General features: G+C 62.2%; 57 protein-coding genes and 3 pseudogenes (2 of these 60 cut by a window edge). 27 read left to right on the top strand and 33 right to left on the bottom strand.

Annotated elements, in window-relative coordinates:
- The 7 genes from J0663_RS14765 to J0663_RS14735 form a co-directional block, all read left to right on the top strand.
- A protein-coding gene (locus J0663_RS14765; protein ID WP_097591495.1) for a carbohydrate ABC transporter permease crosses the window boundary here: on the top strand, window positions 1-576 show its 3' portion. Its footprint begins 258 nt before the window's first position; the window shows 576 of its 834 coding nt (coding positions 259-834); its start codon lies beyond the left edge, outside the window; the stop codon is at window positions 574-576.
- Window positions 577-580: 4 nt separating this feature from the next.
- On the top strand, window positions 581-784 hold the full coding sequence (locus J0663_RS14760; protein WP_207241065.1) for a DUF2160 family membrane protein: 204 nt from the start codon (window positions 581-583) through the stop codon (window positions 782-784).
- A 4-nt stretch (window positions 785-788) separates the two neighbouring features.
- A complete protein-coding gene (locus tag J0663_RS14755; protein ID WP_207241064.1) occupies window positions 789-1,829 on the top strand; it encodes an NAD(P)-dependent alcohol dehydrogenase in 1,041 nt (346 codons plus the stop codon).
- Window position 1,830: 1 nt separating this feature from the next.
- The gene (locus J0663_RS14750) at window positions 1,831-2,601 is read left to right on the top strand and encodes an SDR family NAD(P)-dependent oxidoreductase (protein ID WP_207241063.1); all 771 of its coding nucleotides are present in this window, start codon (window positions 1,831-1,833) and stop codon (window positions 2,599-2,601) included.
- 66 nt (window positions 2,602-2,667) lie between these two features.
- Window positions 2,668-3,738, top strand: a complete 1,071-nt coding sequence (locus J0663_RS14745; RefSeq protein ID WP_207241062.1) for an ABC transporter ATP-binding protein — start codon at window positions 2,668-2,670, stop codon at window positions 3,736-3,738.
- A gap of 25 nt (window positions 3,739-3,763) precedes the next feature.
- Entirely contained in the window at window positions 3,764-4,492 is a 729-nt protein-coding gene (locus tag J0663_RS14740; protein ID WP_207241061.1) for an SDR family oxidoreductase, read from the top strand.
- A gap of 23 nt (window positions 4,493-4,515) precedes the next feature.
- Window positions 4,516-5,244 carry an SDR family oxidoreductase gene (locus tag J0663_RS14735; RefSeq protein ID WP_207241060.1) on the top strand — a complete coding sequence of 243 codons (729 nt, stop codon included), beginning with the start codon at window positions 4,516-4,518 and terminating at the stop codon, window positions 5,242-5,244.
- Between the two features lie 132 nt (window positions 5,245-5,376).
- On the opposite strand, the gene J0663_RS14730 is transcribed toward J0663_RS14735, so the two are convergent.
- The gene (locus tag J0663_RS14730; protein ID WP_207241059.1) at window positions 5,377-7,149 is read right to left on the bottom strand and encodes an adenylate/guanylate cyclase domain-containing protein; all 1,773 of its coding nucleotides are present in this window, start codon (window positions 7,147-7,149) and stop codon (window positions 5,377-5,379) included.
- Between the two features lie 514 nt (window positions 7,150-7,663).
- Between J0663_RS14730 and J0663_RS14725 the strand changes: the two genes are divergently transcribed.
- The 3 genes from J0663_RS14725 to tam all read left to right on the top strand — a co-directional run bounded on the left by J0663_RS14725 (window position 7,664) and on the right by tam (window position 10,665).
- Entirely contained in the window at window positions 7,664-8,125 is a 462-nt protein-coding gene (locus J0663_RS14725; RefSeq protein ID WP_207241058.1) for a cupin domain-containing protein, read from the top strand.
- 414 nt (window positions 8,126-8,539) lie between these two features.
- Entirely contained in the window at window positions 8,540-9,820 is a 1,281-nt protein-coding gene (locus tag J0663_RS14720) for a hemolysin family protein (protein ID WP_207241057.1), read from the top strand.
- Between the two features lie 74 nt (window positions 9,821-9,894).
- Window positions 9,895-10,665 carry a trans-aconitate 2-methyltransferase gene (tam, locus tag J0663_RS14715; protein WP_207241056.1) on the top strand — a complete coding sequence of 257 codons (771 nt, stop codon included), beginning with the start codon at window positions 9,895-9,897 and terminating at the stop codon, window positions 10,663-10,665.
- Window positions 10,666-10,723: 58 nt separating this feature from the next.
- On the opposite strand, the gene J0663_RS14710 is transcribed toward tam, so the two are convergent.
- The 7 genes from J0663_RS14710 to speB all read right to left on the bottom strand — a co-directional run bounded on the left by J0663_RS14710 (window position 10,724) and on the right by speB (window position 18,017).
- Window positions 10,724-11,743, bottom strand: coding sequence for an Ldh family oxidoreductase (locus tag J0663_RS14710; RefSeq protein ID WP_375337267.1), 1,020 nt, complete (start codon window positions 11,741-11,743; stop codon window positions 10,724-10,726).
- A 14-nt stretch (window positions 11,744-11,757) separates the two neighbouring features.
- Window positions 11,758-12,957, bottom strand: a complete 1,200-nt coding sequence (locus J0663_RS14705; protein ID WP_207241054.1) for an alpha-hydroxy acid oxidase — start codon at window positions 12,955-12,957, stop codon at window positions 11,758-11,760.
- 75 nt (window positions 12,958-13,032) lie between these two features.
- The gene (locus J0663_RS14700; protein ID WP_207241053.1) at window positions 13,033-13,830 is read right to left on the bottom strand and encodes an ABC transporter permease; all 798 of its coding nucleotides are present in this window, start codon (window positions 13,828-13,830) and stop codon (window positions 13,033-13,035) included.
- Entirely contained in the window at window positions 13,827-14,684 is an 858-nt protein-coding gene (locus tag J0663_RS14695; protein ID WP_207241052.1) for an ABC transporter permease, read from the bottom strand. The genes J0663_RS14700 and J0663_RS14695 overlap by 4 nt, the downstream gene beginning before the upstream one ends.
- Window positions 14,681-15,715: an ABC transporter ATP-binding protein gene (locus J0663_RS14690; RefSeq protein WP_207241051.1), complete on the bottom strand. Its 1,035-nt coding sequence runs from the start codon at window positions 15,713-15,715 to the stop codon at window positions 14,681-14,683. The genes J0663_RS14695 and J0663_RS14690 overlap by 4 nt, the downstream gene beginning before the upstream one ends.
- 56 nt (window positions 15,716-15,771) lie before the next feature.
- Window positions 15,772-16,854 carry an ABC transporter substrate-binding protein gene (locus J0663_RS14685; RefSeq protein ID WP_207241050.1) on the bottom strand — a complete coding sequence of 361 codons (1,083 nt, stop codon included), beginning with the start codon at window positions 16,852-16,854 and terminating at the stop codon, window positions 15,772-15,774.
- A 104-nt stretch (window positions 16,855-16,958) separates the two neighbouring features.
- Window positions 16,959-18,017 carry an agmatinase gene (gene speB, locus J0663_RS14680; RefSeq protein WP_207241049.1) on the bottom strand — a complete coding sequence of 353 codons (1,059 nt, stop codon included), beginning with the start codon at window positions 18,015-18,017 and terminating at the stop codon, window positions 16,959-16,961.
- A 175-nt stretch (window positions 18,018-18,192) separates the two neighbouring features.
- Here speB and J0663_RS14675 point away from each other — a divergent pair, with 175 nt between their 5' ends.
- Both J0663_RS14675 and zwf read left to right on the top strand, forming a co-directional pair.
- The gene (locus J0663_RS14675; protein WP_207241048.1) at window positions 18,193-19,071 is read left to right on the top strand and encodes a LysR substrate-binding domain-containing protein; all 879 of its coding nucleotides are present in this window, start codon (window positions 18,193-18,195) and stop codon (window positions 19,069-19,071) included.
- A 169-nt stretch (window positions 19,072-19,240) separates the two neighbouring features.
- Window positions 19,241-20,758 carry a glucose-6-phosphate dehydrogenase gene (gene zwf / locus J0663_RS14670; RefSeq protein ID WP_207241047.1) on the top strand — a complete coding sequence of 506 codons (1,518 nt, stop codon included), beginning with the start codon at window positions 19,241-19,243 and terminating at the stop codon, window positions 20,756-20,758.
- A 7-nt stretch (window positions 20,759-20,765) separates the two neighbouring features.
- Here the strand turns inward: zwf and J0663_RS14665 are convergent, their stop codons facing one another.
- Window positions 20,766-21,083, bottom strand: coding sequence for a hypothetical protein (locus tag J0663_RS14665; protein ID WP_207241046.1), 318 nt, complete (start codon window positions 21,081-21,083; stop codon window positions 20,766-20,768).
- Window positions 21,084-21,202: 119 nt separating this feature from the next.
- Window positions 21,203-21,658: an NUDIX hydrolase gene (locus J0663_RS14660; protein WP_207241045.1), complete on the bottom strand. Its 456-nt coding sequence runs from the start codon at window positions 21,656-21,658 to the stop codon at window positions 21,203-21,205.
- 155 nt (window positions 21,659-21,813) lie between these two features.
- Here J0663_RS14660 and J0663_RS14655 point away from each other — a divergent pair, with 155 nt between their 5' ends.
- Window positions 21,814-22,080: a type II toxin-antitoxin system ParD family antitoxin gene (locus J0663_RS14655; RefSeq protein WP_207241044.1), complete on the top strand. Its 267-nt coding sequence runs from the start codon at window positions 21,814-21,816 to the stop codon at window positions 22,078-22,080.
- Between the two features lie 2 nt (window positions 22,081-22,082).
- Window positions 22,083-22,392: pseudogene (locus J0663_RS14650) on the top strand (type II toxin-antitoxin system RelE/ParE family toxin).
- Between the two features lie 162 nt (window positions 22,393-22,554).
- On the opposite strand, the gene J0663_RS14645 reads toward J0663_RS14650, so the two are convergent.
- Entirely contained in the window at window positions 22,555-22,947 is a 393-nt protein-coding gene (locus J0663_RS14645; protein ID WP_207241043.1) for a hypothetical protein, read from the bottom strand.
- A 220-nt stretch (window positions 22,948-23,167) separates the two neighbouring features.
- On the opposite strand from J0663_RS14645, the gene J0663_RS14640 reads away from it, so the two are divergent.
- Complete coding sequence (locus J0663_RS14640) at window positions 23,168-24,730, top strand: helicase HerA-like C-terminal domain-containing protein (protein WP_207241042.1); 1,563 nt, start codon at window positions 23,168-23,170, stop codon at window positions 24,728-24,730.
- A 242-nt stretch (window positions 24,731-24,972) separates the two neighbouring features.
- On the opposite strand, the gene J0663_RS31610 is transcribed toward J0663_RS14640, so the two are convergent.
- Window positions 24,973-25,101: a hypothetical protein gene (locus J0663_RS31610; RefSeq protein WP_259665980.1), complete on the bottom strand. Its 129-nt coding sequence runs from the start codon at window positions 25,099-25,101 to the stop codon at window positions 24,973-24,975.
- On the opposite strand from J0663_RS31610, the gene J0663_RS14635 reads away from it, so the two are divergent.
- Together J0663_RS14635 and J0663_RS14630 are read left to right on the top strand one after the other, a co-directional pair.
- A complete protein-coding gene (locus J0663_RS14635; protein ID WP_207241041.1) occupies window positions 25,088-26,686 on the top strand; it encodes an ABC-F family ATP-binding cassette domain-containing protein in 1,599 nt (532 codons plus the stop codon). The two genes, J0663_RS31610 and J0663_RS14635, sit on opposite strands and share 14 nt — an antisense overlap.
- A 421-nt stretch (window positions 26,687-27,107) precedes the next feature.
- The gene (locus J0663_RS14630) at window positions 27,108-28,628 is read left to right on the top strand and encodes an ABC-F family ATP-binding cassette domain-containing protein (protein ID WP_207241040.1); all 1,521 of its coding nucleotides are present in this window, start codon (window positions 27,108-27,110) and stop codon (window positions 28,626-28,628) included.
- Window positions 28,629-28,802: 174 nt separating this feature from the next.
- On the opposite strand, the gene J0663_RS14625 is transcribed toward J0663_RS14630, so the two are convergent.
- Genes J0663_RS14625 through J0663_RS14615 form a run of 3 tightly spaced genes read right to left on the bottom strand, consistent with a single transcriptional unit; the run spans window position 28,803 to window position 30,872 of the window.
- Window positions 28,803-29,582 carry a VOC family protein gene (locus J0663_RS14625; protein ID WP_207241039.1) on the bottom strand — a complete coding sequence of 260 codons (780 nt, stop codon included), beginning with the start codon at window positions 29,580-29,582 and terminating at the stop codon, window positions 28,803-28,805.
- Between the two features lie 50 nt (window positions 29,583-29,632).
- Window positions 29,633-30,100 carry a DUF1579 domain-containing protein gene (locus J0663_RS14620; RefSeq protein ID WP_207241038.1) on the bottom strand — a complete coding sequence of 156 codons (468 nt, stop codon included), beginning with the start codon at window positions 30,098-30,100 and terminating at the stop codon, window positions 29,633-29,635.
- A 43-nt stretch (window positions 30,101-30,143) separates the two neighbouring features.
- Window positions 30,144-30,872 (bottom strand): DUF899 domain-containing protein, encoded by a 729-nt coding sequence (locus J0663_RS14615; RefSeq protein ID WP_207241037.1) that lies wholly within the window; start codon window positions 30,870-30,872, stop codon window positions 30,144-30,146.
- A gap of 85 nt (window positions 30,873-30,957) precedes the next feature.
- Between J0663_RS14615 and J0663_RS14610 the strand changes: the two genes are divergently transcribed.
- Complete coding sequence (locus J0663_RS14610; RefSeq protein WP_207241036.1) at window positions 30,958-31,473, top strand: MarR family winged helix-turn-helix transcriptional regulator; 516 nt, start codon at window positions 30,958-30,960, stop codon at window positions 31,471-31,473.
- Window positions 31,474-31,771: 298 nt separating this feature from the next.
- Here the strand turns inward: J0663_RS14610 and J0663_RS14605 are convergent, their stop codons facing one another.
- Entirely contained in the window at window positions 31,772-32,194 is a 423-nt protein-coding gene (locus J0663_RS14605) for an organic hydroperoxide resistance protein (RefSeq protein ID WP_207241035.1), read from the bottom strand.
- 135 nt (window positions 32,195-32,329) lie between these two features.
- Between J0663_RS14605 and J0663_RS14600 the strand changes: the two genes are divergently transcribed.
- On the top strand, window positions 32,330-32,806 hold the full coding sequence (locus J0663_RS14600) for a MarR family winged helix-turn-helix transcriptional regulator (protein ID WP_207241034.1): 477 nt from the start codon (window positions 32,330-32,332) through the stop codon (window positions 32,804-32,806).
- 44 nt (window positions 32,807-32,850) lie between these two features.
- On the opposite strand, the gene J0663_RS14595 is transcribed toward J0663_RS14600, so the two are convergent.
- The 9 genes and pseudogenes from J0663_RS14595 to J0663_RS14555 all read right to left on the bottom strand — a co-directional run bounded on the left by J0663_RS14595 (window position 32,851) and on the right by J0663_RS14555 (window position 38,204).
- Window positions 32,851-33,087: a hypothetical protein gene (locus J0663_RS14595; RefSeq protein WP_207241033.1), complete on the bottom strand. Its 237-nt coding sequence runs from the start codon at window positions 33,085-33,087 to the stop codon at window positions 32,851-32,853.
- A gap of 130 nt (window positions 33,088-33,217) precedes the next feature.
- Window positions 33,218-33,454: a 30S ribosomal protein S21 gene (rpsU, locus tag J0663_RS14590; RefSeq protein ID WP_207241032.1), complete on the bottom strand. Its 237-nt coding sequence runs from the start codon at window positions 33,452-33,454 to the stop codon at window positions 33,218-33,220.
- 57 nt (window positions 33,455-33,511) lie between these two features.
- Window positions 33,512-33,796 carry a cold-shock protein gene (locus J0663_RS14585; protein ID WP_207241031.1) on the bottom strand — a complete coding sequence of 95 codons (285 nt, stop codon included), beginning with the start codon at window positions 33,794-33,796 and terminating at the stop codon, window positions 33,512-33,514.
- Window positions 33,797-33,991: 195 nt separating this feature from the next.
- On the bottom strand, window positions 33,992-34,201 hold the full coding sequence (locus tag J0663_RS14580; RefSeq protein ID WP_207241030.1) for a cold-shock protein: 210 nt from the start codon (window positions 34,199-34,201) through the stop codon (window positions 33,992-33,994).
- Window positions 34,202-34,474: 273 nt separating this feature from the next.
- Window positions 34,475-35,209, bottom strand: a complete 735-nt coding sequence (locus tag J0663_RS14575; protein ID WP_207241029.1) for a L,D-transpeptidase family protein — start codon at window positions 35,207-35,209, stop codon at window positions 34,475-34,477.
- A gap of 141 nt (window positions 35,210-35,350) precedes the next feature.
- The gene (locus tag J0663_RS14570) at window positions 35,351-36,157 is read right to left on the bottom strand and encodes a L,D-transpeptidase (RefSeq protein WP_207241028.1); all 807 of its coding nucleotides are present in this window, start codon (window positions 36,155-36,157) and stop codon (window positions 35,351-35,353) included.
- A gap of 100 nt (window positions 36,158-36,257) precedes the next feature.
- Window positions 36,258-36,951 (bottom strand): annotated as a pseudogene (locus J0663_RS14565) (nucleotidyl transferase AbiEii/AbiGii toxin family protein).
- A 55-nt stretch (window positions 36,952-37,006) separates the two neighbouring features.
- Complete coding sequence (locus J0663_RS14560) at window positions 37,007-37,210, bottom strand: hypothetical protein (protein ID WP_246590291.1); 204 nt, start codon at window positions 37,208-37,210, stop codon at window positions 37,007-37,009.
- A 70-nt stretch (window positions 37,211-37,280) separates the two neighbouring features.
- The gene (locus J0663_RS14555; protein ID WP_207241027.1) at window positions 37,281-38,204 is read right to left on the bottom strand and encodes an alpha/beta hydrolase family protein; all 924 of its coding nucleotides are present in this window, start codon (window positions 38,202-38,204) and stop codon (window positions 37,281-37,283) included.
- 175 nt (window positions 38,205-38,379) lie between these two features.
- Here J0663_RS14555 and J0663_RS14550 point away from each other — a divergent pair, with 175 nt between their 5' ends.
- On the top strand, window positions 38,380-38,958 hold the full coding sequence (locus J0663_RS14550) for a nucleotidyltransferase family protein (RefSeq protein ID WP_207241026.1): 579 nt from the start codon (window positions 38,380-38,382) through the stop codon (window positions 38,956-38,958).
- 16 nt (window positions 38,959-38,974) lie between these two features.
- Here the strand turns inward: J0663_RS14550 and J0663_RS14545 are convergent, their stop codons facing one another.
- From J0663_RS14545 to J0663_RS14535, 3 genes and pseudogenes are all read right to left on the bottom strand, one after another.
- Window positions 38,975-40,600 (bottom strand): cisplatin damage response ATP-dependent DNA ligase, encoded by a 1,626-nt coding sequence (locus tag J0663_RS14545; RefSeq protein ID WP_207241025.1) that lies wholly within the window; start codon window positions 40,598-40,600, stop codon window positions 38,975-38,977.
- Between the two features lie 261 nt (window positions 40,601-40,861).
- Window positions 40,862-41,872 (bottom strand): ligase-associated DNA damage response exonuclease, encoded by a 1,011-nt coding sequence (locus J0663_RS14540; protein WP_207241024.1) that lies wholly within the window; start codon window positions 41,870-41,872, stop codon window positions 40,862-40,864.
- A gap of 87 nt (window positions 41,873-41,959) precedes the next feature.
- Window positions 41,960-42,103 (bottom strand): annotated as a pseudogene (locus tag J0663_RS14535) (alpha/beta fold hydrolase); the annotation flags it as partial.
- A 120-nt stretch (window positions 42,104-42,223) separates the two neighbouring features.
- Here J0663_RS14535 and J0663_RS14530 point away from each other — a divergent pair.
- Window positions 42,224-43,195 (top strand): glycerophosphodiester phosphodiesterase family protein, encoded by a 972-nt coding sequence (locus J0663_RS14530; protein WP_207241023.1) that lies wholly within the window; start codon window positions 42,224-42,226, stop codon window positions 43,193-43,195.
- Between the two features lie 15 nt (window positions 43,196-43,210).
- Here J0663_RS14530 and J0663_RS14525 read toward each other — a convergent pair whose 3' ends face one another.
- Window positions 43,211-45,001 carry a methyl-accepting chemotaxis protein gene (locus tag J0663_RS14525; RefSeq protein WP_207241022.1) on the bottom strand — a complete coding sequence of 597 codons (1,791 nt, stop codon included), beginning with the start codon at window positions 44,999-45,001 and terminating at the stop codon, window positions 43,211-43,213.
- Window positions 45,002-45,461: 460 nt separating this feature from the next.
- Between J0663_RS14525 and J0663_RS14520 the strand changes: the two genes are divergently transcribed.
- A complete protein-coding gene (locus tag J0663_RS14520) occupies window positions 45,462-46,184 on the top strand; it encodes a LuxR family transcriptional regulator (RefSeq protein ID WP_207244506.1) in 723 nt (240 codons plus the stop codon).
- Window positions 46,185-46,223: 39 nt separating this feature from the next.
- Here J0663_RS14520 and J0663_RS14515 read toward each other — a convergent pair whose 3' ends face one another.
- Window positions 46,224-48,521: a sensor domain-containing protein gene (locus J0663_RS14515; RefSeq protein WP_207241021.1), complete on the bottom strand. Its 2,298-nt coding sequence runs from the start codon at window positions 48,519-48,521 to the stop codon at window positions 46,224-46,226.
- 250 nt (window positions 48,522-48,771) lie between these two features.
- Between J0663_RS14515 and J0663_RS14510 the strand changes: the two genes are divergently transcribed.
- Complete coding sequence (locus tag J0663_RS14510; RefSeq protein WP_207241020.1) at window positions 48,772-50,139, top strand: TIGR03808 family TAT-translocated repetitive protein; 1,368 nt, start codon at window positions 48,772-48,774, stop codon at window positions 50,137-50,139.
- Window positions 50,140-50,200: 61 nt separating this feature from the next.
- Here J0663_RS14510 and J0663_RS14505 read toward each other — a convergent pair whose 3' ends face one another.
- Both J0663_RS14505 and J0663_RS14500 read right to left on the bottom strand, forming a co-directional pair.
- Window positions 50,201-50,665 (bottom strand): YbhB/YbcL family Raf kinase inhibitor-like protein, encoded by a 465-nt coding sequence (locus J0663_RS14505; protein WP_207241019.1) that lies wholly within the window; start codon window positions 50,663-50,665, stop codon window positions 50,201-50,203.
- Between the two features lie 31 nt (window positions 50,666-50,696).
- Window positions 50,697-50,936: a hypothetical protein gene (locus J0663_RS14500; RefSeq protein WP_207244505.1), complete on the bottom strand. Its 240-nt coding sequence runs from the start codon at window positions 50,934-50,936 to the stop codon at window positions 50,697-50,699.
- A gap of 246 nt (window positions 50,937-51,182) precedes the next feature.
- On the opposite strand from J0663_RS14500, the gene J0663_RS14495 reads away from it, so the two are divergent.
- Window positions 51,183-51,848, top strand: coding sequence for a glutathione S-transferase family protein (locus J0663_RS14495; protein ID WP_207241018.1), 666 nt, complete (start codon window positions 51,183-51,185; stop codon window positions 51,846-51,848).
- A gap of 3 nt (window positions 51,849-51,851) precedes the next feature.
- Here the strand turns inward: J0663_RS14495 and J0663_RS14490 are convergent, their stop codons facing one another.
- Complete coding sequence (locus tag J0663_RS14490) at window positions 51,852-52,748, bottom strand: LysR substrate-binding domain-containing protein (protein ID WP_207241017.1); 897 nt, start codon at window positions 52,746-52,748, stop codon at window positions 51,852-51,854.
- Between the two features lie 159 nt (window positions 52,749-52,907).
- On the opposite strand from J0663_RS14490, the gene J0663_RS14485 reads away from it, so the two are divergent.
- The 3 genes from J0663_RS14485 to J0663_RS14475 form a co-directional block, all read left to right on the top strand.
- Window positions 52,908-53,102: a hypothetical protein gene (locus J0663_RS14485; protein ID WP_207241016.1), complete on the top strand. Its 195-nt coding sequence runs from the start codon at window positions 52,908-52,910 to the stop codon at window positions 53,100-53,102.
- 327 nt (window positions 53,103-53,429) lie between these two features.
- Complete coding sequence (soxR, locus tag J0663_RS14480; protein ID WP_207241015.1) at window positions 53,430-53,888, top strand: redox-sensitive transcriptional activator SoxR; 459 nt, start codon at window positions 53,430-53,432, stop codon at window positions 53,886-53,888.
- Window positions 53,889-54,026: 138 nt separating this feature from the next.
- Window positions 54,027-54,641: the 5' portion of an SDR family NAD(P)-dependent oxidoreductase gene (locus J0663_RS14475; protein WP_207241014.1), read on the top strand. The gene runs 225 nt beyond the window's last position; 615 of the gene's 840 nt are visible here — the first part of the coding sequence; its start codon is at window positions 54,027-54,029; its stop codon lies beyond the right edge, outside the window.

Genomic DNA, 54,641 nt, shown 5'->3' with positions numbered 1-54,641 from the left:
GCGTTCGGGCTGTCGCGTTACAAAATCGGCGGCGGTGACAACGTGTTTTTCTGGCTGATCACCAACCGCATGGCGCCGCCAGCCGTGTTTCTGCTGCCGCTCTTCCTGCTGTTCACCAAGTGGTTCGTGTTCGGCGATTTCATGCTGTTCGACACGAAGATTGGCCTGATCCTGCTCTATTGCGTCTTCAATCTGCCCTTCGCCGTCTGGCTCTTGAAGGGCATGCTCGACGGGATTCCGCTGGAGCTTGACGAAGCGGCGCGGGTCGATGGTGCGACGACCGGCCAGGTGCTGTCCAACGTGATCCTGCCGCTGGCGCGGCCGGGGCTGGCCGTCACCTTCATCCTGACCTGGATTTTCGCCTGGAACGAGTACCTGTTCGCAGCGACGCTAACGTCATCGGCTGACGCCAGGACGGTGACGACAGCGCTCGCCGAATATGTCTCGGTCACCGGAACGAACTGGGGCGAGATGGCGGCGATGGCGTTCCTGACCACGCTCCCGGCCCTCATCGTGCTCGGCTTCGTCCAGAAACACATCGTGACCGGCCTCACGTTCGGCGCGTTGAAAGGGTAAGAAGATGGCTGGCGTTCAACCCCAGAAAACCCAACGCGACGGGTTCCTGCCTATCCGAACCAACGGCTTCGACAGGGGCTTCATCTCCGTCGTGATCCTGATCCTGGTGCATCTTCTATGGATGCGCTTCCTTGAGGGCGTGTTGCCCCTATGGGTGGCGACGGTGCTCTGCCTGGCGCTGGCCGTGTTCATTATCCGAAAGGGCTGAAGACATGAGATCACTCGTCCTCGAACGCAAAGACGAACTGCGCATTCGCGACCTGGACCCGAAGGAGGCGCTCGGTCCCACCGACGTGCGCATCGCCATCAAAACCGTTGGCGTCTGCGGATCCGACGTTCACTATTACACTCACGGCGCGATCGGCCCTTTCGTTGTGCGCGAGCCGATGATCCTCGGCCACGAAGCCGCCGGCATCATCGAAGAGGTCGGCAGCAGGGTGCAGAACTTGAAAGTCGGCGACCGCGTTTGCATGGAGCCCGGCATTCCCGATCCTCAAAGTCGCGCGTCGCGACTGGGTCTCTACAATCTCGATCCCGCGGTGCGCTTCTGGGCGACGCCGCCGGTGCATGGCGTACTGAGACCGAGCGTGGTCCACCCGGCGGCCTTCACCTTTAAGCTTCCGAACAACGTCTCCTACGCCGCTGGCGCTATGGTCGAGCCGTTGGCTGTAGGCTTTCAAGCAGTCTCCAAGGCGAGGCTGACGCCCGGTGCGATCGCGCTGGTCACGGGTGCCGGGCCGATCGGCATGGTGACAGCGATCGCGGCGCTGTCGGCTGGCTGCGCCAGAGTTATCGTTACCGACGTTGTCGACGAAAAGCTTGCCGTGGCGCGCAAGCTCGGCCCTGCCATCATGACCGTCAACGTACGCTCGCAGGACCTGAAGAGTGTCATAGCCCGCGAAACCGACGGCTGGGGCGTCGATGTCGTCTTCGAATGTTCCGGCGCGGCCGAAGTGATCGCAGACACGGCGCACCATGCTTGCCCCGGCGGCGCCATCGTCCTCGTCGGCATGCCCCTGAAGCCGGTCCCGCTCGATGTCGTCATCGCCCAGACCAAGGAACTGCGCATCGAACACGTGTTCCGCTACGCCCATGTCTACCCGCGCATCGTCGCGCTATTGGGATCGAACCAGATCAATGTCGATGCGCTGATCACCGATACCTACGCTTTCGAGGATTCTGTCGAAGCGTTCGATTACGCCGTGCGACCGAAGCCGTCCTCCGTCAAGATCCAGATCGAGCTTGGGAAGTAGCATGTACCTGCGGAAGCTGGATCTCAGTGGAAGAGTGGCGGTCGTCACCGGCGCGGCGCGCAACATCGGCTATGCCTGCGCTGATGCCTTATCGGAAGCGGGCGCGCATGTCGTGCTGACGGATCTTGATGAAGAGCTCGGTCGGTCGGCCGTCTCGAAGCTCGCCGCGATGGGGCGAGAGGCCGAATTCATTCGTCTGGACGTGACCGATTCCAGCGAAACCGACCGTGTCGCGGCGGCGATCGCGACCAGGCTTGGCCGCGTGGACATTCTGGTCGCCAATGCCGGCATTGCGTCGCACAGCCCGGCGGAGGAGATGTCAGATGCGGACTGGCTCCGAGTCCTGAACGTGAACCTCAACGGCATGTTCTGGAGCAATCGCGCTTTCGGAAACCTGATGCTGAAGGCGGGCAAGGGCTCGATCGTCAATATCGGTTCGATGTCCGGCATCATCGCGAACCGGCCGCAGCCGCAAGCTGGCTACAACACCTCGAAGGGTGCCGTCCACATGCTGACAAAGTCGCTTGCAGCCGAATGGGCCGAGCGGGGCGTCCGCGTCAACGCCGTCGCGCCAACCTATATCGCGACGGACATGACGAAGACCGCCGTCGAGGGGACCGGGTGGGACAAGGACTGGATGGACATGACGCCGATGAAGCGCATGGGCGAAGTCGAGGAAATTGCATCTGTCGTCCTGTTCTTGGCCTCCGATGCCGCCAGCCTGATGACCGGCAGCATCGTCGTTGCCGATGCAGGATACACCTCATGGTGAAGCTGCCCGTGAACCCGTCCCGAATGATCGGCGGCCATGCCGCCACAACTGACTAAGGATTGACAGATGGCGACGATCGAGCTCGACCAGGTCGACAAGCATTACGGCTCCTATCACGCACTGCGCAACATCTCATTCGATATAGCCGACGGTGAGTTCGTCGTACTGGTCGGTCCCTCCGGTTGCGGCAAATCCACGCTGCTGCGGTCGCTTGCCGGCCTTGAGGAGATCACCGGCGGCACCATCAAGCTTGGTGGAAACCGCGTCGATAACATCGCCGCCAAGGATCGTGACGTGGCGATGGTGTTCCAGAACTACGCGCTCTATCCGCACATGACCGTTCGGGAGAACATGGCTTTCGCATTGAAATTGCGCGGCGAAAATCTTGCGGATCGCAACGCCAAGGTCGACAAGGCTGCCGAGATGTTGCGGCTTACGCCCTATCTCGACCGATATCCGAAGGCGCTCTCCGGAGGCCAGCGGCAGCGTGTTGCCATGGGGCGCGCGATGGTTCGCCGCCCAAAGGCGTTCTTCTTCGACGAGCCGCTGTCAAACCTGGACGCCGCGTTGCGCGTAGATATGCGTTCGGAGATCAAAACTCTTCACCAGCGCCTCGGCGCGACTTCCGTGTATGTCACGCACGACCAGATTGAAGCCATGACAATGGCGGACCGCATCGTAGTGCTTCGCGACGGCAAGGTGGAACAGATCGGTGCGCCGCTAGAGCTTTACGACAGGCCGGCAAATATCTTCGTCGCCGGCTTCATCGGCTCGCCGGCGATGAACATGCTGCCAGCCACAATCGATCTCTCTTCCAACTCAGCGCGGCTCTCTGACGGGTCGGCCCTTCCCCTTCCACAAGGCACGCGGGCGAGTAACGGCCAAGAGGTGATATACGGCGTACGTCCAGACCAGTGGATACTGTCGAATGGCGATGCGGGCGTACCGGCAACTGTCGAGTTGATCGAGCCGACGGGGGCCGAAATTCTCCTGGCAGTCCAATTGGCGGGCAAGCGCGTCTTGTGCGCCTTTCGCGAGCGCCACGCGCTGAAGCCGGGCGAGAGGATACGGCTCGACGTCGATCCTGCCGCGGCTCATGTGTTCGACAAGCAAACTGAGCAAAGACTCCCGTTCTGAGCAACAGGCATCGGAAGGATCAACCATGTCGGACTTTACAGGAAAAACGGTCGTCATCACCGGTGCTGGCAAGGGTATCGGTCGCGCCTGCGTTGAACTGCTCGCCCACCGCGGCGCTCGAATTGTAGCCTTGTCGCGCACCCAGGCCGATCTGGATGATCTTGCGGCAGAGTTCGGCGCGACGGTAATATCAGTCGATCTCGCCGACAATGCAGCAGCACGCGCCGCCATGAAGAAGGCGGGACTGGCGGACGCGCTGATCAATTGCGCGGGAACCAATGTGCTTGAAAGCGTCATCGATATGACGGAGGAGGGCTATGAGCAGGTCCTCGGCATCAACCTGCGGGCCGCGCTGATCTGTGCGCAGGAGTTCGCGCGGGCTCGCATTTCAAACGGCGGCGGCGGTACGATTGTGAATGTGACCTCGATCGCCGGACATCGTGGCTTCGTGGATCACGTGGCCTACGCCGCTTCGAAGGCGGGACTGGAAGGCGCGACACGTGTCATGGCCAAGGAACTCGGCGCCTATGGAATCCGGGTCAATGCAGTGGCGCCTACGGTTACCATGACGGAGCTTGCCGCCAAGGCGTGGTCCGAGCCGTCCAAACGTAATCCGATGATTGTTCGCCACCCGATGGCGCGCTTTGCAGAGGTCGACGATGTCGCACGCTCGATCGCACTGCTTATTTCAGAGGACGCGCCCATGATCACTGGCGCTGTCCTTCCAGTCGACGGCGGCTTCCTTGCTGTCTGAAAATCAAAAAGCGAGACAAGACGATGACTAAACTACTCGAAGGAAAGATCGCTGCGGTAACCGGCGCAGCTTCCGGTATCGGCCTGGCGACGACCCGTGCTCTGGTCGATGCCGGCGCCAAGGTCGTGATGGTCGACTACAACAGACAGGCGCTGGAAACCTACGCTGCCGAGTTTGGCGACGCCGTGGTCATGCAGATCACCGATCTTCTGGACGCCGCAAGTTGTGCGGCCATGGTGCCGGAAATCCTGGCAAAGGTCGATCACCTCGACATCATGCACTGCAATGCAGGATCCTACATTGGCGGGGATCTTGTCGATACCGATACCGCGACAATCGATCGGATGCTCAATCTCAACGTGAACGCTGTCATTAAGAACGTCCGCGACATCGCTCCGCATATGATCGAGCGCGGGACCGGGGACATTTTGGTCACATGCTCCGTAGCCGGCCATGCGCCGATCCAGTGGGAGCCGGTCTATTCCAGCTCCAAATGGGCGATCACCAGTTTCGTCCAGATCATGCGCCGGCAGTTAAAAAACCACGGCATCAGGGTCAGCCAGGTCTCGCCCGGCCCGGTCGTTTCCGCTCTGCTTGCCGATTGGCCCGCGGAAAACCTTGAGAAGGCAAAAGCCAATGGGAGTCTGATCGAGCCCACAGAGGTCTCCGATGCCATCATCTTCATGCTGACCCGCCCGCGAAACGTCACGATCCGTGACATGATCGTCTTGCCGACAAATTTCGACGTGTAGGTAAGGAATACCAAGGCTTTGCGGAAGCCCATTGCGGGCTTCACGTCAAAGGTCCGCGATAACACAAGTAAACGCACCGGATTGCATTTGTGTCGACCAGGAATTCTCGTCGTCGCGGGCGACGGAATGCAATCACTTCGTGAGGCCAGCTTTGCGCAGGCCATCCACAATGTGCTCGAAATCCGCAGGGTTCTTGTAGGGCAGCACTTTGCGCCTGTGCTCCAGGGAATAATCGGGATTGATCCGGAACACTTCCTCCCACTCCCCGCGCGCCTCCGCGAAGCGGCCCAAGTGACCATAGCTCGCGGCCAGCAACACGCGTGAGATGTCGGTGACTGGGTTGCGGACAAGCCGGCGCTTCAGGATGACAACGGCCTCCTCGTACCTGCCCAGCTGGAACATCGCCTGCGCGTGAAAGTGCAGAAAAATGTCCGGATAATATGGATTCAGAGCCATTGCCCGCTCGAAACAGAGGAGGGCCTCGTTGGGTCTGCCCGCATAGTGGAGCGCGTTGCCGAGGCACTCGTGGCCCTCGACAAGGTTGGGAGCAAGCGCGATCGCGCGTTCAGCCTCCCGGATGGCCTCGTCAAGCCGTCGCAGGTACAAACTGATGACGCCCAGCGCCCAATGTGCGTACGGATATCGATCGTCGAGCGCCACCGCCTGCGTCGCAGACCCGGTCGCCTGTTCCAGCGATTTCGACGGCGATTCGCTCCACTCGTTGACGTAGGCAAGCCCGTGCGCGACGGCGAGGAACGCGTGGGCCGGGGCGAATTTCGGGTCCAGATCAATGGCGCGTTGCAACAAATGGCGGCTCTGAATGTTCTGCTCTCTCGTCAGCCGCCACATCTGTTCACGGCCCCGAAGGAAGCAGTCATAGGCTTCCAGATTTTGGGTCTGCTCGGTCGCGAGCCGCTGCTGGTCCCCAGTCCCGAGCTTGAGCTCCAGAGCACCGACGATCTGCTGGGTAACGTCATCCTGCACCGCGAAGATATCGCTCAGGTCGCGATCAAAACGCTCAGCCCACTGATGGCCGCCAGTGGTCGCATCGATGAGCTGCGCGGTGATCCTCACCCTGTTGCCTGATTTGCGGACGCTCCCTTCCAGCACGTAGCGCACGTTGAGGCTTTGGCCCACCTCCTGCACGTTCACATTCCGGCCTTTGAACGTAAACGATGAGTTGCGAGCGATGACAAACAACTGCGACAGCTTCGACAGAGCAGTGATGATATCTTCGGAGATGCCGTCGGCGAAATACTCCTGCTCGGCATCGCCGCTCATGTTGACGAAAGGCAGCACGGCAATCGAGAGCTCCGGCGGCAATGCGGCCGGCGCACGAGCAACCGCGCCGGCGGTCACTGCTGGCTTTGCCTGTGCGGCGGCGCCGACCTGGAGCGAATAGATCCGGATTGGCTCGGCTATGTTCTTTAAATGCGTGTTGCCGAGATCGCTGACGGAGAGATCGAGCCTCGCCTTGACCTGGCGATAGGCGTCTTCGGACAGGCAAATGGCTCCAGGGGCCGCGATACCCTCGAGGCGCGAGGCGATGTTGACGCCATCGCCCATAAGGTCGCCATCGCTTTCCTCTACCACGTCCCCCAGATGGATGCCGATCCGGAACTCGATGCGCCGATCCTGCTGAACGCCGGCATTTCGCTCGACCATGCCGTTCTGAACCTCGATGGCGCAGCGCACCGCATCGACAACGCTGCGGAATTCGACCAGCGCTCCGTCGCCGGTGCGCTTTATGACACGGCCATTGTGCACGGCGATGGTTGGATCGATCAGGTCGCTGCGCAGTGCCCGCAACCTTGCCAGGGTGCGATCTTCGTCCTCGCTGGCGAGCCGGCTGTATCCGACTACGTCGGCGGCCAGAATTGCGGCCAGCTTGCGATTCTCACTCATAGAGCCGTCCCTCATCTCCAGGATAGCAGGAAGACGGAGACTGGGGAACTTCTTCCCGGAGCGATCTCCACTGACTCAATATCTCTGGTGCATCTGCGACCTACAGCGTGTTCGCCGACGATGTCTGCTTTCGGGCGACGGCAAAGCTTGCCCCAACGGCTCACATGAAGGCGCAAAGCTGCCAACGCCCGCATCGTTATCGGTTGGTGGCAGTTGCTCCGCAAATATCCGGTGTGCCGTGTGTCCCCTCCTCCGCCCCTCCCGGAGACAAGACTCAGAAGGCGTCAGGCCCCGTGTCATTTTCACGCAGGCCGCCCTGGATCAGGGACCTTGCGAAAACGGCCCGCCGCACCGATATCCGCGGCGACGCTTCATCAGGCACATCCCGTGCCGAAGCCATCCGGCGGTCTTGCCCCGGCAACGGGGCGGTTGCCAAAGGCGGCGCAAAGGTCTAACGGCTGCGCCGGCAAGAAGGCGCCTGCAAGAAAAGCGTCGCTAAGAAGAAGAAAGAGACATGATGTCCAACTCGTTTGTGAAAATGCCTGCCGAAAACACGAAGCGATATTTCGTGCTCGGCGACCGGATCGAGCGGCGGCTTCGGCTCCGCGGAACCTGGTTCAACATCTTCGACGTCACCGTGCCATCTGGCAGCCGGACGCCGAGACATGCGCATGCAAGCCCGGAAGTGTTCCGCATCATCGAGGGACGCCTGACGATCTGGCGGCTGACCGACAGCGGCCCCGAAGAGATCGAGGCAGGTGCTGGCGACATCGTCACGATCCCGCCCTTCGTGGTGCACGGCTATGCCAACCGCGGGACCGTCCCCGCAGTCTTTTCGGCCGTCGTCGATCGCGAGATGGCCGAGTTCATTGAAGCGGAAGGCACGAGCGAGCCGCTGAAAGCCCCCTCGCCCGAGACCATCGCCCGGATGACGGCCGCTGCCAATGCTTATGGGATAACCATTCTCGCGGCCTGACATTTTGAAAGCGTGATGCCGGAAGGTTCTTGCGTCTTCGGCATCACGCATGAATGCGAATTCCCCTGAAATTCTCCGCCGGAAGGCATGTTTGCCGCCGCTTTTCGAAACTGTCACATCAAGTCGCTACAAGGAATTCGCCCAGCGCCTCTTGCGCCAGGCCTATTTCACCGCCAAAATTGCGCCATGCCTGATAGCGACCCATCCAGTACAAGCTCCCCCCGGTCAAACCGGAAAGCCGCCGCAGAAGATGCTGGCGCCTGTCGTATACGGCGTGAGGATGTCTGCCTCGCCTCGCACCCAGCCGGGCTCACAGAAAGCTTTGCCGATGGGTGATGCGCATATATAGCGTCTCTGCGAAAGCCCCGCCGCCTCATCTTATGTGGCATCAAAACCTCAACGAATAGGGTCCCTGTGTTTCTGGAAATTGGAATTGTGGCGCTTCTCACCATCTTGAATGGTGTGCTCGCCATGTCTGAGCTCGCCGTCGTGTCTTCTCGAACGGCCCGCCTGAAGGTTCTCTCCGACAATGGGAGCAAGGGTGCAGCTCAAGCCATCAAACTTGCAGAACACCCCGGTCGCTTTCTCTCCACGGTTCAGATCGGCATCACGCTGGTCGGTGTTCTCTCCGGCGCCTTCTCAGGAGCCACGCTCGGCGGCCGCCTGAGCGGATGGCTGGAGGCGCAGGGCATGTCATCGACGGCCGCTGACGCCATTGGCGTCGGTTCCGTCGTCGTGGCGATCACCTATCTTTCCCTGATTGTCGGCGAACTTGTTCCAAAGCAGATCGCATTGCGGGAACCGGAAGCGGTTGCGGCGAGGGTCGCGCCCGCCATGGCGCTGCTTTCAAAAGTTGCGCTGCCTCTCGTGTGGCTTCTCAACGCCTCGGGAAATCTTGTGCTCAAGCTCCTCGGCCAAACAGGAAAAGTCGGCGACAACGTCTCTGACGAAGAGATCAAGACCGTTCTGGCCGAGGCGCAGTCGGCGGGTGTTATCGAAAGCGAGGAGTCCGCGATGATCTCAGGCGTCATGCGGCTGGCGGACCGCACCGCCCGGGCGCTGATGACACCGCGGCGGGACGTCGAAATTATCGATATCGACGACAGCCTCGATGAAATCCGGGCGCAGTTGCACCGAACGAAACGGTCTCGATTGCCGGTTCGCAAAGGCAGTTCCGACGAGGTGATCGGCATCCTTCCGGTTAAGGATTTTTACGACTCGATGTCCGAACGCGGCAGCGTCGACATCCAGGCTCTGACGCAGGACGTTCCGGTCGTTTCGGACCTCGCAACCGCCACCAGCGTGATCGAAGCCATCAGGAAGTCGCCTGTTCACATGGTGCTGGTGTTTGACGAATACGGCCATTTCGAGGGGATAGTTTCGTCAGGCGACATTCTGGAAGCGATCATGGGCGCGCTCCAGGAGGGACCGATCGATGAGCAGGCCATCGCGCGTCGAGACGACGGTTCCTATCTCGTATCCGGCTGGACGCCGATCGACGAATTCGCCGAGTTCCTGAACCTCAAGCTCGAAGACGATCTCGAATATCAGACTGTGGCCGGCCTGGTGCTGGAGGAGCTGAAACACCTGCCGGAATTGGGGGAGAGCTTCACGAGAGATGGATGGCGCTTCGAGGTCATCGATCTCGACGGCAGGCGCGTGGACAAAATCCTTGTGACTGAAGATCGTACCTGAGCTCGACGGCCGCAACTTCGACAAGATCCGCATGCGCCACAGGAAAGACGTGGCCCTACTCAGGAGGTATCGCCATGGCATGGTCGGCCAGCCAATATGCGAAATTCGAGGACGAGCGCACGCGGCCGGCGCGCGATCTTCTGGCGCAGGTGCCGCTGCAGAGCCTTCGCCGCGCCGTCGACCTTGGCTGCGGCCCGGGCAACTCTACCGAACTCATCATCGAGCGCTACGGGGCCGCGGGCGTGTCCGGCCTCGACAGCGACATCAACATGCTGGAGGCGGCGCGCAAGCGGCTGCCGGGCACTGCCTTCGTCGAGGCGGATCTTGGCAGCTGGCAGCCCACGGAGCCCGCCGATCTGCTCTTTGCCAATGCCGTCTTCCAGTGGCTGCCTGATCACCTCGAGATTTTCGAGCGGCTGATGGACGGACTTTCCGAAGGCGGGGTTCTTGCCGTGCAGATGCCCGACAATCTCGGCGAACCATCACATCTGGCGATGGAAGAAACCGCCCATGCCGGTCCCTGGAAAGCTGCATTCGAGGCAAAAAGCGTACGTCGCAGACCCCTGCCCGCGCCGTCGGCCTATTACGACAGGCTGATCGCCAAGGCCTCGCGCGTCGATATCTGGCACACCATCTATAATCACCCGATGGCCGACGCGGCTGCGATCGTCGAATGGGTCAAGGGAACAGGGCTGATGCCCTATCTCGCCCGTGCCGGCGAAGAGCATCGCGAGGCATTCCTCGCCGATTACCTCGCGCGGGTCGAACAAGCCCATCCTAAGCTGTCGGACGGGCGGGTTCTGCTCAGATTTCCGCGGCTTTTCATAGTGGCGGTGAAGAAATGACCGGCTGCGCGCGGCATGCTCTTCGCATCCGTGCGATAGAGTTTCCGAACGACGTGCGTTATTTAACGGCCGCCAGTCCGCCAGCCAAGAGCGCATCCAGCTGGGCGATCTCCGCTGCAGTCAGGCTGATCCCTTCGGCTTCCGATTTGATACGCGCGGCGAAGCGGCGCTGCGATGGCAGCCGCGCGCCTTGCCCGACGATCGTTTCGAAAAGGATTTCGGCGCGCGCTAAGGGATCGCCGGGGCGGCCCCTGGCGAAGGTTTCGGGTGACATTGCAATGATCAATTCGCCATGGACCGGCGCCAAGGTCGTCGTGCCGAGGTAGTCTAAGACCTCGGGACTGGTGAGATCGCCGATCATGATGCCGGCGAGCAGCTCTATCATGGTGGCGATGGCGGAGCCCTTATGGCCGCCGAAGGGCATCATTGCGCCCGCGAGCGCGGCAGCCGGGTCAGTGGTGGGATTGCCGTCAGCGTCGATCGCCCAACCTTCGGGCAACTGCTTGCCAGCGCGGCGGAGCAGTTCGATCTCGCCGCGCGCCGCCACCGACGTGGCAAAATCGAACACGTAGGGCGGCTGGTCCTTGCGAGGCCAGCCGAAGGCAAGTGGATTGGTGCCGAGCAGAGGCTTGCTGCCTCCGGATGGGGCAACCGTCGCATAGCTCGGGCACATCACCAACGCTGCCACGCCGTGCGCGGTCAGCGCCTCGACTTCGGGCCACAGGGCAGAGAAGTGCGAGCAATTGTTGATGACCATCGCGGCGATGCCAAGCTGCTTGGCGCGTTCGGCCAAGGCGGGTACGCCGAGTTCAAACGCCGCACCGGCGAAACCGCCCTGCGCGTCGACCCTGACGATGGCGCTGCCGTCATCCGGCGCAAGGACAGGAGCGGCATCGGGCTTCACCTTGCCGGCCTTTACCGTGCGCAACGCACCCTCGATGCGGTAAATTCCGTGCGACTTGCAGGCATCGCGCTCTCCGGCCACGATGACACGCGCCAAAGCCGTCGCTTGGATCTTGTTCAACCCTGTGCGCTCGAAGATGGCAACGACACGATTTTGCAGGGCTTCGACGCTCATCGTAACGGCTTCAGTCACGCAATTCTCCATCCGAGATCAAGTTCGCTTTCACCCGCCCCTACATTTGGCCGCGAGTGACACGCTGGCAAATCTGCGACCGTCCTGCAGCCCAGCTGCGCCATCGTTGCCCTCAGTTCGGCTTTCAGGACGTTCATCACATGATCGCCGCCGCGACGTCCGATGGCGGCGGAAGCAAACAGGAATGGCCGGCCGATCAGGACAAAATCGGCGCCGAGCGCCAGCATCCGGGCGATATCGAGGCCGGAGCGCACGCCGCCGTCTGCCAGCAGCAAGGCCTTGGGGCCAAGCCGTGCGCGGATTTCACCGATGACCTCCGCCGCAGACGGCGCGGCGTCGAGTTGGCGTCCCCCATGATTGGAGAGGATCAGACCATCGCCGCCCAAGGACATGTATTCCTCCGCTTCGTCGGCGCGAAGCACACCCTTGACCAGGATTTTGCCCGGCCATGCGTCCCGGATTTTCTTGAAGCGCTCGCGCGTGACGTGACCGGTCATCACCCTGCCGACAAATTCGGCCGCTGCGGCAAGGCTCGAACCCTTCAGATAGTAGGGCGAGAGATTGGCGAAGTCGGGAGCGCCGTTTTGCAGAATGCCCATCGCCCATGAAGGATGCATTGCCACCTGCATGATGGTTGAAAGGTCATAGACCGGCGGGATGGTCAAACCATTGCGGATGTTGCGCTCGCGCCGGGTGGACGCTGGAATGTCGACAGTCACGACAAGGACTTCGTAGCCCCCTCTGCGCGCCCGATCCACCATGTCGTCTTCCATGGCGGGATCATTGGGTGGATAGAACTGAAACCAGCTGTGATCACCGCCTGCAGGACGGATCGTCTCAAGCGAGGTGTTGGCGAAAGTGCTGAGGATATAGGGTACGTTATGCTGCCTGGCAGCCTGTGCGAGTGCCAGCTCCGACCCGGGCCACAGAAGGCCGGCCAGCCCAAGCGGCGCGACGGCAAATGGCGCGTCGAAACGATGACCGAACAGGCTTGCGCCGGTATCGGGCTCGTCGGCGTCGGCGAGGTAGCCCGGCAAAAGCAACACTTCTTCCATGGCCGCCAGATTGCGCCGTACGGAAGCTTCGCGCCCGAGTCCGCCGGCGAGATAGTCCCAGGCGAAACGCGGCATGCGTCTTTGCGCGGCCTTTTCCATGTCGGCGACGCAGGGAAAACGTCGTTCTAGCGCTAGGTCCATCTCGGGTGCTTCGATGTTCAGGAGGAAGGGACGGCTGATCGCCCTGGCGTTCCGTGGCGGGATTGGTTGCGTCGATCAGGGTTCGTTTGAGGTCATCGCGCCTAGCAGTTTCGGCAGGTCGCCGAAGCGCGCGACGAGGCTGAAGACGATCGCTGCCGTCGCCACGAACAGGATCGTCACCGCCGCCATGGTCGGCGTGTAGCCATATCGCAGCGAATTGAAAATCTTGATCGGCAGCGTTTCCAGCGTGAAACCGACCGTCATGTAAGCAACGATGTATTCGTTGAGCGACAGCACAAAGGCAAAAGCGTAGCCCGACACGATGTACGGCGAGATCATTGGCAGAACGACGGTTCGGAACACGGTGCGGTCGTCGCCTCCCAAGGTCGAGGCGGCCTCTACCAGCGAGCGGTCGATCGCCGAAAAGCCGAGCGAAATGGTCACCAGCGGCAGCGTGACGAAGAAGATGGCGTGGCCGATCACCGCCGTCCAGGGTTGCCCGTAAAATCCCGTCGTGGCCCAGAAAGTCAGCAGGCCGAGCGCCGTGATAACCGGCGGCAAGGTAAAGGGCGCCACGCCGAGCAACTGGAAGATATTGGCCCAGGGCGCGTAGCGGCGCCAGAGGAACCAGGCGAGCGGCAAGGCGATCAGCACCGCAAGCGCCGCCGACGACAGCGCCAGCACAAGCGACGCGATCAGCGCGTTGCGCCATTCCATATTGAGAAATATCTGACCATACCAGCCGAGTGAGAAACCTTGCGGCGGGAAGGTGAGGCTCTGCCTGGCATTGACTGAGACGCCGGCAACAATGATCAGCGGCAAAGCGAGAAACAGTCCGACTATCCCGAAAAGAACGTTGCGGAGAATGGTCATTTGCTCGCCCCTCCTTGGCGGCCAACGAGCAGGGTGAGCGCTACAAGGGCCAGTGTGACCAACACCAGGAAAACCGCCATGGCAGCCGCGAAGGGCATGTTCGACTGATAGATCGCCTGATCGGTAATGTGCACGGAAAGCGTCCAGTGTTGCGGGCGGCCGAGCAGTTGCGGCAACAGATAGGACCCGAGCGCGAAGATGAAGACCATAATCAGGGTGGCGAGAATGGTATCGCGCAGCGCAGGCACGACGACGGTGAAGAAGGCCTTGACCGGCGAAGCGCCGAGCGTTCGCGCGGCCTCCGAAAGCGTCGGATCAAGCCGCACCAGCGCGGGATAGAGGACCAGGACCGTGTAGGGGAATGCCTGGTAGACCATGCCGGTGACAACGGCCCCGATGCTCGGCGTCAAGGCGACTGCCTGCTGCATGAGGCCGAGCCATACAAACAGGTTGGTGATGCCGGCCGTGCGCGAAAACAGCGTCGACCAGGCGAAACCGATGATGACCTCAGACAGGGACAGAATCGAAAGGAGTGCGACCAGCCAGGCCACCTGGGTTCTCCGCTTCATGCGGATCAGCAGGTATGTGAAAGGCAGGGCCAGAACGACACAGGTCGCAGCCACCGCGATCGCCAGGAGCAGCGAGAAGCTGAGCACTCCCCCGAAGAAGGCTGAGAGGAAGCGGATATAATTGTCGAAGACGAAATCAGGCGTGTAGAAGCCGCCCTGTTGGCGTTTGAAGAAGCTGACGGAAATCATCGTGCCGAAAGGCACGACGAAGAAGACGATCAGCATGATCGCCGGGAAGGCTAGCGGGGCATAGTCGCCGAGCGTCTGCGGGGCTTCGCGTCTCATTGCTCGAGCACCACGCAGTCCTTGTCGGTCAGCGCAATGCCCACCGTCTGGCCCACCGCCACGTCAGGGCGCTCACGCGGCGTCGAGACCGCAATGAACTGCTGACCGCCGACATTGACAAAGGTTTCGACGACGCCGCCGAGATCGCGCACGAAGGTGACCTCGCCCGTCAGTGCGCCGGCCTTCGGCGGGCCGAGGCGCACGTCTTCTGGCCGGATCGAGAGCGTGGCGCGCTCGATCCCTGCCGACAGCGACAGGTCGGCGACCGGCTGCCCCAATATGCTGACCGCGCCGCCCTCTCGCCTGGCCTCGACCAGATTTGTCTGGCCAATGAAATCCGCGACGAAGCTGTCTGCCGGTCTACGATAAATCTCGGTCGGCGACGCCGCCTGGCGTATCTGACCGCCGTTCATGACCACGACCGTATCGGCCATGGTCATCGCCTCGCGCTGGTCGTGCGTGACGGCGATCGTGGTGATGCCGAGCCGCTGATGAAGCTGGCGAAGCTCTACCTGCATGGCTTCCCGCAGCTTGGCATCAAGCGCCGACAGCGGCTCGTCGAGCAGAAAGAGTTTCGGCGAAATCGCCAGTGCCCTAGCGATTGCGACGCGCTGCCGCTGGCCGCCCGAAAGTTTCGACACGGCTCGATCAGCGTAGCCTGGCAAATAAATCATTGCCAGCAGCTCTTCGACGCGCTTCGCCTGCTCGTCCTTCGGACGGCCGCGAATGCGCAGTGGATAGGCGATATTCTCGCCTACCGTCAGGTGCGGGAACAGCGCCAGCGACTGGAACACCATGCCAAGCTCGCGCTGGTGCGTGGGCGTCCTGGTGATGTCTTTCCCGTTGAGCGTGATGCGGCCCGATGTCGGCAGATCGAGACCTGCGATCATGCGCAGCAAGGTTGTCTTGCCGCAGCCGGAGGGGCCGAGCAGACAGACGAATGCGCCGTGCGGCACCGTCAGGTCGACATTGTCGACGGCGCGAATGACGCTGAAGTCCTTGACGATATTCTGAAGCGTGAGTCCCGACATATGCCTCTTCCCAACCGAAAGGCAGGCCCCCTGGGCCTGCGAAAGCACGATGAGCGTCAGCTGGCGATCATTTCCGTCCACTTCTCGTTCAGCCAGTCGGCCTTGGAGATGTACATGTCGTAGTGTGGAATGATCGGTTCGATGTCGGAGGAAACCGCGGCAAATTCCTTCTCGTTCAGGTCGGTCGTTTCGCGCCTGACCGTTGGCGACGTGCCCACCTTGCGTGACAGCACGGCCTGGATGGACGGCTGACTCATATAGTCGATGAAGATATGCGCCTCTTCCGTCTTCTGCGACGCCTTCGACAGCGCCCACGAGCCTGCATCCTGAATGCCGCCCTCCTTCGGGAAGGTCGAGCGAACGGGCTGACCGTCTGCGGCCGCGAGGCCGGTCACGTCGTGATAATACTGTCCCATCGGGATTTCACCCGACTTTAGCGCCTGTTCGAACTGCGCCTCGTCGCGATACCACAGGCGGACATTCGGCTTCAGCTCGGCCAGCTTGGCGAAGACCTTGAGGATGCTCTCCTCAGTGTCGAGCGCCTGGGCGCCGCCGAAATAGGTCTTTGCCGTCACGTCAAGCAGGAAGGAGTTGGAGACGAGCGCCAGCAGACCGAGCTTGTCGGCATTGGCCGGGTCCCACAGCGCTGTCCAGCTGGTCGGCGCTTCCTTGTAAACATCGGTGTTGGTGACCAGGGTGATGAACCACGAGACAGCGCCGATGCCGGCGACCCGGCCATCCGGGTATTTATTGATGAAGCGCTCAAGCAGGTTGCTGGAATTCTTGATCTTGGCGAGGTCGAGCGGAGCCCAGAGCTCTGTGGCCTGACCCTTGCGCATCGACACCTGCGACATCATCGAAACGTCAGCCGGCGCCTGGCCTGCTTGGGCTGCCTGCTGCATCTGCACCAGCCAGGCCTCGCCGGTCGGCTCTGCGACGGATTCGACCGCGATGCCGGTCGCCTTGGTAAACTCCGGAAAGATGTTCTTGTCGAACGAGTCCTTGAAGTAACCTCCATAAACACCGACCTTCAGCGACTTGTCCTGAGCGCGCAGCACGTTGGGCATTGCCAACATGGCTACACCAGCACCTATTCCGACGCCGAGCACGGTGCGGCGGTTCATTGTCAATTGCGTCATCGTCTTTCTCCTAACCGATGCGGCACGCCGCTTCCCTCTTTCACTGTATTCGAGGCCTTTGCGGCCTTCTTTTCATTCCTGGCCTTGAGCTGCGGCCAGGCCCGTCAGACGGCACGGCGGATTGCCGGGCTGAACGCCATCAGGCTCAATATTTCGAACAGCATCTGCGCGCCGGCATGGGCTGTGTTGGTGGTGGCGTCATATTGGGGCGCGACCTCGACGACATCGCCGCCGACCAGGTTCACGCCCTTGAAGCCGCGGATGAGTTCCAGCGCCTCGCGGGTGGTGAAGCCGCCGATCTCCGGCGTGCCGGTGCCTGGCGCGAAGGAAGGATCGAGGCTGTCGATGTCGAAGGAAAGATAGGTCGGCCCATCGCCGATGACGGCCTTCGCCTTTTCGATGATTGCAGGAATGCCCATTGCCGAGATCTCCTCGGCATGGATCACCGTCATGCCCGAGGCGTAAGAAAACTCCCAGAGATATTCAGCCGAGCCGCGAATGCCGATCTGAATGACGCGGGTCGGGTCGAGCACGCCGTCGAGGACCGCGTTGCGGAACGGTCCGCCATGGTGGAACTTGGTCAGGTCGTAAGCACCGCCGGTGTCGCAATGGGCGTCGATATGGATCATGCCGACTGGCCGCTCCCTGCCGACGGCCCGCAGAATCGGATGGGTGATCGAGTGGTCGCCGCCTACCGAGAGCGGCAGCACCCCTGCGGTAACGATCTGCGCGACGCGTTTTTCGATATCCTCATGCGACAATTCCAGCCGGTAGCGGCTCTGAAACGCCACATCGCCAATGTCCGCCACGCGCAGCTCCTGAACCGGCGCGCAGCCGAGCACATGGTTGTAAGGCCCAATCCGCTCAATGGCGCGCAGCGCGCGCGGCCCGAAGCGCGAGCCCGGGCGGTTCGTCACGCCCAGATCCATCGGCACGCCGAGGATCGCGACCTGAAGATCGCCGAAATCCGGGTTCTCGTTGTCGACCTGCATCAGCGGGGCGGAGAGGAATGTCGGGATTCCCGAATAGGGCGCGAGCCGGGTGCCGCTCTTGTTGAATATCTTCTCTGCTACCTTGCGGAACTCGGGATGGTGCAGCTCACCGCCGTGGCTGTCGCCATATCTGGCTCGGAGTTCGGAAAGCTTGGTTTCATTCCAGGACATGACGGCCTTCTTGAGAGTGACGATGCTGCGATCAGGATGGCAAATCGGGTCCTCGGCTGCAGCTCTGCCGCAGAGGCCGACGGCTTCCTTCAGTGATTGAACGGCAAGCTCGCTGGAAAATCAATTGATATTAATATACAGTTTCATGCAAGTTTTTCTCACAGGTCATTGCTTCATGTCCAGCCGTCTGCCGCCCCTCAATCCGCTACGCGCGTTTGAGGCAACTGCACGCCATGGGTCGGTTTCCGCCGCGGGACGCGAGTTGAATGTCACCCATGGCGCGATCAGCCACCAGATACGCACCTTGGAGGAATCGCTTGGCGTGCGCCTGTTCGAGCGCGGCGGCAAATGGCTGAAGCTTACAAGCCAGGGCGCGTTGCTGATGCCGGTCGTCTCCAACGCATTTTCGGAGATCGCAGCAGCGAAAGCCGCGATGACCCGGCCGGCGACTTGCGGCACGCTGCGCGTGACCTGTGTCGCGGCAGTGCTGTCTCTCTGGCTTATTCCGCGGCTGCAGGAGTTCACCGATCAATTTCCCGACGTCCAGCTCGACCTGCGCGCCTCGAACGACCCGAGCAATCTGAGCTCCCCGAATGTCGACCTGTGCATTCTCTACGGCAGCGGCAACTGGCCCAATTATTGGTCGCGCCTGTGGAGCCGGATGGAGCTCTTCCCTGTCGTCAGCCCGGCACTCATGAACAGGCGTCCGCTGCGCTCCCCGCGCGACCTGCGTGACCATATGCTGCTGCACGCCGATCGCGGCAAGGAGTGGAACACCTGGCTGGCCGCCGCCGGCATTGCGCTGCCTGCGCGCCAGCACATGATGAGCGACGCGCGCCTGTCGATCGAGGCCGCCATGCACGGTCATGGCATCGCACTCGGCGACAACATCACCACCGCTCATATGATCGCGCGTGGCGAACTGATCGCGCCGTTCGAACTTACGGTTCCGGCCAACGACGCGGTCTATGTGGCCTGCCGAACCGAAGCTTATGCGACACCAATCGTCCGCGTCTTCATCGACTGGTTCTTTGCTTCGCTCGGCCGCAACTGAGTGTGGTCCAGGGGCTCGGCTGAACGCCAACCGTGACATCGTCGCGCTCCTTGCAGCCAACCCCCGCGGCACCCGCGCCGCCGTCAAATGCCCGTTACCCCTCCCCTCCCATGTTGCGGCTGAAACGGCGCGCAGTATAGTCGGCCGCACAATCTCGGAGATGAGACACATGCACGCTGCCCCTACCCCGCCGGTCACCCTTGTCATCTTCGGCGCCACCGGCGATCTGACCCGTCGTCTCCTGGTGCCAGCGATCATCAACCTGACGCGTCAGCGCCTCGTCGGCGAGGATCTCCATATCCTCGGCATCGGCATCGAAGCGGGCGACGACGAATTCCTGCGCGACCGGCTCGATGCATTCCTCGATCATCTGAACGGCGAGGAGCAAACGGCGAAGGACGAGGCATGGGAGAGCCTGCGCCGGCGCATTGCCTATATGCCGGGGGATTTCACCAAGGACGATGTTTTCCTCGAGATCGGCAGGCGGCTCGGGCCGGATGCCAATGCCGCCTTCTACCTCGCGGTGCCGCCGTCCTTCTTCGGCACGATTGTCGAGAAGCTTGCCGCCCATGGGCTGACCGACGAAAGCAACGGCGCCTTTCGCCGTATCGCCATCGAAAAGCCGTTCGGCACCGATCTCGCCTCGGCGCGGGCGCTGAATGCGCAAATCCTCGCGCAGGTCGAGGAAAGCCAAGTCTACCGGCTCGACCATTTCCTCGGTAAGGAGACGGTGCAGAACCTGATGACGGCGCGTTTCGCCAACATGATCATCGAGTCCTTGTGGAACAGCCGCTATATCGACCACGTGCAGATCACTGCCGCCGAGATCGTCGATGTCGGCGGCCGCGGCAAATTCTACGATGCCACCGGCGCGCTGCGCGACATGGTGCCGAACCATCTCTTCCAACTCCTGGCGATGATCGCCATGGAACCGCCGAACAGCTTCGATGCCGAAGCGATCCGCAACGAGAAGAGCAAGGTGCTGAAGGCCTTGCGCATCTATACGCCGGAGGAGGCCAAGACGCACGGCGTGCGCGGCGCCTATGCGGCCGGCTCGCTCAACGGTACTGCGCTTCCGGCCTATCGCGACAGCAAGGACGTCTCGCCCGACAGCCGCACGGAAACCTATGTGGCGCTGAAACTCTACGCCGATACCTGGCGCTGGGCCGGCGTGCCCTTCTATTTGAGAACCGGCAAGGCGCTGACGGCACGCGACACCGAAATCGTCATCACCTTCCAGCCCGTACCCTTCGCGCAGTTCCGCGAAACAGAGGTCAATCGCCGGCTGCCGCCGAACCGGCTGGTCATCCAGGTGCAGCCGGACGAGGGCATGAGCATGGAAATCTCGATCAAGTCGCCGGGGCTTTCGGTCGATACCGTGCCCGTGTCGCTCGATTTCCGCTATGCCGACAAGTTCGATATCGGCAAGACGACGGGCTATGAATCGCTGCTCTACGACCTCTTCATCGGCGACCAGACGCTGTTCCAGCGCGCCGACGGCATCGAGGCCGGCTGGGCGGCGGTGCAGCCCTTCCTCGATATATGGGGCAAGGATCCGAGCACGCCCGAAGCCTACGCGCCGGGCAGCATGGGACCGGCCTGCGCCGACGCGCTCATCGAGCGCGACGGACGCAAATGGCATGAACTCGGCGTCATCCTCCACCGCGACGGCAAGAGCGGCAAATAGAGCCGGATTATTGACCTTCACGGCATGCGGGGCTGACCGAGGCGCCGCTGTTGCCGCCTTGCGTGGCAAGCGCGCCGCGGGCCTTGCGCGGCGGGCAGCGCGCCCAATCGACGCGTCCGCTCGGAACCCCGTTGTCGACGCTGCCGGTTTCGATCGAGTCGAGCGGGATGACCAGCCCGGCTTGCGGCTCGGCGCCTGGTGCGGTGCCGAGCGGCGGCGTGCCGTCGATGCGGCCGCTGGCATCCATGCCCATGTTCGACTGGGCAAGCACCGGGGCGGAGAAGCTGAGGAGAGCGATCGACGTTGCTGCAATGAGACTGCGCATGATGCTGTTCCTTCTGGTGTCGGCGATGCGACAGAAACAGCGATTTTACTCCCTTGTTCCCTGTAGGGGGAATAGGGACGATCAAAGTTTGGCGAGCAGACCGAAGCCGCTTCAAGGGTTCAATCACGCCAGCGCGACAGCACCGTCTCGAGACCTGTAGGATAGAGATCGAGGCCGGCGCCTCGCAGCGCCTCACGGCCGAACCAACGCGCCGTCGCCGCCGTCTCATCCAGCTCGGAATAGCGGATTTCATCACGCTCGTAGAGTGAGGCATCAGCCAGTTCGATCTCGGCGGCGAAGATGAATTCGTGGCCCACCGCGCCATGATGTTCGAAGATATTTTCGAGCAGATGCCAGGGACCGACGATGCGAATTTCCGTGTCGAGCTCCTCCCTGATTTCGCGATGCAGCGCCTCCTCGCGGGTTTCGCCGAATTCGATCGAGCCGCCGAGCGGCCGGACACCTTTGATGCGGCCGCTGTCATCCTCCACTTCGGCGGCAAGCAGCTGGTCTTTTCGCCAGGCGAGACCGATCACCTTCACCCTGATCTGCTGCGGCGGGCGCCAGACTGTCATGGTTTACCCTTTCCGATGGGAGCCGTTACATAGCAAGCACAGCCTGCAAGGCAAGGCCATCAGGAGTGTCGACTTTGGCCATTTTAGACTAAGATTAACAACTATTGTCATAACGACGTGACCGTTCCATACTGATGACAACGGAAGGAAAGACTATGCCCAACGTCGCGCTCGGCAATCACTACGAAGAATTTATCCGCAAGCAGCTGGAATCCGGCCGCTACAACAATGCCAGCGAGGTGGTCCGTGCAGGCCTGCGGCTGCTGGAGGATCATGAGGCGGCCCGCGAGCGTTGGCTTAACGACGAAATCCCTGCGCGCTACGACGACCTGATCAAGAAGCCGGACCTCGGCATTCCGGCTGAGACAGTGCGCGCTCGCTTTGAAGCCAAGCGCCGGAATGACGCGGCGAAGGCCAAGTAGGCATGGCCTACCGCATTCTCTATCACCCGAAGGCAGAAGCCGAACTCGACAAACTCTATGACGACATCGCCGTTGAGGCGGGAACTGCCATTGCCGGCGCCTTCGTCGACGCGTTGATCACCTTCATCGAAGGCCTGGAGACGTTCCCGGAACGCGGTACGGTGCGCCCGCATTCCTGGCCTGCGCGTTATCGGCTATCGGCGAAGCGTCAGCGTCGCGTTCTCGGTCATCGGCAATGACGTCAACATATTGGGCGTGTTCGCGCGCGGCCGCGATATCACCGACGAAATTCTGGAAGAGCGGCGAGGCTGAGGACAGGCGGCGTCCTCGGGACAGTAGACCAGCCGCAGATCTGCGCGATCACGTTCCCCGGGTTGTCGACCCTGCCCACTTCTTCAAGCAGGACGCGTCTTTCGCCCGTTAATCAGGGCAAGGTATGAGGAACCCGGACGAAGCCGGGCTCCCGCCGACCTCTTAGACGAACTGGCTGAGGCCGGGGACGGAGGCGACGACTTCGTCGACGACCTCTTCGCCGGCATATTGCTTGGCGATGGCGATGGTCTCCTTGGCAAGCGAGGTGATCTCGCCCATGCCGAGGCCCTCGCCCATAAGCTGCTGGCCGAGCCCCATGATGCCGCCGCCGCCGAGCGAATTCATCAGCCCGCCGAGCAGGCCGCCGCCGCCCGCACCGGCGCCATTGAACTGGGCGACGAGATCGGCGCCGCCGGGGATGGCTTCGATCATCCGGGCGACCGGGCCGTCAGCGGCTTCGCGTTGCAGGAAGCCGAGCATCATCCCGAGCGCCTTTTCGGCCAAGTCAGGCGCAATCCCTACACGATCGGCGATCTGGGTTACAATTTCATTCATCGTCAGCCTCCTGTTATCTTGACGTTAACGTCAACGTTAATAGAGTTTCGAGCCTAACTCAAGCCGCGTTTCCAAACGGCTCGCATCCGGTTTTGCTGTCGAGACAGACAGTTGTCCGCATCCGCCTGCCTGCTTATAACAGGGAAACGATGGTTCGATGAAGGCGGTGGAAGCCAGACCTTCTCAACAAAGGACGGCAGAGCCGAAGGGAGCATTGCGGATGATCGAGGATGGCAAGATTTTCATCGGCGCGAGCCGCAATCCCGACGACAGCATCAACAAGCCGGAATATCTCGACCTCAAGTTCGGCAACCGCCACGGCCTCGTCACCGGGGCCACCGGCACCGGCAAGACGGTGACGCTGCAGGTGCTCGCCGAAGGCTTTTCCCGGGCCGGCGTTCCGGTCTTTGCGGCCGACATCAAAGGCGATCTTTCCGGCATCGCCGCCAGGGGCGAGGCCAAGGATTTCCTCACCAAGCGGGCCGAACAGATCGGTTTCACCGATTACGAATTCGACCAGTTTCCGGTGATTTTCTGGGATCTGTTCGGGCAGAAGGGCCACCGGGTACGCACGACCGTCGCCGAGATGGGGCCGCTGCTGCTCGCCCGGCTGATGGATGCGTCCGAGCCGCAGGAAGGCGTCATCAACATCGCCTTCAAGATCGCCGACGAGGCCGGACTGCCGCTGCTCGACCTCAAGGATTTCACCTCCCTATTGAATTATATGGGCGACAACGCCAGCGAGCTTTCCAACCAGTTCGGCCTGATCTCCAAGGCCTCGGTCGGCTCGATCCAGCGGGCGCTGCTCGTTCTCGAACAGCAGGGCGCGGAGCATTTCTTTGGCGAGCCGGCGCTGAAGATTTCCGATATCATGCGCACCCATACCAATGGCTATGGCCAGATCTCGGTGCTTGCCGCCGACAAGCTGATGATGAACCCTCGCCTTTACGCCACGTTCCTGCTGTGGCTGCTCTCGGAGCTCTTCGAGGAACTGCCGGAGGTGGGCGATCCGGAAAAGCCGAAGCTGGTCTTCTTCTTCGACGAGGCGCATCTGCTCTTCAACGACGCGCCGAAGGTGCTGGTCGAACGCGTCGAGCAGGTGGTGCGGCTGATCCGCTCCAAGGGCGTCGGCGTCTATTTCGTGACGCAGAACCCGCTCGACGTGCCGGAAACGGTGCTCGCCCAGCTCGGCAACCGCGCCCAGCATGCGTTGCGCGCCTACTCCCCGCGCGAACAGAAGGCGGTGAAGACGGCGGCCGAGACCTTCCGCCCAAACCCGGCCTTCGATTGCGCCACAGTCATCACCAATCTCGGCACCGGCGAGGCGCTGGTCTCGACGCTGGAGGCCAAGGGCGCGCCGTCGATCGTCGAGCGCACGCTGATCCGCCCGCCGTCGGGCCGCGTCGGACCGCTGACCGATGGCGAACGCCAGCAGGTGATGGACAAGAGCCCGGTTCTCGGCCTCTATGACGAGGACATCGACCGCGAATCCGCCTTCGAGCTGCTGGCAGCGCGCGCCAAGAAGGCAGCGGATGCCGAGGCCGCCAAGCGGGCGCAGGAGGAAGCGGCAGAACAGCAGGGCGGCACGACCTCCGGCTGGACCCTGCCGGGCTTCGGCGGCGATGACGACAGCCGCCAGGGCCGCGGCCAATCGCGCGGCCGGTCCTCCGGCTATCAGCGCGAAACGGTGGTGGAAGCGGCGATGAAGAGCGTCGCCCGCACGGTGGCGACCCAGGTCGGCCGGGCGCTGGTGCGTGGGATCTTGGGGAGTTTGAAGCGGTAGGGTTGCCGCGTGCCGTAAGCCCTCATCCGCCTGACGGCACCGAACCGGTGGCGAGCCACGCGTCTCGACCCGTCCTTCGGCTCCGGCGAAGGGACATGCCGCAACCTCTCCGCTCCCACCCGCTCTTGCGGGGCACGTCCCCTCGCCCGTTTTTACGGTGAGAGGGTTAGGGTGAGGGGCGATCTCAGGGACGAAGCCAGCAGAGGTAAGCGAGCGGCAAGTTGTCCACCTGCCTTGAACCTTCAGCCTTCCTTCCCTAAATTCCCGCCGTCGACCATTTCAACAGGATGTGTGCCGCAATGGATTTCAACCCGATCGCAATGCCAGTTCGCCTTGCCAACGGGGAAGTCCATAGCCATGCCTGCATCCATCACCCTCTCCCAAATTTCCTGGGCCGCGCCTGACGGGCGGTCGCTTTTTTCCGATCTCGACCTCAGCTTCGGGACGGAGCGCACCGGCCTTGTCGGACGCAACGGCGTCGGCAAGACGACGCTGCTGAAGCTCGTCGCCGGCGATATCCGGCCGCAATCCGGGTCGGTATCGATCAACGGCAGCCTCGGGGTGCTGCGGCAGAGCGTTCAGGTCGCGGCCGAAGAGACCATCGCCGATCTCTTCGGCGTGACGAGGGCGCTTGCGCTTCTTCGGCGTGCCGAAGCCGGCGAGGCAACGGCCGACGAGCTTGCCTCGGCGGACTGGACGCTCCCGGCGCGCATCGCCGCCGCATTCAACCGGACGGGGCTGGACGCGGAGCCACAGACGCCGCTTGCTGCACTCTCCGGCGGGCAGCGCACCCGTGCGGCGGTTGCCGCGCTCATCTTCAGCGCTCCGGACTTCCTGCTGCTCGACGAACCCACCAACAATCTCGACCGCGAAGGCCGCGAGGCGGTGATCCAGCTGATATCAGGCTGGCGTGCCGGCGCCATCATCGTCAGCCATGACCGGGAATTGCTCGAAAGCGTTGATCAGATCGTCGAGCTGACCTCGCTCGGCTCGACGCGCTACGGCGGCAACTGGAGCCACTACCGCGAGCGCAAGGCGCTCGAGCTTGCCGCAGCCCAGCATGATCTTGCCGATGCCGAAAGGCGCATGGCCGAGGTTGCCCGGAAGGCGCAGGCGACGGTGGAGCGCCAGGCGCACAGGGACAGCGCCGGGCGGAAGATGGCCGCCAAGGGCGGCATCCCGCGCATCATGCTCGGCGGCATGAAGGAGCGGAGCGAAACGACCGGCGGCGACAATGCCCGTCTTGCCGAACGCCGGCGCGCACAGGCGCAGCACGAGGCAAAGGCGGCGCTCGGGAAGATCGAGATCCTGCAGCCATTATCGGTGAGCTTGCCGCCGACGGGGCTGCCCGCCGGCAAGATCGTGCTGAAGATGGACGGCGTGACGGCAGGTTACCGGCCGGGCGATCCCGTGATCGGCGATCTCTCCTTCGACGTGACCGGACCGGAACGCATCGCCGTCACCGGCCGCAACGGCTCGGGAAAGACGACCCTGCTGGCGCTCATCACCGGCGAGCTGAAAGCCTGGGCCGGCACGGTCACCGTCATGACCGCTTTCGCGATGCTCGATCAGAAAGTCAGCCTTCTCGATCCCTCAGCCTCGATCCGCGACAATTTCCGCCGGATCAACCGGCAGGCCGATGAAAATGCCTGCCGGGCCGCCCTTGCCCGCTTCATGTTCAGGGCCGATGCGGCGCTGCAGATCGTCTCGACGCTGAGCGGCGGGCAATTGCTGCGCGCCGGTCTTGCCTGCGTCCTTGGCTCCGCACCGCCGCCGCTGTTGATCCTCGACGAACCGACCAACCATCTCGACATCGACTCGATCTCAGCGGTCGAGGCCGGGTTGCGCGCCTATGACGGGGCGCTTGTGGTTGTCAGCCATGATGAGACGTTTCTCGAAAACATCGGGATAGAGCGGCGGTTGGAATTGGCTGGCGGTGATGTGAATTGCCGGTAGTTGAGTAGCAAGCCCCTCATCCGGCTGCCGCCACCGAACCGGGTCGAGCCACGTGTCTCGACCCCGGTAAGGGTTAGGGTCAGGGGCAGCCTTCGGTCGAGGCGAGGAGGCTTGCCTGCGGTTCGCTTGCCTCTTTCTGCAGGCAATGTTATTTCAATCCCGCAACTCTATCGAGAAAGGAGGATCACGTTATGCAGTATTATTTCCGGCATCATCGCCAGCGTGGTCCCGTCAACGCCCTGCAGATGCGTTTGCAGGGCTGACCAGAGACCGTTTCCCGACATCTCTTCCTGGTCTGCCCTTCGTGGCCAATGCGGCGCCGTAGAGCGCGCATTTTTCTCAATTCCCGGGCCCGATACGCGCAACTCCGTGATGGCTGAACGCCCCGGATCGCGTCCCCGGTCAAGACCAGAGAATGATCATGACACTCATCAATATCCGCAATCTCGGCGTGACGCTGGGCAACCGGTTGTTTTCGAAACTCAATCTCGTCGTCAATGCAGGCGACCGCATCGGCCTCGTCGCCGCCAACGGGCGCGGGAAATCGACGCTGCTCGCCTGCATCACCGGCGCGCTGGAGCCGAGCGAGGGCGAGATCACCAAGGCGCGCAGGCTGACCGTCGGCCATGTCGCGCAGAATGTGCCGGCCGCACTTTTCGACACGCCGTTTTACGATGCGGTGCTGCAGGCGCTGCCGGCCGATCAAGCCGAAAGCGAGGCTTGGCGCGTCGACGTGGTGCTGGAATCGCTCGAGGTGCCGGAGGTCATGCGCACCCGGCCGCTCAAGCAGTTGAGCGGCGGCTGGCAACGGTTGGCGATGATTGCCCGCACCTGGGTCTGCGAACCCGACGTGCTGCTGCTCGACGAGCCCACCAACCATCTCGACCTCGAAAGGATAAAGCAGCTGGAAAGCTGGCTGAATGGCCTGCCGCGCGATGTGCCAGTCATTCTCTCCAGCCACGATCGGGCCTTCCTCGATGCGACGACGAACAGGACGCTGTTCCTGCGGCCGGAGCAATCGCCGGTTTTTGCCCTTCCCTATTCCAGGGCGCGTGCGTCGCTCGACGAAGCCGACGCTTCCGAGGCCCGGCGCTACCAGCGCGACATGAAGACGGCGGAGCAGCTTCGCAAGCAGGCGGCCAAGCTCAACAATATCGGCATCAATTCCGGCAGCGACCTGCTCGTCGTGAAGACGAAGCAGCTTAAGCAGCGGGCGGAAAAACTGGAGGATGCGGCAAAACCGGCTGATCTCGAACGCTCGGCCGGGGCGATCCGGCTTTCCAACCGCGGCACCCATGCCAAGGTGCTGGTGACGTTGGAAGACGCGGCGGTGACGGCGCCGGATGGGACGCTCTTGTTCCGGACCGGCCGGCAATTCATCTGCCAGGGCGACCGGATCGTACTCCTTGGCCTCAACGGCGCCGGCAAGTCGCGGCTGGTGTCGATGCTGAAGCGGGCGATCGAAAGCCCCGGGGCCGCGCCGGACGGCATAAAGGCGACGCCGTCGCTAGTGCTCGGCTACGGCGACCAGGCCCTTGCCGATCTTGCCGACAAGGATACGCCGATCGGCACGATCATCCGCCGCTTCGATGTCGGCGATCAGCGGGCGCGGGCCTTGCTGGCCGGCGCCGGCATGACGATCGACATGCAGACAAAACCGATCGGCCAGCTTTCCGGCGGTCAGAAGGCGCGGCTCGCCATGCTGGTACTGCGGCTGACCGAGCCGAACTTCTACCTGCTCGACGAGCCGACCAACCATCTCGACATGGAGGGACAGGAGGCATTGGAAAGCGAGCTGAAGGCGCAGGAGGCAAGCTGCCTGCTGGTATCGCACGACCGCAGTTTCGTGCGGGCTGTGGGAAACCGCTTCTGGCTGATCGAGAGGAAGCGGCTCGTGGAGGTGGAGAGCCCGGAGGGGTTCTTTGCCTCGGTTGGGGGGTGAATGGATGGTGAAGGGGTGCCGTGCAGCCCCCTCATCCGCCTGCCGGCACCTTCTCCCCGAGGGGAGAAGAGATATGCCGGAACGTCTCGATTCCCTCTTCTCCCCTCGGGGAGAAGGTGGCCCGAAGGGTCGCATGAGGGGGCCTCACGGCACACCGACACGATGCGTCTAAGCCTACCGCTTCGGTGCCACCAGGCAGAAGAAAGCCCCCTGCGGGTCGGTGGCCTGGATGATCCAGCTGCCGCCGGGGACTTCCATCGGGCCGTTGACGACCTTGCCGCCGCCCGAGGTGACGCGTTCGATCGCGGCATCGAGCGCCGGCACGATGAAATAGTAGCACCAGAAGGTCATCGGCATGTTGTCCGGCTTGGTCATCATGCCGCCGATCTGCCGACCGTCATGGGAGAAGAGGTAGTAGACGCCCATCGGACCCATGTCCATCTCGCTGTCCTTCGTCCAGCCGAACAGCTTGGAATAGAAGGCCAACGCCTCTTTGCCGTTGCCGGCATAGAGTTCGTGCCAGCCGATATTGCCGGGCGCGTCGGGGGCCAGCTCCGGCCATTCCTGCTCCATCGGCGCCGGCGTCATGATGCAGAGGACCGCCCCATGCGGATCGGCGACCACGGCGAAACGGCCGACGGTCGGAATGTCCTGCGGCGGCCGGCGGACCGTGCCGCCATTGGCGGCGAAATCCCGCGCCGTTTGGTCGACATCGTCGACGCCGACATATCCCGTCCAGTTCGGCGGAATGCCCTGCCCTTCGAGCTCGGCCGGAAACTCCATCAGACCGCCGACGCCGATGCCGTTTGCCTGGAAGACCGTATAGGTCGGCATACCCTCGACCTTCATTTCGGAGGTGGTCCAGCCGACGACCGAGCAATAGAAGTTCGCGGCGGCTGCGGTGTCGGGGGTCATCAGCTCGCACCAGATGAATTTTCCATGCGTCTTGGACATCATACTCCTCCCTCTTCCGACGCCTTTCGCTGCTTGCGGCGCCGAGATTGTCAGATCTTGCGGGTGTAATGCGCTTCCATGAACTGCTTCCACGAACCGTCCGGCTGCCTGGCGCTTGAGGTGAAGGTGCGGTGATCGGGGTCGAGGAAGGTGATCTGCTCGCGATAGTCGGCAAGGCCTTCGCCATTGAAGTCGGGGCCCGTCGTATAGAGGTCGAGCACATTGCCCGACGCGTCGACCTCGCCCTCATAGACCCACATATAGTCCATCATACTGCCGATCCAGCTGCCGACATATTTGCCTTTTTCGGGGTTGTAGCCGAGCGTCAGGATCGTGGTTGCCTGCTTGCCGTCCGGCATGAGTCCGGTTCCTTCGGCGACGAACCAGATGCCGTGCAGCGAGCGGACGGTCTCCGTCCAGTCCTTGCCGTCGGACATCTCCGGAGAGCTGACGGTCCAGTCGCCGACCAGCCTTTCCAGGAAGGAATGTTCTTTCAGCACTTCGGCGGTCTTCATCATCCTCTTCTCCCTTCGAGTGATGGCGGCCCGGAATTGCTCCAGTTCAGTGACAGCAGGACTGCGTCTTCGGCGTGTCCTCATATTCGTCATGACGGCGCACGAAATTCATCGTGCTGTCCTCGTTGCGGCCCTTGGGTGCGCGGTCGAGGATCATCAGGGTGCCGATCAGTTCCTCCGGACCGCGGGCGTAGCTCGAATAGGTATGGAAGACCTCACCCTTGTCGTTGCGGTAGAAGGCGCTGAGACCCGGCAGTTCGTCATGGGCCTGGGCCGGTTCTATGGCAGTGAAATTGTAAAGGACCTTGTCTTTGGCAAGATCCTCCGGACTGAAAGAAACGTGATAGTCGAAATTGAAATCGCTGCCGAAGGACGAGACCCAGGGAAATTTCCAGCCCATGCGCTTTTTGTAGGCGGCAATCTTGTTGAGCGGGGCGCGCGAAACGGCGACCCAGGTGACATCGTGATGATTGAGATGCGGCAGGGCGCCGTCGATATGATCCGACAGGAAGGAGCAGCCGGTGCAGCCTGCCTCCCAGTCGGGACCCAGCATGAAATGATAGATCAGGAGCTGGCTGCGGCCGTCAAAGAGATCGGCGAGCGACTTCTTCCCCTCCGGCGTGTCGAAGACGTAATCCTCGTCGACCTTCACCCAGGGCAGCGCCAGGCGCTCGGCATTGATGCTGTCGCGCAGCCTCGTCGCCTGCTTTTCCTTCAAGAGCAGGGCGCGGCGGGCCTCGAGCCATTCCTCGCGGGAAACAACCTCATTCTGCATGGGACGCGCCCTCCTCGGCGCCGCCGGTGAGCCGGCTCATCTCCTTCTCCTTGACTAATTACATTGACATCAATAGAAATGAAGCATGTCAAACTCGATCGAGATTCCCTTTTCCACGACGCTAATGGTGCGCGACACCTGCCTCTGCCTGCATGTGCAAAGGGCCGCGCGGGCGCTGGCCCGGCTGTTCGACGATGCGTTGCGGCCGGCGGGGCTGACCAACGGGCAGTTTTCGCTGATGATGTCGCTGAACCGGCCGGAACCGCCGCCGATGGGGCCGGTCGCCGCCCTGCTCGCCATGGACCAGACGACGCTGACGGCGGCCTTGAAGCCCTTACAGCGCAAGGGCTGGGTTGATGTCATGGAAAACCCGAGGGACCGGCGCGGCCGGTTGCTGAGCCTGACCGTGGAAGGCAAGGCCGCGCTGGCAAAGGCGCTGCCAATCTGGGAGGTGACGCATGCGTCGATCGACGACGGATTGCCGGATGGCGGCGCAGCGCGGCTGCGGCAGGATCTGCAGGCGCTGGCGGGCGTGACCGGTGAGATGCCGAAGCCTTCTGTCCGCCGCTCCCGCCATGGCGGACCGGCAATGGGCGAATAGGGCGAGCCGGCCAGGCTCGGAAATATTTCGAGAAAGCTGCCGCTGTTCCCCGCCGTGTACCGCAGTATGAGCGGTGATGGCCGGGAGAGCCGCGCCTGTCCAGTTCGCGCCGATGGCGGCCCCTCACCGTAACCCTCTCCCCGTTTTACGGGGAGAGGGGACGTGCCCTGCGAGAGGTTGGTAGAGAACGGAGAGGTCGCGGCATGGTCCCTTCGCCCCGTTTACGGGGAGAAGGTGGCGGCAGCCGGATGAGGGGCCGGTCGGCGCCCTCTCCCGCTTCATACTGGAAACGCCCTGATCAGGCGACCGTGACCGGAACTTCGGTCGAGGTGCGCATGGCGTGGCTGTAGGGGCAGACGATGTGGGCTGCGGCTGCGAGCTTTTCGGCCGTTTCGCGCTCGACGCCGGGGATATTGACGGTCAGCGCCACTTCGATGCCGAAGCCGGTGCCGTCTTCGCGCGGGCCGATGCCGACCTTGGCGGAAACCGTCGTGTCTTCCGGAATCTTGACCTTCTGCTGGCCTGCGACAAATTTCAGGGCACCGAGAAAACATGCGGAGTAGCCGGCCGCGAAAAGCTGTTCGGGATTGGTGCCGGTCGCGCCGTCGCCGCCGAGTTCCTTGGGAACGGTCAGCGTCACGTCCAGAACGCCGTTTTCGGAAACGGCGCGGCCAGCGCGGCCACCGGTGGCAGAGGCTTTTGTCGTATAGAGAATAGGCATGACGATCTCCTTTGATTGGCCCTTCGATCGGGTCGGATTTTTGATTATCGCACAATTAAATTGTACGCAAGTTAATTTTGCAAATTGCATTTCGACTTGGAAAAGAAGACAATCGCAGGCTCAGGGACGATGGACATGAAAGCGCAAACGATAAAGGCCATGGAGATACCGCAGGAAGAGAAGCGGCTGGAAAAGCAGCTGTGCTTTGCGGTCTATGCGACGGCGCACGCCTTCACCCGCGCCTACAAGCCGATCCTCGACAGGGTCGGCCTCACCTATCCGCAATATCTGGTGATGCTGGTGCTCTGGGAGCGCAGCGCGCTGCCGGTCAAGACGATCGGTGAGCAGCTGGATCTCGATTCCGGCACGCTCTCGCCGCTATTGAAGCGGCTGGAACAGAGCGGCCTCATCAAGCGCATCCGCGATCAGCGCGACGAGCGGCAGGTGATCGTGTCGCTGACGGCCAAGGGCGAGGCGATGAAGGGAGAAATCGATTCCATCATGAGCGCGATCGGCGAGGCCGCGGGCTGCACGCTCAAGGAAATGGCCGAAATGCGCGACATGCTGCAACGGCTGCGCGCCAATCTCGGGCGGGCCACGGCCGGCGGGTGAACGCCCTGCCCCGAGCCGATATCACATCCGCGCATCTGCGCGGATCAGGACCGGCGCCGAGCGGCCTTGGCCGGAGACCGGCGCTTCTTGGCGGGTGCGGGGACGGTTTCCGCTTCGGCCGCCGCCTGCTGCAGACGCAGCGCCCTCAGCTTTTCCGTCTTTTTGTCTCTGGCCGATGCCTCGGCCGCGATGATGGCGCGCGCCGTCTGATCGGTCGCTTCCGCCTTGTCGCGGGACGAAAGCTTGACGGGGTTGAAGAATTCTCCCTTGGTGGCGGTCATGTGCCCCCCTTCTCGGATGGTGGCGGCGCGAGCTGCTGCCCACGCCCCTTGCGCATAAGCCTGAAGCGATATCAGGAGAATTATGCGTGGTTTCCGAGCGAAGCGCGTCTTATCGGACGCGCGCGCTCAATCAGCGGGTGCGGAGGGCCTTCTTCGGCGCCGGCAACAGGCCTTCGCGCTGCAGCTTCTTGCGGGCGAGCTTGCGCTGGCGGCGAACGGCCTCGCCCTTCTCGCGGGCGCGCTTTTCGGACGGCTTCTCATAGGCGCTGCGGGCTTTCATTTCCCGGAACAGGCCCTCGCGCTGCATCTTCTTCTTGAGCACGCGCAGCGCCTGATCGACATTGTTATCCCTGACGAGTACCTGCAAAACGATATATCCTTCCTGTCGGCCGCAGCCGCACTATCAATGACGAAAACGGCCGGACTACCTGCCCGTCCGGATGCCCGAAAATTTCAGCCATGGCTCGGCGCCATCGGTCTTGGCCGTCGTCTCGGGCAAAGGCCGCGACAACGATTGCCCGCTGTCGATATCGGCCTCGGTGATGCGGCGTTCGAAATTTTCCGCCGCGAACTGGACGCGATATTGTACATGTCCATGATCATTCGGCAGAATGCTGGCGATCCGGCACCGTTCGTCGGCTTTTGCCGTGCGGGTGAGGCCGGATTTCAGCACGATCATGTCGCCGACTTTATAACGTGGTCTGCCCATTTCAGCGTCCCTCGACTCTTCGGCTGCTCAATTGATCAAAACAAAAAGGCCGGGCTTGAACCCGACCTCTTCCAGTCACTCAGCCCTGCCGCTGCGATTATCGTCAGCATGCTGCCAGTACATCCGTGGTCAGCTCGCTGCCGCAATCGTGGCCGGCCCGCCGCCACGTCCGTGGTCGGCGAGGCGAATGACAAATCATGCAGCCTGGAGGTTGTCGGCCGCGTTCTTGCCGGACTTCTTGTCGCGGACGAGATCGTAGCGGACCTTCTGACCTTCGCTGAGTTCGCGCATGCCGGCGCGTTCAACCGCCGAGATATGGACGAAAACGTCGGTAGAGCCGTCATCGGGCTGGATGAAGCCGAAACCCTTGGTGCCATTGAACCATTTTACGACGCCTGAATTCATAACGATCTCCTTTTCAACCGTTGGTGTTCGCCTGCGGAGGAATATTCCAGCAAGCAGTATCGATGTTGAGAGGATATCTGAACGGAGCGCTTCAGCGCGTGGACAAAGGTCACAAGCATTCGATATGCGCTATTTAGGATGTTTACCGAATTAAACAATGGCGTTTTGAAAATTAATTTTTTCGACGTCGGAATTCATGAAACGGTTTTGCTCCGCCTAACGCATATCACGGGACGATCCGAGGCGGCCGGGCTGCGGCCGCCTCGGCGACGATTATTGCCAGACGACGATCGGCGCCTTTGTCGGAACGCGGTCGTAGAGATCAATGATATCCTGGTTCAAAAGCCTGACGCAGCCCGAGGAGACGGCCTTGCCGATCGAGCGCCAGTCGGGATTGCCGTGCAGGCGGTAGAGCGTATCCTCGCCGTTGGAGAAGATGTAGAGCGCGCGGGCGCCGAGCGGGTTCGTCAGGCCCGGCTCCATGCCGCCCCTCTCGATCGAATATTTGACGAGTTCCGGCTGGCGGGCGACCATCTCGTTCGGCGGCTTCCAGCGCGGCCATTTCTGACGCCACTGGATGACGCCCGATCCCTGCCAGGCAAAGCCCTCGCGGCCGATGCCGACGCCGTAGCGCATCGCCATGCCATCGGCCTGGACGAGATAGAGGAAGCGCGACGGCGTATCGACGACGATGGTGCCGGGCGGCTGGCCGGTGGGATCGACGACACGCTGGCGATAGTAGCGCGGATCGATCTCTTCGTAGGGGACGGCGGGAATGAGAAAGCCGCCGTCCTCGACCGGGCCGTACATGACGGCAAGCTCGGGCCCGCTCGGCACGCTCGAGGATCCCGGTGACTGGAACAGGCGCATCGGCGAGCGGTAGATGATCGACGTGTCGCCCGATGTCACGGTGTTGGCGGAGGAGGCGCAGCCGGTGAGCGCGGAGGCTGCCGTCAGAGCCGAAAGGGAAAGAAAGCTTCGGCGGGAAAGATGTCTATCGGAACTCATGACGCGGGACTGATTTCCTTTTGATGCGGGAATGCTGGAATGACGACATCAAGAAATCTATCGGCTTGCGCCAAATAAACCATAGCTTCACGCAGACGTGTTCCGGCCGGAGCCGCCGATATGATGAGCGCTGTTGCAGCGCTACATCACAACGATCTCGGCCTTGGCCGGAAGCCGGTCATAGAGATCGACGACGTCCTGGTTCAGCATGCGCACGCAGCCCGACGAAGTGGCCTTGCCGATCGACTGCCAGTCGGGCGTCCCGTGGATGCGGTAGAGCGTATCCTGGCCGTCCTTGAAGATATACATGGCGCGTGCGCCTAGCGGGTTCTGAAGCCCGGGATTCATGCCGCCATTTTCGGCGGAAAAGGCGCGAACTTCCGGCTGGCGCGAGACCATTTCCACTGGCGGCGTCCAACGCGGCCACTTCTGCTTCCACTGGATGACGCCGCGGCCCTGCCAGGCGTAGCCCTCGCGGCCGAGGCCGACACCGTAGCGCATCGCCTTGCCGTTGCCCTCGACCAAATAAAGGAAACGCGTCTTGGTATCGATGACGACGGTGCCGGGGCGCTCGGTCGTCTGGTAATCGACTTCCTGGCGCAGGAACTGCGGCTGGACGCGGCTGATCGGGATCGCCGGCAGGGTGAAATCCTCGTCGCGCTGCTCGCCATACATCGCCGCATGCACGGGGTTGGCCACCGGCAGGCCGTAGGTCTGGTGGAACTGGGTCTTGTAGAGTTCGCGCGTCTGCGGCACCGGCTGATCGGGGATCGGCCGCACCCGGCGCGGATCGACGCCCGGCGGCTGATAAAAGACCGGCGAGGTTTCCTGGACGAAGCGGGCGGGCGAATCGGCGGCGACATCGGGAATGAGGATGTTGCAGCCGCTGAGCGGCGCGACAGCAATCATAAGCCCGGCAATCGGGGAAATCCGGCGCAGAAAATTCATGGGGCCACCCTTATCAACGATCGGCGAGACAGCGATCCTGCCCGCAGGATGGCATGCGCGGCTGGCGCGAGGCTGGCGTTGGGGACGAAACGCCGGGAGGTTAAACCGACCAGAGCCGTTGCGCTTCACGGCGAAGGGCGGCAATCGCCCGTATGGCAAGATCGCCGTCCATCTGCAGAACGCTTGCGGCATGCCTCAATTCCGTTTCGTCCTTAAGCTTCGCCAGGACCCAGCTGATCTTTCGTTCAATGTCCTGGCCATAAGCGTCCGTCGCCTTCAGAACGGCGACCGCGGGAATTTCCACGTGGCGGGTGAGAAGCATCCCGAGATCGATAGCATCACGGTAGGCGACAGTCCTGTCCTGGCAGCGGTCCGCATTGGCGAGCAGCTTTTCTGCGAACAGATCAGGCAGCGACAGCATTGGAACGTGCAGTCTCGAGTCGAAAGTGCCTTCAAGAGCGATCCGCGCCTCACGCACGATTTCGAAGCGAATAGCCTGATCTTCGAGAGTAAGGACCGTACGTATGCCGTATTGGTCCGTCCTGAAGTCCCTGAGCGTCCTGACCGGCTCTCCGAAAAAGGCTCCTGCTCCGCGTTCGATCGCCGCCAGGCGCAGGACGCGATATCCATCGCCATCCGCACAGAGAAAATCGACGTCTAGCGACAGCCGGTATTCGTCGAGATTCATACGGCTGTTCCGCCGGCAAACCAACACTTATTGGCCAGAAAAAATCGGCCTGCATCAGCCGAAGGGCCGCAGCGATCGTGCGATGTTCAGGACGTCTGAATTCCATAATGGCCACCTGATTTCCGCCCAAGCCTACATACGAAGGATAAAGAAACGGAAAATCAGGAAACGAGCAAAACACCCTTGCCATAAGCGGCAGTCAGATCGCGGATCAGTCGCTTCTCCCGCTCAGTCAGCCCGCTGGCATCGACGAAACGCCAGTTGCGTTCATACAGCGCGAAAACCTCCGAGGCAGGCATCGCGCGCGCGGGGTCACGATTCCAGACGAGCCCTTTCAGCTCGGGGAAGTCGTTCGGCACGATCATGGTCTCTGCGTCCGTCGTCATACCGGGAATATAGGCCCAATGGGCCTGCATTTGAAGCGGCGGCGAAAATTCAGGCCGCCACTCCGTGAAAGAAGCGGATGCTCTGTTCGATCTCGGCCGGCAGCGCCGAGGTATGGTTGCCGGCGACGGTGTCGGTTTCGATATGAATGCCCACGGCGCGGGCGCGGCGGGCGAGCAGATCGGCGCGGTCGTTGAAATGCGCCTCTTCGGTGCCGTGGACGACCCGGACCGGGCATTTGAAGCTGTGGGCGTAGCAGAGCGCCGAACGCACCTCGAATTCATGCACGTTGCTGTCGTCGAAGCGGATGTCCTGGGGATAGCGGTTGAAGAAGCGGAAGGCGTTGGGATTGCCTGATATCGGGGCGGCGGCGCGGAATTTATGAGTGCTCATCGTCGTCAGCATGGTCAGCGTGCCGCCGATACTGTGGCCGGCGATAAACAGGCGCCCGGAATCGACGCCCGGCAGATGCGCCAGGCGCTCGGCAGCGGCAAGAACGTCGTCGACCTCGTCGTAGAAGCCGGAAAAATTCCCTCTCTGGCCGTTTTCGCCGCGCAGCGACGGCATCATCACCACATAGCCGGCATCCATATAGGGCTTCATCAGCTGCCAATGGCCGATGCCCATGGCATTGCCGCCATGCAGGAAGAGCACGGCCGGCGCGGCCGTACGCCCGCGCTTGTATCTGGAGACCCAGGCCGCCAGCTCCAGCTCGCCGCCATAGCCGGAGCGGTAGAAGATCTTCTCGGCGTCGGCGGGCGCGGTCAGCGGCTCGTATTTGTCCGGCGCCGGGCCCTTCTGCAGAAGCTTCGTGCGGAAATGGCGGCGGACCTCGCCATAGTCGTGCTTGGCAAGGCGCGGCTCATCGGGGACGTCGAAAGCGGCCGCCACGCGCGGCAGGACGAGTGCGCCGGCAAGACCCGCCAGCACGGCGCGACGTTGGCGGAAAAAGGAATTTTGTTCATGCGAGCTCATAACGCAGCACCCAAATCACTTCCCCGGCCCGCCAGATTTGCATCGGAAAACCAGAGCCGCCAATACACATGATGTTGAAAATATTGCCCTGCGTCATTGTTGCGCAGGTTGCAGCGTAAAGCTTCCCGCAACAGTCTTGCACCGGAATCGGATCGGTCAGCGAAAGGGGGAATCAATGGCGAAGTCGCAGGAGATGGAACTCCAGGCAATCATTTCGAAGAGTCCGCTCCTTCAGACAGTGCTCGATCGCTGGGACCAAATCGTGTTGCCCGATGCGCGCCTCGTCGCGGGGGCGATCGCCCAGACAGTCTGGAACCACGCCCTTGGCTTCGCACACGATCACGGCATCAACGACATCGATATCGTTTATTTCGACGGCAACGACCGGTCCGAAAGCGCAGAAGCAGACCACGCAGCCCGAATCCGGGACCTGTTCTCCGACCTGCCCGTCTGGATCGATGTGAAGAACCAGGCCAGGGTTCATATCTGGTATGAGGATAAATTCGGCTATTCGATAAAGCCCTACACATCCACCGACGAGGCGATCACCACCTTTCCGACGACCGCTACTGCCGTCGGAATTCGCCCTTTGGACAACAGGCTGGCTCTCTGCGCGCCTTATGGATTGTCGGATCTATTGGCGCCGGTCGTCCGGGTCAACAAGAAACAGGTCACCCGGGAGATCTATGAAAAAAAGATCGCGCGGTGGCGCCAGCTGTGGCCGGATCTCGAAATCATCCCCTGGGATCGGTAGGCGGCCATGCATCCGATCACGCGGGCTTGGCGTCGATCATGGCGATCAGCGTGCGCAGCCGGTCGGCCTCGTAGGAAGGTTTGTCGGGGCGAAGGCGAGCGATGCGGGGGAAGCGCATCGCCACGCCCGATTTGTGCCGCGTCGAGCGGTTGATGCCCTCGAAGGCCACCTCGACGACGAAGCCGAAATCCCTGTCGGCGCGCACGGCGCGCACCGGGCCGAAGCGCTCGGTCGTGTTGTTGCGGACGAATTTGTCGAGCAGCTCGAGCTCGGCATCGGTGAAACCGAAATAGGCCTTTCCCACCGGCACCAGCTGTTCGCCGTCCTCGTCGTCGGCCCAGACGCCGAAGGTGAAATCGGAATAATAGCTGGAGCGCTTGCCGTGGCCGCGCTGAGCATACATCAATACCGCATCGACATTGTAGGGATTGCGCTTCCACTTGAACCAGGGACCTTTCATGCGGCCGGCCTGGTAGATGCTGTCGCGCCGCTTGATCATCACGCCCTCGATGACCGGATCGGGCGGGGCGGCACGCAGATTGTCGAGCTCCTTCCATGAGGAGAAAGGCACGAGCGGCGAGAGGTCGAACCGGTCGTGGGGGGCGCGGTCGATGATATCGGAAAGGCGCTCGCGGCGATCGACATAGGTTCGGCCGCGAATATCCTCGTCCTCGTCGAAGAGCAGGTCGTAGGCGCGGATGAAGGCGGGATAATCGTCGAGCATTTTTGCCGTCACCGTCTTGCGGTTCAGCCGTTGCTGCAGGTCGGAGAAGGTGCGCGTCGGGCTGTTTGAGCGGGCAGTGCCGCCGACCAGCAGCTCGCCGTCGACGACACCTGAAAAATTGATCGCTTCAAGAATATCGGGAAAGGCGCCCGAAATATCGTCGCCGGAGCGGGAATAGATCTTGCGCCTGTCGCCGGAGCGCGACAGCTGGACGCGGATGCCGTCCCATTTCCATTCGGCGGCGTAGTCGACCGGGTCGAGACCCGCCAGATCCCCCTCCTCCACCGCATTGGCGAGCATGACGGAATGAAAGATCGCCGGTGTCGCCAGCGCCGGTTTGTCGCCGTCGCCCGCAAGCCAGTGGAACAGCGTCTCGTAAGGCGGCTGGAGGCCGTGCCAGAGGGTTTCGATCTCGGTGACGTCCTTGCCCCCGAGATCGGCCAGCGCCTGTTTGGCCAGACGGGCGGAAACGCCGATGCGCAGCGCGCCGGTCGCAAGCTTGATGAAGGCGAAACGGCCGGAGGAATCCAGCCGGTCGAGCAGATCGCGGACATAGCCGCGCACTTCGGTGCGGCCGAGCCCGTTCATGCGGGTGACGACCTCGCCGAGGCGCGGCTGGGAAAGGGCCGAGCGGTCGATATCCCGCTCATTGTCCCAGACGAGCGAAATGGTTTCGGCAAGATCACCGACATAGTCGTAGGAATAATGGAACAGCACCTCGTCCATGCGTTCCAGCACCAGGTCGCGCAGCATGGCGGGCTTGACGTTGCGCACCTCCAGCGTGCCCGCGATGGCGGCAAGGCCGTAACCGCGATCCGGGTCCGGCGTGTCGCGGAAATAGTCGGTCAGCAGCTTGAGTTTGGCGTTGCGGCTGGGGGTCAGCACCAGCCGGTCGAGGAGGTCGGCGAAGGCTTTCATGAGGGCCTCCGCATTTCGGCATGAAGAAGCCCTATGGGAACTCCCTCATTCCTGTGCTCGTCACAGGAATCCAGTGCGCCCAAGTCCTTGGGCGCGAGAAACTCTTCGGCGTTGCATGAGTCATTCACCCCGCCGACGCGCGGTGGCTGGATTCCTGTGACGAGCACAGGAATGAGGGAGTGTGGGGTGGGCGTAGGTGCCACCTCCAAAGTGGCGGTAAGATCGGCTAAAGAGGGGTTTTGACGCGTTCTCCAACTCATCTCAATCCGCCTCATCCTCATAGCCCACGAGATGCAACGGTTTCGCCTTGATGCCCTGCAGCTGGCACCAGCGCACCAGGGCTTCCTCGCGGCCATGGGTTACCCAGACCTCGGCCGGGTGCAGCTCCCGGATCGTTTCGGTCAGTTCCGGCCAGTCGCAGTGATCGGAGATGACGAGCGGCAGTTCGACGCCGAGCTGTTTGGCGCGCTGGCGCACCATCATCCAGCCGGAGGCGAAGGCCGGCAGCGGCTCGTTGAAGCGCCGCGCCCAGCGATCGGCGAAGGCCGATGACGGGCCGATGACGACGGCGCCCTTGAAGGCTGACCTGTCGCGGCTTTCGATCGTGGCGGGCTGCAGCTCGCCGAGATCGATGCCCTGACCGACGTAATAATCGCAGAGCTTTTCCATGGCGCCATGGATGTAGATCGGTTCGGCGTAACCGGCATCGCGTAGCAGGCGGATGACGCGCTGGGCCTTGCCCAGCGCATAGGCGCCGACGAGATGGGTGCGCTCTGGAAATTGCCGGAGCGAGGCCAGCAGCTTGCCGGTCTCGTCGATCGGGTCGGGATGGTGGAAGACCGGCAGGCCGAAGGTCGCCTCGGTGATGAAGACATCGCAGGCGACCGGCACATAGGCGGCGCAGGTCGGGTCGGGGCGGCGCTTGTAATCGCCGGAGACGACGATGCGCGTGCCGTTCTTCTCGATGGCGATCTGGGCCGAGCCGAGCACGTGGCCGGCGGGATGAAAACTCACCTTGACGCCGTTGATGAGCAGCTCCTCGCCGAACGCGGCAATCTGCTCGCTGGCGCAAAAGCCCTCGCCGTAGCGCAGGCGCATGATGTCGAGGGTCTGGCCGGTGGCAAGCACATTTACATGACCCGGCCGGGCGTGATCGGAATGGCCATGGGTGACGAGCGCCCGTTCGACAGGCCGCACCGGATCGATATAAAAACCGCCGTCCGGGCAGTAGAGCCCTTCCGGGGCGGGATAAAGCAGTGCGTCAGCTCTCATGAAACAAGAGATAGCGGGAAACCGGCGCGAGGCCAGAGGGAGCGATCCTCATCCCCTGATCCCCTTGAGAAGGACCACACGGCGGCGCAGCAGAATAGCGGCGGGGCCCGTCCCGCAGCTCGCATACCAAATGCGGGCGCCGGCGCGGCCGGCATGGCCTTCGACGGAGGGCGGCAGCGGGGCCGCGCCGTGCGCTTCGGATTGGATGAGCTCGTCGTCCTGTGGTTCCATGGCGATGCCGATCCTTTCGCGCGAATAAACCCCGCGCATAGAAAAGCCGGAAAACCGTCCAAGAACAACCGGAATCGCCTTCTAGCTGTCGCCTCCTTCGATGCAATCAGGGGGAGCAGGATGGGCAGGAAGCTTTTCTATTGTGCGACGGCGATCGCGCTCGCAACCGCCGGCATCTATCTCAACAATACCAGCCTGCTTGCCGAGCATCGGCCGGGAAAGCCGGTGCTGCTCGCCCATCGCGGCATCGCCCAGCGGTTCAATGAGACCGGTCTGAAGAACGACACCTGCACAGCGAGCCGCATGCTGCCGCCGAAGCACGACTATCTGGAAAACACCATTCCTTCGATGCAGGCAGGTTTTGCCGCTGGCGCCGATATCGTCGAGATCGATGTGCATCCGACGACGGATCGCGAATTCGCCGTCTTTCACGACTGGACGCTCGACTGCCGCACAGACGGGCACGGCGTGACCCGCGAGCATTCGATGGCTGAGATGAGGACGCTCGACATCGGCTACGGTTATACCGCCGATGGCGGCAAGAGCTTTCCCTTTCGCGGCCGGGGCATCGGCATGATGCCGACGTTGGCGCAAGTGCTTTCGACCTTTCCGGATCGGCGCTTCCTCATCAATATCAAGAGCCGCGATCCATCGGAGGGAGAAAAGCTCGCCGCCGTGCTGAACGGGCTTCCGGCCGCACGACGGGCTGGCATCATCGTCTATGGCGGCGACGAGCCGATCGACGTCCTGCATCGGCTTTCACCCGATATCAAGACCGCCTCGCGCAAGAGCCTCAAAGGCTGCCTGTTCGGCTATATCGGCTATGGCTGGACCGGCGTACTGCCGGAGGCATGCAAACATCGGATGATGCTGGTGCCGATCAATATCGCACCCTGGCTCTGGGGCTGGCCTGACCGCTTTCTCAACCGGATGGAAGAGGCCGGAACGGAAGTCTTCCTGCTTGGCCCCTACCGCGGCAATGACTTTTCCACCGGCATCGACGATCCCGCGCAGCTGTCGCGCCTGCCGCAGGACTATGCGGCAGGCATATGGACGAACGAGATCGAGGCGATCGGCAGGGCTCTCAAATAGGGAGAAGCGGCGGCGTCAGAACTCCTCCCAGTCCCCGCCGGCAACTGCCGCATTACCATGGAAGGCAGCGCCGACCTTCGCGACCATTGCCCGCGGCGCCGAAGTGACGGGCCTGGACGCGGCGGTTACCACTGCAGGGCGTGATTGATGTGCGGTCACGGTGCCGATGTTGAACTGCCCCAGCAACTGAAAAAGCGCGTCGGCCTCCCTGGAGAGGCTATGGGCGGCGGCCGTCGATTCCTCGACCATTGCTGCATTCTGCTGCGTACCCTGGTCCATGGTGTTTACGGCGGTGTTGATTTCCTTCAATCCCGTCGCCTGCTCCTTGGAACTTTCGACGATCGCGAGAACATTGCCATTGACCTGCTGGACCTGGGCGACGATCTCTTCCAACGCCTTGCCGGTTTCGCCAACCAGGGTCACCCCGCTCTTCACGTGCTCGTTAGAGGCGCTGATGAGCTCCTTGATCTCCTTTGCCGCCTTGGCCGATCTCTGAGCAAGCTCGCGAACTTCCTGCGCGACCACCGCAAACCCCTTGCCGGCATCGCCCGCGCGTGCCGCCTCGACGCCTGCGTTGAGCGCCAACAGGTTGGTCTGAAACGCGATTTCGTCGATCACGCCGATAATATTGCTGATCTCGGCCGATGATGTCTCGATCTTGCCCATAGCATCGACGGCGCTGCGGACCACCGCCCCTGAGCGCTCGGCATTCTCACGCGTCCTTCGCACCAGTTGGCCGGCCTCCTGGGCACGATTGCTGGAATCTGAAACCGTTGTGGTGATCTCTTCCAGGGCGGCTGCAGTTTCCTCGACGGAGGCCGCCTGCTGTTCCGTGCGCTTCGACAAATCGTCCGAGGCGGAACGGACTTGCTGAGCTCCGGCGGCGATCCCAGTTGCGTTTTGGGCCACGACCTGCATCGCCGTGCGCAGCTTGCCGACCGCGGCGTTGAAGTCGGTGCGGAGTTTTTCCAGTGTCGGAATGAACGGGGTTACGACTTCCTGGGTCAGATCGCCGCCGGACAGAGCCATCAGGGATGCCGCCAGCTGATCGACATTGCTGACGCGGGCCGTGACGTCGGTTGCGAACTTGACGACCTTGAACACCTTGCCGTTCATGTCGAAGATCGGATTGTAGGAGGCCTGGATATAGACCTTCTTGCCGCCCTTGCCGATGCGCAGGAACTCGTCGGCGACGAATTCGCCGGCCGACAGACGCGTCCAGAACCGCCGATAATCGTCACTGTTTGCATAAGCGCTGTCGCAAAACATCGAATGATGGCGGCCCTGGATCTCGGCAAGCTGATAGCCGAGGGCCGACAGGAAATTCTCGTTCGCCGTCAGGATCTCGCCCTTTGGCGTGAATTCGATAACCGCCTGGGCGCGCGACAGCGCGCTTATCTTGCCGGCATCTTCGGCGCTCTGCAGCTTCTGTTTGGTAATATCGGTGGCGAACTTCACCACCTTGTAGGGTTTCCCGCCGCTGAAGACGGGATTGTAGGAGGCTTCGATCCAGATTTCCTTGCCACCCTTGCCGATGCGCTTGTACTGGCGCTGATCGAACTCACCACGCCCGAGCTTCGCCCAGAATTCGCGATAATCGGCCGACGCGGCTTCTGCCTGTTCGACGAACATCCGGTGATGCTGGCCGACGATCTCCGACAAGTCGTAACCGAGCGCGGCGCAAAAATTGGCGTTGGCGGTGAGAATCCTGCCGGTGAGGTCGAATTCGATGATCGCCTGCGATCTGCTCATCGCGGCGAGGACAGCCTTGGCATCCGAACCGAAGCCGAATCCTAATTTCTTCATGCTCTTCCCCCTAGCTCAAATTGAGCGAACGACTGCCGCCACCCATCACGGATTTGCGCTGGACGGGCACCCCGAAAATAGAATCCGATAAAATCTTTAAGCTTCCTTTAACCGAGCCGTCGCGAAACCGGATGCGTGACATCCGAGCGATGCTGAAAGAAAACCGAATAGGATCAGCCATTTGCATTAGGACTTGGCGTCGGAAGCTGATCTTTCGGGACGTTGTCAAACGTGCCGCCACCGATTTAATCGCCTTTGCCGGCTTCGAATGGTTCGAAGATCCGTAAACTCTTTGTTAAGCAATGGCCGCCCGCCTGTTTCGGGCAGGCAAGGGTCTTTCCGTTTTTCCTCTGCAGATGCATATTCCGTCGTGCTTGGAGCATGCAGAATCAACTTCCGATACGAGCGGATAAGTGGACACCTCAGCCGCCAGGCGCCGCGAATGCCATCGGAGAAAGACATGCCGCTCGAGGCCGAGTTCAATCGAATTGAGGAAGTCGCCGCAGGCTTCAAGACGCATTACGAAGTCTTCAAATACATGAAGCGTCTGACTCAGGATCTGGGAATGTCGGCTTTCCTGATCATGACGCTCCCCACGGTCGATGTCGTTGAAATCGGCGCGACGAAGATCATCACCAACTGGCCGGCGGAAATGGTCGATTATTACGACGCCCATAACCTGATGGTCGACAGTCCGGTCATCCGGCGGATGCTGAGGTCGACCAGCCCCTTCAACTATGATGTCGAGGCGATCAATACCGATCGGGGAGAAGGCAAGAAGTCCACCGTCATCGAGTTGTTCAGGCGGTACGGCATGGAAAAGGGCGCGTATTTTCCCGTTCATGATGCCGCGGGCGGACGTGGTGCGATGTCGATTTCGGGGTCTCGGAATTTCAGCATGGTCGAAATGGCGAAACTCCTGTTTATCGCCACGCTCATTTATGATCGGCTGTCACAGCTGACGCTGAACGAGAAACACAAGCCGGTTGCCTTTACCCAGAGCGAGCTGGACTGCCTTAGGCTGACGGCCGGAGGCAGGAAGAGCAGCGAAATTGCCAAGCTACTCGATCTGTCGGAAAACACCGTCAACAATCAGATCGGCAGCGTGATCAGGAAGCTCGGATGCACGACGAGAACGCAGGCGGTGGTCAGCGCTCTGCGTCTCAACATCATTCGGGTCTGACCGAACGATCCACTCGTGATCAGCAACTTGAGGAAAAGTTCAGGGCAGCCGCGTCTGCAGCATTCGGGAAAGCTCCTCCGGCGAGACGGGCTTCGAGAAGTGGTAGCCCTGGGCTTCCTCGCAGTGCGCGTGCCGCAGGAAATCCATCTGGGCATCGGTCTCGACGCCCTCGGCGAGAACCGACAGCTTCAGCGTCTGCGCCAGCGAAATGACGGCCGAGGCGATGGCGACGGCGGTCTTGTCGCCCGGCAGGGCCTCGACCAGCGAACGATCCATCTTCAGCCGGTCGAAGGGGAAGGTCTTCAGTGCCGCAAGGCTGGAATAGCCGGAGCCGAAATCGTCGATCGACAGGCGAACACCGATCGCCCTTAGCTGCTCCATCATGGCGAGCGCACGCTCGGCATTCTGCATCACCACGCTTTCGGTGACCTCGAGCTCCAGCCAGCGGGATTGCAGGCGGTTGCGCTCCAGCGCCTCGGCGACATGGCTCGCGAAATCCGGATCGGCAAACTGCTTGGCCGAAACATTGACGGCGACCGTCACCGGCGCCAGGCCCATATCCTGCCAGCTGCGCGCCTGGCGGCAGGCCTCGTTCAGCACCCAGAGGCCAAGCGGAACGATCAGGCCGGTCTCTTCGGCAAGCGGGATGAAATTGACCGGCGGCACCCTGCCCTTGGCCGGATGGTTCCAGCGCACCAGCGCCTCGACGCCGGTAATGCGGCCGGTGGCGACATCGACCTGCGGCTGATATTCCAGGAAGAGCTGATCGCAGGTGATCGCCTGGTGAAGCTCCTCCTGCTCGCCGCGCGGCATGCCGAGCCCGCTGCTGTCGCCGTCATGATGCTGCAGCGTATTGCGGCCGAGTTGCTTGGCGCGGTACATGGCGCGATCTGCATTGGCCAGCAGCTCTTCCGGGGTTGCGCCGTCGACGGGAAAGGCGGCGACGCCGATGCTCGAGGTGATGGTGATATCACTGCCGCCGCCGCGCATCGGCCGGTTGATCGCTTTCTGCAATTCGCGAAGGCGGCGGTTGATGCCGGCATCATGGCTCGACTGATGGACGAGCACGACGAGGAACTCGTCGCCGCCGAGCCGCACCACCATATCCGAGGCGCGGATGCTGTTCGCCATGCGGCTGGCGATCTCCTTCAGTACCTCGTCGCCGGCGGCGTGACCGCTGCCGTCATTGACGTCCTTGAAATTGTCGAGATCGAGATAGGCGACGGTGACCTTGCGGCCGTTGCGCCGGGCCTGGTCGAGGATGTTGGCGAGCCGCTCCTTCAGAAAGGCGCGGTTCGGCAGGCCGGTGAGATCGTCATGGTGGGCCATGAAATGGATGCGGTCGTCGACGCGCTTGCGCTCGATGGCGATGCCGGCGATGTGGGTGGCGAGCGCCACCAGCTTCATTTCATGCTCCGTGGGACGGCGCACCTGCCTGGAATAGAGGGCGAAGGTGCCGAGCACATTATTCTCAGAGGTGGCGATCGGCGTCGACCAGCAGGAGCGAAAGCCGAAGGGCGCAACCAGCGCGCGGAAATCCTCCCAGAGCGGATCGCTCATCACGTCCTCGACGATCACCGGCTGGCCGCGCCATGCCGCGGTGCCGCAGGAGCCGACCTTCGGGCCGATGGTGACGCCGTCGATCAGCCGGCTGTAGCCGCCGGGCAGATTGGGAGCAGCGCCGTGATAGAGCCGGGTGCCCTCGCCGTCGAGCAGGAGAACCGAGCCGTCGATACCGGTCAGCTGCGCCTCGATCATCAGCACCAGCGCCTCGAGGATCATCGGCAGCGGCTCGTTGCGGGCGATCATTTCGAGCAGTTTCGCCTGGCCGCGATGGAGATCCTCCTGGAGCTTGCGTTCGGTGATATCGCGGGAAAGACCGATCAGGCCGACGATCTCGCCGCGATCGTTGCGCAGCGGAATCTTCGAGGTCAGCCGGCATACCGGCTTGACGGTGCCGGGAAGGACCACCGTTTCCTCCATGTCGACGCGGGCTTCGCCGGTTGCCATGATCTGTTGCTCGATATCGAAATGGCGGCACGCCGCCTCGAATTCGAACAGGTCGAAATCACGCTTGCCGGCGATCTCTTCGGTGCTTTTGAGGCCGAGGCTGGCGACGGTGACGGCGTTGGCGAAGACGAAGCGGCTGTCACGGTCCTTGACGTAGAGGAAATCCGGGAGTTCGTGGATAATTGCCTTCAGGCGCAGGTTCTCGACACCCTCCGAGAGATGACGGGCAGTCGACGCCATCATAGCCTCGGTCGCGGCAACGAAACGCCGCGTTTCGGCCGTCAAGGCATCGACAGATTCCCATCGCCCGGCACTCGGTTCGTGCATGACGCCATTCTCTTCCAGCGGCTGAAGGCCCATCCCGCAACACCATTTGTTTTCCCTTCAAAGTAGTCCGCATTCCCTTCGGCTTGCTTAAATGAAAGGGTGAACAACACACCAAGATAAGCAGCGAGATCCTGCCATCGACCTCTGCCGCAACAGGAATTTCGGATGGCAGTGAAGGCCCTGTGCCAAAAGGAGACAGGCGGGCTGGCACGTTTTCTGCTACGGGCGCGTCATGACAGGAGAGACCGCAATGCCCTTTCGCCGCGACATGCTTCTCTTTCTCGCCGCCTCGGCGCTGGCCGGCGGGACATCGCGCGCGCTTGCCTCGCCGCTGACGGCGGCGGCCCAGCCTGATCTGCGCGGTGCGATCGACGCCGTCGAATATCGCACCATTCCCAAAAGCGGCGACCGCAAGACCCGCAACCTGGAGCAGATGATCAAAAAGGCGGCGGCCGAGAACGTGCCGGTCTTCCTGCCGCCCGGCACCTACAGGATCTCCAACCTCACGCTGCCCGACAATACCCGCATCACGGGCGTGCCCGGCGCCTCGCGGATCGTCTATACCGGCGATGGCCATCTGTTTGCCGCCGAGAACGTCAGGCGCATCGAGCTTTCCAATCTCGTCATCGACGGCGGCAACCGCTGGCTCGGCGATTATGCCGGCGGGCTGCTCCAGTTTACCGGCGTCGACGAGGTGCTGATCGATAATTGCGAGATCGGCGGCAGCCGCAAGCACGGCCTTCAGCTGGAGCGCTGCGGCGGGCGGATCGAGCGCAGCCGCATTTCCGGTGCGGCCCAATCCGGGCTTTACGCGGTCGATTCCACAGGCCTGTCCGTGACCGGGAATACCATCTCCGACTGCGGAAATGGCGGCGTTCTCGTGCATCGCTGGAAGAAGGGGGAGGACGGCACGGTCGTGTCCGGCAACCGGATTTCCCACATCCGCGCCAATGACGGCGGCACCGGCCAGAACGGCAACGGCATCAATGTCTTCCGCGCCGATGGAGTGATGGTCGTCAACAACCACATTGCCGACTGCGCCTTTACGGCCATCCGCGCCAATTCGGCATCAGACATCCAGATCAGCAGCAACCAGTGCCGGCGCTCCGGGGAGACGGCGATCTATGTCGAATTCGCCTTCGAAGGGGCAGTCGTGTCCGCCAATATGATCGACGGAGCAGCAAACGGCATATCGATCGCCAATTTCGACGAAGGCGGGCGACTGGCGAGCGTCACCGGCAATGTCGTGCGCAACCTGTCGCTGAACGGCCCTTACGCGCACGAGGTCGGCTTCGGCATCGGCATTGCAGCGGAGGCCGATACGCTGGTTTCCGGCAACGTGATCGAGGGCGCGCCGCGATGGGGCCTGCAGATCGGCTGGGGTCCTTATCTCCGCAATGTCGTCGTCAACGGCAATGTCGTGCGAAAGGCGCCTGTCGGATGCGCAGTCTCCGTCGCCGAGGGCGCCGGCACCGCCGTCATCACCGACAACATCTTCCAGGAGATGGCCGAAGGGGCCGTCCTTGGCTTCGAGTGGGATAAGAAAGCTTCCGGCGAGATGGCGGGCGGCGGCTCGCCCTACAAGCAGCTGACCGTCGAGCGAAACCGTATCTCCTGACAAAGGGAGCCGGACACCGCTTCGCCGGACTCAGCCCTGCAGATCAGCGCAGGCGCCTCGGTCATTGCGTCTGATAGGTACCCGTCACGCTCGCTTCCGCCAATGCGTGTTTCCGTGCCTCCGCCCACATCGCACTGATGCCGGCCGCGTCGGGGATGGAGAGCTTCGGTACGTCGAGTGCGGCGAGGCGGAAAATATAGTGATGCGGACGATCGCCCTGCGGCGGCTGCGGGCCATCATAACGGGCATTGCCGAAGTCGTTCTTGTAGAAACGCGGTGCCTGCTCTGGCGCCGTATCGGCGCTTTCGCCAAGCGCGGTCCACTGAGCCGGAATATTGGCTATGCCGCAGTGGCGGAACGTGCCGCGTGGAGCGTCCGGATCCTCAACCACCAGGGCAAAGCTCCTGGTCCCGTCGGGAGCACCGCTCCAGCTAAGCGGCGGAAAGAGGTTCTCACCCGCCCGCGCATATTTCCTCGGGATCGGCTGATCCTGGGCAAAAGCCTTGCTGATCAATGTCAAGGTCATGAGACTCTCCTTTCCTGATGAGGGGGCATCGTCAGGGGCGACCGCTTCCCTTTTTATGCTCGCTCTCCTGATTGCGGCCGCGCATGATGGCTCGATCATCATCGCGGGGGTTCGGGTCGGCCTTCAGATCATTGCCTTTTCGATAGGCTTCCTTCGCCTGCTCATTGCGTTGCAGATCTGCCTTGGCGTCGAAATCCTCGCCGGCGTTTGTGGTTTTCTCGCGTTTCTCGATGACACGAAGCTGTTGTTCATGCGTCTTCTTGCCCGTCATGAGTTCCTCCTTTGTCTGGCACGCGCTACGCACGCGGCTCATCGTTTTCGGCGCCTCGATGGCGCCAATCACAGGGTCCAACCCGCCGGCCCTCTTATTGTTCCCCCTGTCCGGGCAATTGTGCTCAATCTGCCGCGGGAAGGCGCTCGCCGCATCAAAAGCTTTCATCGTCCCATCAGCGGGGAGGACTTTTCCGGGGGTGATCCGGCGTCTACGTTTTTTGCGACACATCGAGGGGATATCACCATGCTGACAATCTATGGCGTCTATCGATCGCGCGCGTCGCGTGTGTACTGGATGGCGGAAGAGCTCGGACTCGAATTCCGCTCCGTACCGATTCTGCAGGCCAGGCGGCTTGCCGACCCGCTCACCGAGGGGGCGCCGCTCAACACGCTTTCGCCGGAGTTCCTCGCCGTCAATCCGATGGGGCAGATCCCGAGCATCCGCGACGGCGATCTCGTCATGCATGAGTCGCTGGCGATCAATCTCTATCTCGCCCGCAAAAATGGCGGGCCGCTTTCCGGTCAAACCGTCGAAGAGGACGGATTGCTGACGATGTGGACGGTCTGGGCTGCCTCGCAGGTCGAGCCGCAGACCGTGAAGATCGTCCTCACCTACGATAACGGACTTGAGAACAGCGCCGAGGGCAAGGAAACGATCGCCGCCGCCTGCCGCTTGCTGCGCCGATCGCTGGCTGCGCTCGAAGGCCACCTTACCGGCCGGCAATGGATCGTCGGCGATCGCTTCACCGTCGCCGATCTCAACATCGCGGAGGTTCTGCGCTATGCCCAGACCGAGGCGGCGCTGTTCGACGCCCATCCGAACATCCAAGCCTGGATCGAGCGCTGCCAGTCCCGCCCGGCCTATCAGGCGATGCAGGCCATCCGGGGCAAAGAACCGATCGAGGTCTGAGACCTACCGGAAAAGCGTCAAGGTGCCGGCCATTTCCTCGCGAATCCAGGCCTTGAAATCCCTGACCTTCTTCGGCTCGCGTGTGCCTTCTGCAGTGACGAAATAGTGACCGAAGCCGGTTTTTGCGCGAATGCCGAAGGGAGCGGCGAGCTGGCCCTCGGCAAGCGCAAAGGCGGCAAAAGTCTGCCACGCAAGCATGACGCCCTGGCCGGCGATCGCCGCATCGAGGCAAAGCGAGGCGTCGTTGAAGACGTGGCGCGTCGCGGGTGCCGCGCCCGACAATCCGGCCTCCCGCATCCAGACGTCCCAGGTGAACATGGCGCGGCCATCGACGACGGCCGGCAGGGCCAGAATATCGGCGGGCTCGCGCAATTGCGCCGCGATCTCCGGAGAGCAGACGGGAAACACCTCCTGCTCCAAGAGCAGCTCGGCCTTGACGTCGGGCCATTTGCCGGCGCCGACGCGGATGCCGATGTCGACATCGCCGAGCGCCGGATTGACGAGATTGGTCGTCGCATCCAGCCGCAGCTTGATCTCGGGATGGCGTTCGGCGAAGCGATCGAGCCGCCAGACGAGCCAGCGGGCGGCAAATACCGGCGCCACCGAGATCGTTAGGATCGTATCGTCCTTGCGCTGCGCCAGCGACACCGCCGCCGACAGACGGGCAAAACCTTCGTCGAGCGCAGCTAGCACCGGCCGGCCGGCCTCCGTGGCGATCATTCCCCGGGCTGTGCGCTCGAAGATCGCCTGGCCGAGCTGGGCCTCGGTCTTGATGACCTGCTGGCTGACGGCGCCGACCGAGACGCCAAGCTCGTCGGCCGCCGCCTGCAACGAGCCGAGGCGACCGACGGCCTCTAATGCCCGCAGACCGTTGAGATGGACGGAATTCAGGTTCTTCATATAGTTTTTCTATAGCGGAGGCGCCGTAATCTCAATTGAAAATTCGAGCGCCGGAACCGACATTGCAAGCATAGGCCATCCTCTTAAAACGATGATCGTCAAGGAACGGGTCAATGCACCAAGGCGCCAGCCGCTGCGCTGGAGAAAGCGAGGCATGCCATGTCGTTGATAAAGTTTTTCTTGAAGCCGGCCCTTGCCATGCTCGGTAGAGACATCGCTCCGACCTGGAAGGACGACCCGCTGCGACACCCCGAGATCGAGCACATGTCGCTGCGCGAAATCGCCGATCTGCCGCTTGGAATTGAGACCGGCTCAAGCGCAGAAACCAGACCGCCGCTGGCGAAATGCGCGTGAGCACGGCTCCCGCGCATTTGCCGGTTGCTCCATGCCGGCGCCCGTCTTACGCGAGATGGGAGCTCAGGTGGATGACGACAGAGTAAGCTTGCTCAGCTGGCCGATTTTCGACGCCAGCTGGGCCATGCCGATGGTGCTGGCGGTCAAGCGGAAGTAGGCCAGGCGCATGGCGATGGCCTTGGTCCCTGCCGTTGCTTGCGAATATCGGAAAAAAGAGCCATTTGCGATTCCTCACAGCGGCTCGATCTCGAAGACAATCCTGCTCTTGCCACGCCGCGACTCCCGCCCTAAAACCTCAAGTGAAGTTCAGGTCAAGAGGTCTTGCGGATGACGCGTGAGTTGACGGTCGGCGAGGTTGCCAGGCGTTCAGGGCTGGCAGTTTCGGCGCTTCACTTCTACGAGACGAAGGGGCTGATCCAGAGCTACCGCACGGCCGGAAATCAGCGGCGCTACGCGAGCGACGTGCTGCGCCGCGTCGCCATCATCAAGGTCGCCCAGAACCTCGGTATTCCGCTCGCCGCAATCGGCGATGCGCTCAGCTGCCTGCCGGATGGGCAGACGCCATCCAGAGCGGATTGGGAGGCGATGTCGCGGCAGTGGAGCGAGGAATTGAATTCGAGGATCCGCCAGCTGCAGAAATTGCGGGACGGCCTTTCCGACTGCATCGGCTGCGGCTGTCTCTCGCTCGACAAATGCGGGCTGGTCAACTGGGGAGACAAGCTCGGCGCAAAGGGTCCCGGACCCCAGCGGCTTATCGCGAGAAAACAGGGTTTACGCGAGCGATAGCGGCTGCGGGAGGCCACCCGCTCGGGCGACGCCAGCCAGCGCCAGCGCGGCTTGCAAAAAAGCGATCGCGGAGGACACGCCTCGGTGCCAATATGCGCCTCCGTTCCATCGATCGACAGCCCGTCCAGGAGACCCAACATGAATGACGCCGTCGCCTTGGTCACCGGCGCAAGCCGCGGCATAGGCCGCGGCATCGCCCTTGCTCTGCTTGCTGAAGGCTTCTCGGTGCATGTCACCGGCCGGACGCGTTTCGAGGCAGAGGCAAATCAGGCCGGCTCGGCGGGCTCGCTCGAGGGGCTCGAGCGTGAAGCGGCAAAACTGCCGGGACGCATCTTCGTCCATCGATGCGATCACGGCAAAGACGCAGACACCCGGCGTGTGGCCGAAGATATCCGGGCCGGCGGCAGGCTGGATATTCTGGTCAACAATGCATGGCCGGGTTACGAGAACATGGTCGAGGACGGGGAATTCACCTGGCCCCGGCCGTTCTGGGAGCAGCCCGCCCGGCGGTGGGAGGCGATGATCGGCACTGCCCTCAGGGGCGCTTTCATGGTCTCGCGCGCGGTCGCTCCGATGATGATCTCAGCGCGACGCGGCCTGATCGTCAACATTTCCTTCTGGGCGGCCCAGCTCTACGAAGGCAATGCGATCTATGGCATCGCCAAGGCGGCCGCCGACAAAATGGCCGCGGACTTCGCCCATGAGCTGCGCCCTCACGACGTCGCCGCCGTCGCACTCTATCCGGGGCTGGTG

The sequence above is a fragment of the Rhizobium lentis genome (assembly GCF_017352135.1).
GTDB lineage: Bacteria > Pseudomonadota > Alphaproteobacteria > Rhizobiales > Rhizobiaceae > Rhizobium > Rhizobium lentis.
This window is presented reverse-complemented; position numbering and strand designations above follow the sequence as displayed.

Bases quoted from the DNA above. Each gene is read 5' to 3' on its own strand.
- J0663_RS14610 (WP_207241036.1), top strand. From the start codon at position 30,958: ATGTCAAACTCGATCGAGATTCCCTTTTCCACGACGCTAATGGTGCGC.
- J0663_RS14575 (WP_207241029.1), bottom strand. From the start codon at position 35,209: ATGAGTTCCGATAGACATCTTTCCCGCCGAAGCTTTCTTTCCCTTTCG.
- J0663_RS14685 (WP_207241050.1), bottom strand. From the start codon at position 16,854: ATGACGCAATTGACAATGAACCGCCGCACCGTGCTCGGCGTCGGAATA.
- J0663_RS14550 (WP_207241026.1), top strand. From the start codon at position 38,380: ATGGCGAAGTCGCAGGAGATGGAACTCCAGGCAATCATTTCGAAGAGT.
- tam (WP_207241056.1), top strand. From the start codon at position 9,895: ATGGCATGGTCGGCCAGCCAATATGCGAAATTCGAGGACGAGCGCACG.
- J0663_RS14755 (WP_207241064.1), top strand. From the start codon at position 789: ATGAGATCACTCGTCCTCGAACGCAAAGACGAACTGCGCATTCGCGAC.
- J0663_RS14665 (WP_207241046.1), bottom strand. From the start codon at position 21,083: ATGCGCAGTCTCATTGCAGCAACGTCGATCGCTCTCCTCAGCTTCTCC.
- J0663_RS31610 (WP_259665980.1), bottom strand. From the start codon at position 25,101: ATGGATGCAGGCATGGCTATGGACTTCCCCGTTGGCAAGGCGAACTGG.
- J0663_RS14620 (WP_207241038.1), bottom strand. From the start codon at position 30,100: ATGATGAAGACCGCCGAAGTGCTGAAAGAACATTCCTTCCTGGAAAGG.
- J0663_RS14540 (WP_207241024.1), bottom strand. From the start codon at position 41,872: ATGAGAGCTGACGCACTGCTTTATCCCGCCCCGGAAGGGCTCTACTGC.
- J0663_RS14700 (WP_207241053.1), bottom strand. From the start codon at position 13,830: ATGACCATTCTCCGCAACGTTCTTTTCGGGATAGTCGGACTGTTTCTC.
- J0663_RS14495 (WP_207241018.1), top strand. From the start codon at position 51,183: ATGCTGACAATCTATGGCGTCTATCGATCGCGCGCGTCGCGTGTGTAC.
- J0663_RS14675 (WP_207241048.1), top strand. From the start codon at position 18,193: ATGTCCAGCCGTCTGCCGCCCCTCAATCCGCTACGCGCGTTTGAGGCA.
- J0663_RS14730 (WP_207241059.1), bottom strand. From the start codon at position 7,149: ATGAGTGAGAATCGCAAGCTGGCCGCAATTCTGGCCGCCGACGTAGTC.
- J0663_RS14525 (WP_207241022.1), bottom strand. From the start codon at position 45,001: ATGAAGAAATTAGGATTCGGCTTCGGTTCGGATGCCAAGGCTGTCCTC.
- J0663_RS14605 (WP_207241035.1), bottom strand. From the start codon at position 32,194: ATGCCTATTCTCTATACGACAAAAGCCTCTGCCACCGGTGGCCGCGCT.
- J0663_RS14745 (WP_207241062.1), top strand. From the start codon at position 2,668: ATGGCGACGATCGAGCTCGACCAGGTCGACAAGCATTACGGCTCCTAT.
- J0663_RS14760 (WP_207241065.1), top strand. From the start codon at position 581: ATGGCTGGCGTTCAACCCCAGAAAACCCAACGCGACGGGTTCCTGCCT.
- J0663_RS14585 (WP_207241031.1), bottom strand. From the start codon at position 33,796: ATGGGCAGACCACGTTATAAAGTCGGCGACATGATCGTGCTGAAATCC.
- J0663_RS14690 (WP_207241051.1), bottom strand. From the start codon at position 15,715: ATGTCGGGACTCACGCTTCAGAATATCGTCAAGGACTTCAGCGTCATT.
- J0663_RS14645 (WP_207241043.1), bottom strand. From the start codon at position 22,947: ATGAATGAAATTGTAACCCAGATCGCCGATCGTGTAGGGATTGCGCCT.
- J0663_RS14505 (WP_207241019.1), bottom strand. From the start codon at position 50,665: ATGACCTTGACATTGATCAGCAAGGCTTTTGCCCAGGATCAGCCGATC.
- speB (WP_207241049.1), bottom strand. From the start codon at position 18,017: ATGTCCTGGAATGAAACCAAGCTTTCCGAACTCCGAGCCAGATATGGC.
- J0663_RS14725 (WP_207241058.1), top strand. From the start codon at position 7,664: ATGATGTCCAACTCGTTTGTGAAAATGCCTGCCGAAAACACGAAGCGA.
- J0663_RS14595 (WP_207241033.1), bottom strand. From the start codon at position 33,087: ATGACCGCCACCAAGGGAGAATTCTTCAACCCCGTCAAGCTTTCGTCC.
- J0663_RS14560 (WP_246590291.1), bottom strand. From the start codon at position 37,210: ATGATCGTGCCGAACGACTTCCCCGAGCTGAAAGGGCTCGTCTGGAAT.
- J0663_RS14530 (WP_207241023.1), top strand. From the start codon at position 42,224: ATGGGCAGGAAGCTTTTCTATTGTGCGACGGCGATCGCGCTCGCAACC.
- soxR (WP_207241015.1), top strand. From the start codon at position 53,430: ATGACGCGTGAGTTGACGGTCGGCGAGGTTGCCAGGCGTTCAGGGCTG.
- J0663_RS14500 (WP_207244505.1), bottom strand. From the start codon at position 50,936: ATGACGGGCAAGAAGACGCATGAACAACAGCTTCGTGTCATCGAGAAA.
- J0663_RS14695 (WP_207241052.1), bottom strand. From the start codon at position 14,684: ATGAGACGCGAAGCCCCGCAGACGCTCGGCGACTATGCCCCGCTAGCC.
- J0663_RS14750 (WP_207241063.1), top strand. From the start codon at position 1,831: ATGTACCTGCGGAAGCTGGATCTCAGTGGAAGAGTGGCGGTCGTCACC.
- J0663_RS14520 (WP_207244506.1), top strand. From the start codon at position 45,462: ATGCCGCTCGAGGCCGAGTTCAATCGAATTGAGGAAGTCGCCGCAGGC.
- J0663_RS14640 (WP_207241042.1), top strand. From the start codon at position 23,168: ATGATCGAGGATGGCAAGATTTTCATCGGCGCGAGCCGCAATCCCGAC.
- J0663_RS14545 (WP_207241025.1), bottom strand. From the start codon at position 40,600: ATGAAAGCCTTCGCCGACCTCCTCGACCGGCTGGTGCTGACCCCCAGC.
- J0663_RS14655 (WP_207241044.1), top strand. From the start codon at position 21,814: ATGCCCAACGTCGCGCTCGGCAATCACTACGAAGAATTTATCCGCAAG.
- J0663_RS14710 (WP_375337267.1), bottom strand. From the start codon at position 11,743: ATGAGCGTCGAAGCCCTGCAAAATCGTGTCGTTGCCATCTTCGAGCGC.
- J0663_RS14625 (WP_207241039.1), bottom strand. From the start codon at position 29,582: ATGTCCAAGACGCATGGAAAATTCATCTGGTGCGAGCTGATGACCCCC.
- J0663_RS14705 (WP_207241054.1), bottom strand. From the start codon at position 12,957: ATGGACCTAGCGCTAGAACGACGTTTTCCCTGCGTCGCCGACATGGAA.
- J0663_RS14510 (WP_207241020.1), top strand. From the start codon at position 48,772: ATGCCCTTTCGCCGCGACATGCTTCTCTTTCTCGCCGCCTCGGCGCTG.
- zwf (WP_207241047.1), top strand. From the start codon at position 19,241: ATGCACGCTGCCCCTACCCCGCCGGTCACCCTTGTCATCTTCGGCGCC.
- J0663_RS14735 (WP_207241060.1), top strand. From the start codon at position 4,516: ATGACTAAACTACTCGAAGGAAAGATCGCTGCGGTAACCGGCGCAGCT.
- J0663_RS14635 (WP_207241041.1), top strand. From the start codon at position 25,088: ATGCCTGCATCCATCACCCTCTCCCAAATTTCCTGGGCCGCGCCTGAC.
- J0663_RS14555 (WP_207241027.1), bottom strand. From the start codon at position 38,204: ATGAGCTCGCATGAACAAAATTCCTTTTTCCGCCAACGTCGCGCCGTG.
- J0663_RS14570 (WP_207241028.1), bottom strand. From the start codon at position 36,157: ATGAATTTTCTGCGCCGGATTTCCCCGATTGCCGGGCTTATGATTGCT.
- J0663_RS14490 (WP_207241017.1), bottom strand. From the start codon at position 52,748: ATGAAGAACCTGAATTCCGTCCATCTCAACGGTCTGCGGGCATTAGAG.
- J0663_RS14660 (WP_207241045.1), bottom strand. From the start codon at position 21,658: ATGACAGTCTGGCGCCCGCCGCAGCAGATCAGGGTGAAGGTGATCGGT.
- J0663_RS14580 (WP_207241030.1), bottom strand. From the start codon at position 34,201: ATGAATTCAGGCGTCGTAAAATGGTTCAATGGCACCAAGGGTTTCGGC.
- J0663_RS14600 (WP_207241034.1), top strand. From the start codon at position 32,330: ATGAAAGCGCAAACGATAAAGGCCATGGAGATACCGCAGGAAGAGAAG.
- J0663_RS14485 (WP_207241016.1), top strand. From the start codon at position 52,908: ATGTCGTTGATAAAGTTTTTCTTGAAGCCGGCCCTTGCCATGCTCGGT.
- J0663_RS14740 (WP_207241061.1), top strand. From the start codon at position 3,764: ATGTCGGACTTTACAGGAAAAACGGTCGTCATCACCGGTGCTGGCAAG.
- J0663_RS14515 (WP_207241021.1), bottom strand. From the start codon at position 48,521: ATGCACGAACCGAGTGCCGGGCGATGGGAATCTGTCGATGCCTTGACG.
- J0663_RS14630 (WP_207241040.1), top strand. From the start codon at position 27,108: ATGACACTCATCAATATCCGCAATCTCGGCGTGACGCTGGGCAACCGG.
- J0663_RS14615 (WP_207241037.1), bottom strand. From the start codon at position 30,872: ATGCAGAATGAGGTTGTTTCCCGCGAGGAATGGCTCGAGGCCCGCCGC.